Here is a 56331-nt window from a genome sequence, read left to right as displayed (position 1 = left end):
TGGATATTGTCGATGTTCCTGTTCATCATCCATTTCTGGTGGTGGGAATATCGGTTGCAATCCGTCGCGCAGATCAATTTCGGCGTCTACCTCTTTCTCATCTGCTTCTGCTGCCTCTTCTATTTCCTCTGCGTGTTGCTAAATCCGCATTCGGTTGAGGATTACGGCGGCTTCGAGGAATATTTCATCTCCCGCCGCCGCTGGTTTTTCGGCTTGCTTGCAGTGACCTATGCCGTCGATCTCATCGATACATTGCTGAAGGGCGAGGCCTATTTCCAGTCCCTCGGCTGGGAGTATCCCATACGCAATGTCGTCTACATCGTCCTATGCATCATTGCCGCGATCACCGCCAACCGGCGTTTCCAGGCAGCGTTCGTAATCGTCGGGCTGATCTATCAGATCACGTGGATCTTCCGTCTCTACGACGTGCTTCCGGGATAAGGTTCGCATTCCGCTCGGAAGAAAACGACTGACATTCCGATGCTCCACAATCCTTGACCAAGACATCGCCATATTGTTCAGATCGATTGCCGTCTGAGACGCAGGTGGGGGACGTAAGCTTTGAAGACAAAGAGCTATGCATTGGGATTGGCGGTTGCTCTTTCATTGCCTTGGCTTGCCTACGCCGAAGACCCCGCTCCGGGGCCGGCCAATACCACGATCGACTTGAAATACTGGGTGGAATTCGCAAACCAGGGCAATCCGGCCGCGCAATACGGTCTCGGCTATCGCTACGCCAACGGCCAGGGCGTGGAACGGGACGATGCCCAGGCGGTCGATTGGTATCGGAAATCGGCCGACCAGGGTAATGCGCAGGCACAGTATGCGCTGGCCTATATGTATGCCAGCGGTCGCGGCGTCGATGTCGACCTGAAGCAGGCAAACGACTGGTATCTGAGGTCGGCGCAACGGGGCAATGCCGACGCTCAATATGCCATCGGCTATTCCTACGCCAACGGCCGGGGCATGGATGCCGATAATGAAGACGCCGTCACCTGGTACCAGAAATCCGCCGCCCAGGGCCAGGCACAAGCCCAATATGCCCTCGGCTACATGTACGCAAACGGCCGTGGCGTCCATGAGGACAAAGCCATCGCGCTCGGCTGGTATCGCAAGGCGGCGGATCAGGGCCGTTCCGATGCCCAATATGCTGTCGGCTATATGTACGACAACGGCGAAGGCACGGAAGAAGATCAGAATCAGGCGGTCGCCTGGTACAAAAAAGCGGGCGATCAAGGAAGCACGCAGGGCCAGTATGCCGTCGGCCACTCCTATGCCAATGGCAGGGGCGTCGGGCAGGACGATGCCGAAGCCTTTTCCTGGTACATGAAAGCGGCCGAAGGAGGCCGCGCCGATGCCCAATATGCCATCGGCTATAGCCTCGCGAACGGGACGGGCGTCGCCCGGGACTACAGGCAGGCGCTTCAATGGTATCGCAAGGCTGCCGATCAGGGGAGCCCCGATGCCCAATATGCCATCGGCTATCTCTACGCCAACGGCCAGGGCGTGAAGGTAGACGACGGCAGCGCGGCGAGGTGGTACCGCAGGGCCGCCGAACAGGGCGACGCGCAAGGCGAATACGCCCTCGCCTACATGTATGCGGCCGGTCGCGGCGTCGCAAAGGATTACGGCAAGGCGTTCGAATGGTATGGGAAGGCCGCCGGCCAGGGACATGCGGATGCACAATACGCCCTTGGCTACCTCTACGACACCGGTCAGGGGGCGAAGCCGGACAAAGCGGCGGCGGCAGGCTGGTATCGCAAGGCGGCCGACCAAAACAACGCACAGGGTCAGTATGCCCTCGCCTATCTTTATTATCAGGGCGCCGGCGTCACCAAAGACTATGGACAGGCTGTCGACCTGTTTCGCAAGGCCGCCGGCCAGGGCGACGCCCGTGCGCAATATGGTCTTGGATATATGTATTATAACGGCTATGGCGTGCCGAAGGACTCCACAATTGCCGCCGATTGGTTCAACAAGGCGGCGGCGAGAGGATTGCCGGAAGCGCAGCACGGCCTCGGCTATATGGAAGCCAATGGCGAGGGTCCGATCAAGGATCTCGGACCATTGGGACAGGGAGCAGCCGGAAAGAAGGGCACCGGCGACACGACGGGCTGGATCATATTTCACTTGCTGATGGCGCTCTTGCCCTGACGGTCGCAAGAGCTTGCTATCTTGATAGAACGGATTTTCGACTGCGGGGTAGATCGTGAATTGGAAGAAAGGGGCTGTAGGTTTGCTCTTCGTGCTGGCGTCGATGGCGACGGCGCACGCCGACGTCGGGCGGAACAGCTATGATCGTGGAGATTTCAAGACCGGCGTGGATTACTGGCGTCCCTTGGCAAACAAGGGCAACGTCGCGGCGCAGCTGAAACTCGGGCAAATGTACGAGCAAGCTGACGGCGTCGAGAAAAACTACACATTGGCGCTCAGCTGGTACAAGAAGGCCGCCGATCAGGGCAGCGCCGAAGCGCAGTTCAACGTCGGCACTATGTACGATCAGGGCGAAGGCGTCACCGCCGACAAGAGCCAGGCCGTTCTCTGGTACAAGAAGGCCGCTGCGCAGGGATACCTCAACGCGCAATACAATCTCGGCGTCGCCTACGATACGGGTGAAGGCGCTCTCAAGGACAAGCCGCAGGCCTTTGCCTGGTACAGCAAGGCCGCTGAACAGGGCGACATGGATGCGCAGTTCAATGTCGGCACCATGTGCGATCAGGGCGATGGCACAGATAAGGACAAGCGCAGCGCCGCCATGTGGTACCTAAAGGCCGCCGAACAGGGTAAGATCGAGGCTCAGTACAATCTCGGCATCATGTATCGCGACGGCGAGGGTGTTGCCAAGGACGGCGCGACAGCTCTTTCCTGGTTCAAAAGGGCGGCCGATCAGGGCGATCCCAGCGCTCAATTCAACGTCGGCGCGATGTACGCCGATGGCGACGGGGTGAAACAGGACGATGGCCAGGCAATCGCATGGTTCTTGAAAGCCGCGGCGCAGAACGATGTCGAAGCCGAATACAATCTCGGCGTCATGTTCCGCGACGGCGAAGGTGTCACCAAGAACGGTCCTCAGGCGATCTACTGGTTCGAGCGGGCGGCGGCGCATCGCTATGCCGATGCCGCCTATAATCTCGGCATGATGTACCGTGACGGTGACGGCGTCGCGTCTGATTCCGCCAGGGCGCTGGAATGGTTCCGCAAGGCAAAGCGCTTGGGCTATGAGGGCAACCCGGACGAGAATGAAGGCTCGAGCGAGCAAGGCATCCCGATATAAGCTGATCTTCTATGACCGCTTCTGCGACACAATGGTCGTCAAGGATTGAACGTCGCGACGGGGGATTGCCTTGGCGCAGGAAGAGATGGAAGAGTAGCGCCACGCCGGGCCTCAATTGCAGCTTCTTCTCTTGCGAGGATAGATCGCCGTGAACCTGAAATACTCCATGCCCCCCGTCTTGCTCCTGCCGCCGCTTCGCATGGCTTTGCTTGCCGCGGCCGTCGTCTTGCCGCTGTCGCCGCTGCCACTAACAGCAACGCCGGCGGAAGCCGCGCCCGGCTCGTGCTGGTCGCTGCTGCAGAGCAAGTTCGGCCCGCAGATCGAGAAATCGGTGAACGAGGCCGATCCGTGCAAGAAGTTGCCGGGTGTCGATCACAAGGACAAGTTCGAGGTGAAGTCGCTCGACGTCTGCGACGCTCCGAACGGAGGCGTCCAGGTCAACGCCCGTGCCGAAATGGCCTGCAAGTCGCACGGGGTGCTCAAGACGACGATTAAGGGTGAGCTGGACGCCTCGATGACAGTCGACGTCGGCGCCTGCCACATCACCGACCTGCGCGTCGGCATCAACGGACCCATCGGCGAGTTGATATCCTCCGTCGGCGGCCTGCAGGATCTGGCGCGGGACTTTGCCCAGGCCAAGATCTCGGAAATCTGCGGAAAGTGAAAGAAGGGCCGGCATGGACTGCCGGCCTCAAGGCGGTATGATGGCAAAGCGGTTCAGGTTTGCATGACGCTATCGGCTTGCCCGGCGTCCTTACCGCCAAACCGAACTCCCTTTTTCTCGAAGCCGAAGCCGGCAAACAGCGCCACGACGACGGCCACGATGCAGGCGACGATCAGCAGCGCCAGGGCGTAATCGCCGTTCCACTGCTTCGCCAGGCCCGCCTGGATCGAGGCATTGCCAGACGCCAGCAGATTGCCGAGCTGATAGGCAAATCCGGGGAACGTGCCGCGCACCTCGTCCGGCGACAATTCGTTGAGATGCACGGGGACAATGCCCCAGGCGCCCTGCACGAAAAGCTGCATCAGGAAGGCGCCGATCGCAAGCATCACCGGTCCTTGCCCATAGACCCAGAGCGGCGCGACCGGAATGGCCAATAGCGCGGCGATGACGATGGCGCGACGGCGGCCGATGCGCTGTGACAACATGCCAAAAGACATACCGCCGACGATGGCACCGATATTATAGACGATGGCGATGGCGCCGACCGTGTAGGAATCATATTGCCGCTGGGCTTCCAAGAATGTCGGATAAAGGTCCTGGGTGCCATGGCTGAAGAAGTTGAACGCCGTCATCAGAAGCACGGCCCAGATGAATAGCGGAATATTCTCCCGCAGCACGGTAAGGAATGGCCGCTGCGGTTTGGATTGCCGCTCCAGGAAAGCCGGCGATTCCTGCACACTGCGCCTGATGTAGAGTACCAGCAGCGCCGGCAGCGCACCGACGATGAACATGCCGCGCCAGCCGATGATCGGAAACAGCAGGAAGAACACGATCGAGGCAATCAGATAGCCGGAGGGATAACCGGCCTGCAGAATGCCGGACACGAGGCCGCGCGACTCCTCCGGTATCGTCTCCATCGTCAGCGATGCCCCCACGCCCCATTCGCCGCCCATGGCGACGCCGAAAAGCGCGCGCAAAACGAGGAACATCGTCAACCCGGTCGAAAAGCCGGTCAGGAATTCGAATATGGAGTAAAGCAGCACGTCGACCATCAAGGTCGTACGCCGGCCGAAGCGATCCGCCGCAAGGCCGAAGATCAGCGCGCCAAGCGGCCGCATGGCGAGGGTAAGGAAGATCGCCACGGCAACCGCCGGAACGTCCGTGTGAAATTCTTCGGCTATATGCTTGAGAACGAAAACCAAAATGAAGAAATCGAAAGCATCCAGCGTCCAGCCCAAATAGGCTGCGATGACGGTGTTTCGTTGCTGGGGGGACAAGGAACGTAAGCTATCCAATGCGGTCATCATGATCCTCCGACCGGATGGCGGCGGCGAGGCGGGCAATACCGGATGCCGTCGAAGCTGGGGGAACCCGGCACTGGCCGGGCATGTCGACGTTGCGGCTGGTTCCTCCGTTGGCGCCTGCGAGGATCGCGCTATGCGGACTTTCAGATCAGCGATAACGCATCGGCCGCCCCTGGGTTGTAACATATTTGACATCTCCGGCGAATGGAAAAATCCGCCGTTTCGTTTCCCTTTTGTACTCTTTGCCCCTTCACATCCGCGCCTTCTGTCGCCATATTCGGCGCATGGCCAAATCACCGAAAAAACCATACGCCCCGTCCGGTTTCGAAGAGGCGCCGCAGGCATCGTTTGAGGGCGCGCCGCTCAGCGGCAGTGTTGCCGACTGGGTGAAGCAGCTCGAAGCCGATGCCGAAACATCAGGCATCGAGACCCAGCGCGAGATTGCCTCGAAGGCTGGCAAGCATCGCAAGAAGGTGGAAATCGCCGCCTCCAAATCGGCGCGCGGCACCTCGATGGGTGGATCGACCGATCCGAAGACGCGCGCCGCCGCGGGCCTCAACCCCGTATCCGGCATGGATACATCGCTGGAAAATGCCGCCAATGCCGGTACTGCTGTCACGGCGACGGTCGAGGCGCTGTCGAAGCTGATCGAAAGCGGCAATCCGCTGTTCAAGGACGGCAAGCTCTGGACGCCGCACCGCCCTGCCCGGCCGGCCAAATCAGAAGGCGGCATCCGGATCCGCATGGACTCGGAATACCAGCCCGCCGGCGACCAGCCGACGGCGATCCGCGATCTCGTCGAAGGATTGGAGAATGGCGACCGCAGCCAGGTGCTGCTTGGTGTCACCGGCTCCGGCAAGACCTTCACCATGGCCAAGGTCATCGAGGCGACGCAGCGCCCCGCCGTCATTCTCGCGCCGAACAAGACGCTGGCAGCCCAGCTCTATTCCGAGTTCAAGAACTTCTTTCCCGACAATGCGGTCGAGTATTTCGTCTCCTACTACGACTATTACCAGCCGGAAGCCTATGTGCCGCGCTCGGACACTTTCATCGAGAAGGAAAGTTCAATCAACGAGCAGATCGACCGCATGCGCCACTCGGCGACGCGTTCGCTGCTGGAGCGCGACGATTGCATCATCGTCGCCTCGGTGTCCTGCATCTACGGTATCGGCTCGGTCGAAACCTATACGGCGATGACCTTCCAGATGAATGTCGGCGACCGGCTGGACCAGCGCCAGCTTCTGGCCGACCTCGTGGCGCAGCAATATAAGCGCCGCGACATGGATTTCATCCGCGGCTCCTTCCGCGTCCGCGGCGATACGATCGAAATCTTCCCGGCCCACCTGGAGGATGCCGCCTGGCGCATCTCCATGTTCGGCGACGAGATCGACGCCATCACCGAATTCGATCCCCTCACCGGCCAGAAAACCGGCGACCTGAAATCGGTGAAGATCTACGCCAATTCGCACTATGTCACGCCGCGCCCGACACTGAACGGCGCCATCAAGGCGATCAAGGAAGAGCTGAAAATCCGGCTTGCCGAACTGGAAAAGGCCGGACGCCTGCTGGAGGCGCAGCGTCTGGAACAGCGCACCCGCTATGACGTCGAAATGCTGGAGGCCACAGGCTCCTGCGCCGGCATCGAGAACTACTCGCGCTACCTGACAGGCCGCAATCCTGGCGAGCCGCCGCCGACGCTGTTCGAATATATTCCCGACAACGCATTGCTGTTCATCGACGAAAGCCACGTTTCGGTCAGCCAGATCGGCGGCATGTACCGGGGCGACTTCCGCCGCAAGGCGACGCTTGCCGAATATGGCTTCCGCCTGCCCTCCTGCATGGACAATCGTCCCCTGCGCTTCGAGGAATGGGACGCGATGCGCCCGGATACGATCGCGGTGTCGGCGACGCCCGGCAGCTGGGAGATGGAACAATCCGGCGGCGTCTTCGCCGAACAGGTCATCCGCCCGACCGGCCTGATCGACCCGCCGGTCGAAGTCCGCTCGGCCCGCACCCAGGTCGACGACGTCGTCGGCGAAATCCGTGAGACGGCCGCCAAGGGCTATCGCACCCTCTGCACGGTGCTCACCAAGCGCATGGCCGAGGACCTGACGGAGTATCTGCACGAACAGGGCGTGCGCGTGCGCTACATGCACTCCGACATCGACACGCTGGAGCGCATCGAGATCATCCGCGACCTGCGCCTCGGCGCTTTCGACGTGCTCGTCGGCATCAACCTGCTGCGCGAAGGCCTCGACATTCCGGAATGCGGCTTCGTCGCCATCCTCGATGCCGATAAGGAAGGCTTCCTGCGCTCGGAAACGTCGCTGATCCAGACCATCGGCCGCGCCGCCCGTAACGTCGACGGCAAGGTCATCCTCTATGCCGACAACATCACCGGCTCGATGCAGCGGGCGATGGACGAGACCAGCCGCCGCCGCGAGAAGCAGATGGCCTACAATATCGAGCACGGCATCACGCCGGAATCGGTGAAGGCGAAGATCTCCGACATTCTTGACAGCGTCTACGAGAAGGACCATGTCCGCGCCGATATCGGCGGCGCCTCCGGCAAGGGTTTTGCCGATGGCGGCCACCTCGTCGGTAACAATCTGCAGACCCATCTCAACGCGCTGGAAAAATCCATGCGCGATGCTGCCGCCGACCTGGACTTCGAAAAGGCCGCCCGGCTGCGCGACGAGATCAAGCGCCTCAAGGCCGTCGAGCTCGCCGCCATGGACGACCCGCTGGCCCGAGAGGAAGCCCGAAGCCTCGAAAGTGGCAAGGGTAGCGGCCGCCCCAATTCTTCGAGGCTCCGCTCCCCTTCGACAAACTCAGGGTCCTCCGCACCTCAGAATGAGGGCGGAGCAGGCATCGCAGCAAACAGCAACCCTCGTGGTGAGGAGGCCCGCAGGGCCGTCTCGAACCAGGAGGGCGGGACACAGCGCTCCTATTTCGCCAAGCCGAGCCTCGACGAAATGGGTCCGGGCAGCGACGCCGGCACGCCGCTTTTCCGCAGGAATACATTGGACGAAATGACAGTCGGCCGCACCGAGAAGCCGGTGACGGGGAAAGTACCGGACAAGCCGATCACCCGCGCGAGACCGGGCGTCGGCTCCTATGAGGATCCGGTGGACGAGAAGCAGCGCAAGGGACGGACAAAAGGCAAGACGGGACGGCCCGGACAGTAAGGCGACGGCAGTCGCCCAAGTCCGCCACCCGGATCTGCCGGTTTATGGGGAGCGACGCCCTGCAGGCATCGAATGATGTCTTGCTGCCAGGGCAATGGCTCCTACATGCCATCGCATGACGAGGTCTACTGAGGGACGAAGGTATTCGTCCCGGTGGGAGAGCGACAGCAACCAGGGGAGAGAGACCGATGCCAGAAGCTTTGATCGTCCGCCGCGAGACCCATGTCTCGGCGCCGCCCGCAGCCGTCTTCGCGCTGCTGACCGATCCCGAAAAGATCCTGCGCTGGATGGGCACGGAAGCCCGGACAGAACCGCAGCCGGGCGGCATCTATCTCGTCAACGTCACCGGGAGCCGCTTCGCGCGCGGCTCGTTTCGCGAAGTCGTGCCGGTGCACCGGCTCGCCTACAGTTTCGGCTGGGAAGGCAGCGAGGAAGTGCCGCCGGGGTCGAGCCTGGTGGAGATCGACCTGATCGAGCAACCCGACGGGACGCTGGTGCGCCTCACCCATTCGGGCCTGCCGACACCGGAGCAATGCGAAGCCCATGCAAAGGGATGGGCGCATTATTTGGACCGCATGGCCGAAGTGGCCGCGGGACGCGATCCCGGTCCGGATGCCATGCGCGGTCACGACGGCCAAAGCGGATGACGCTTTGAGTGCCGCGCCGCGAGGATCGGTGACCTGAAGAGCAAAGCTGTCACCGGCCGGCGACAATAGTTTCGCTCGCTGGAACTCGGCGATCCCATGCGCTCGCAGGAAGGTTGCAGCGGTGAGGATGACAGCCCGCAAGCGGCGTGGCATGATCGCGGCATGGATTTGCCCGCCCCCCTTGCCTGGCTGGTTGACGAAGCCGGCACCGCGCTCAGCCCCGAACGCTTCCTCGCCGATCTGGGCGGGCAATTGCTCGCCGCCGGATTGCCGCTTGCCGGAAGCGCCCTGACGCTCGCGGCGCCGCATCCGATCATCACGCAGCATACCTGGCTTTGGCGAGCCGAGACGGGCGCGGTGATCGAAGCCCTCGGCTTTGCCGGCACGTCGCTCGGGCAAGCCGGCCGCGACTGGCTCGGCGAGCTCGGCCCGACATGCGAGGTAACGATCGGGACCGCGCCCGGTCATTCCGTGCTGGCCTGGGCCGGCACCCGGCCCTTCACCTCCCCCGAGACGGAGAGGCTGCGTCAGGTCGCGCGCTTTGCTGCCCCCCCCTTGGCGGGTCTGGCCGCTCGCGCAACCCTATCGACCCTACTCGAAGCCTATCTCGGCCGCAGAAGCGCGGCACGCGTGCAGGCCGGTGCGCTCAGCCGCAACAGCGGCGAAACCATCCGCGCAGCGCTGCTCTGCGCCGACTTGCGGGATTTCACGGCTCTCTCCGAAGCATCGGAGCCGACGGTCGTGATAGCAGCCCTCGACGCCTGGTTCGATCGCGTCGCCGGCGCCGTACATGCTTTCGGCGGCGAGGTGCTGAAGTTCATCGGCGATGGTGTGCTCGCAATCTTCCCGGTCACCGAGACGCCGACGGAAGCCTGCGAAGCCGCGCTGCGGGCCGTCACCGCCATCCGCGCCGGCATGGCCCATCTCGACGCGACCCGGGCAAGCCAGGGCCTGCCGCCGCTTCCCTTCGGCGCCGCCCTGCATTTCGGCGATATGCTCTGGGGCAATATCGGCGCCGCCGACCGCCTGGACTTCACCGCCATCGGCCCCGCCGTCAATCTCGTCAGCCGATTGGAAGGCCTTTGCAGGCCGCTCGGACGCAACGTGCTGATCTCGGGCGCTGTTGCGGCGGAAACGACCATGCCGCTGGTGTCTTTGGGGAACTATGAGCTGCGCGGGATTGCCGAGTCTTGCGCGGTGTTTACGTTGGCGGAGAGCTAGGTCTGGGGTGTTAAACAAGGGTCCGAACTATCGGCGTTGCAGCACATCTTCATCAAGCTCGGCTCTCACCGCGGCCTGAAAATGCGAAGCCCCGCCCGTGAGCCAGAATTCTTCCGCGGTCGTGTCGAGAAACTCTGCAAAGAGCTTGGAAGCCACCCGGCGACGAACGCCTCCAACGATCTCTACCGCTCTCGAAAAGTGCCGGGGAGGAGAATTTTCCAATCTGACGTGGGCACATCCGCCATATGCATCGGCCATAGCGAAAACAAGCCGCGTTATCGGCAGATGCATCATCGTACCGAAACACATGATGCAAGGCTCAAGTGTCGTATAAAGCGTCAGCCCGTTGTTTCGCGAGAACGCGTAATCTCCGCTAAATACCTGATGAAAGAGATTCATTTCCGCATGGTTCAAATGATTCGAAATCATTGTTTTGCGGGAGCGTCCCAGAACCTGATCTTCCCTGCATAGAACTGCGCCAACAGGAAACACGCCTTCATCCAGCGCAATCCTGGCTTCGTCAAGCGCGAGACCCATCATATAGTCATCACTCAATTGAACCATGAGCCCTCTCGAATCCCGTATTAAAAGTTGTACTGACGTTAAATAGCGGCGTTTGTTGCAGCCGCATGACGAATTCCCGTACTGGGATCATCGCCGGCGCCCTCTTGTTAGCCAGCAAGCTCATTATATAGATTTGCAATAATAACTTCGTTGGTCGGCCGGGCGCCAACTTTCTCAACCCCTTGAAATTCCCCACCCTATCCTACCCGTTTCCCACCCTGGCCTAATATTACCCCTTGCCTTTTTCCAAAAACCCTGTCACCCATATACATGCTCGGGCATTTTCATGCCGGTGACTGGACTGATTTGGTGATCCGCTTGCGGCAGGCAGCGGTTGGGTTTTTGGACCCGCGCAGACGTTCTTTCCCCGTACGTGACTTCTCGACTAGCTTTCGCATGGCGCGGAGGCAAAGCCGTCCGGGTTTGCCCGGATAAACTAAGACTGATGGGTAAAGGACTATCCCCCATGGCCACCAAGGGCACTGTAAAATTCTTCAACCAAGACAAGGGTTTTGGTTTCATCACTCCTGACGGCGGCGCAAAGGACGTTTTCGTCCATATCTCCGCTCTCCAGGCTTCCGGCATCCAGTCGCTGCGCGAAGGCCAGCAGGTCACCTTCGACACCGAGCCGGATCGTATGGGCAAAGGCCCGAAGGCTGTCAACATCCAGGCTGACTAAGCCTTTGGTGACTGCCAGATCAAGGTTTCGAACGGCGCGGTGCAAACCGCGCCGTTTTTCGTTCGGCCTTTGCGGTCGCGAGTTCAGGGCTACCCCTCGTGCTTCGAGGCTGCAGCCTTCGACAAGCTCAGGGCTTTCGCACCTCGGCATGAGATTGGAGAAGCCTCCCGGCGCTATTCAAGATCAATCGCCCGGCTATCGCAGTCGATTAGTCCTCACGGCGAGGAGCCCGAAGGGTCGCTTCGAACCGCGAGGGCGGGTTGGAACCGCCAACTCAAGCGCTGACGCGTTCGCCATCGCCTGCAAAATCCACTGCGGCAAAAGCGGCGGCGATCACCTTTGGTCCCGCACCCGGCTTGTTGGCGTCGGTGGAGAGGATCTGGCGATAGCGGCGCGAGCCCGGCAGGCCGGTGAAGAGACCGACCATGTGGCGCGCGACATGCTGCAGGCGGCCGCCACTTGCGATATGGCGCTCCACATAGGCCATCATCCGGTCGCGCAGCCCGTTCCAGTCGGCCTCTGCTGCCGGTTCGCCATGGAAGCGATGGTCGACATCGGCGAGTATAGCGGCATTCTGATAGGCGGCACGGCCAAGCATGACGCCGTCGACATGAGCGAGATGCGCCTCGGCCTGATCCAGGGTCTGAATGCCGCCGTTGATGCCGATGAAGACCTCGGGCCAACGCTGCTTCATGCGATAGACGATGTCGTAATCCAACGGCGGGACCTCGCGGTTCTCCTTCGGCGAGAGACCTTTTAGCCAGGCCTTGCGCGCATGGATCCAGATCGCGTCCGCGCCGGCGTCGAGCACGCGCGTTATCAGCTCCGGCAGAGCTTCTTCGGGCTCCTGCTCGTCGACGCCGATACGGCATTTCACGGTGACGGGCGCCTTCGAAACAGCCTTCATCGCAGCAACGCAGGATGCCACCGTCTCCGGCGTCAGCATCAGGCAGGCACCAAAGGTGCCGGACTGCACGCGATCGGACGGGCAGCCCACGTTCAGGTTGATCTCGTCATAATCATAGGCTTGCGCGATCCGCAGCGCCTCGGCAAGCTTGGCCGGGTCGGAACCGCCGAGCTGCAGGGCGACGGGATGCTCGATGCCATCATGCCCCAGCAGACGATCGCGCGGCCCATGAATGATCGCATCGGCCACCACCATCTCGGTATAAAGCAGCGCATGCCGGCTGATCTGCCGGTGCAAGTACCTGCAATGGCGATCCGTCCAGTCGATCATAGGGGCAACCGCGAAAATTTTGCGGCCGTTTTTCAGTGCGTCGCTATACATGGGAAACCTTTCTGAATCCGCGCTCTACACCAAATCCCTCAAAAAGGCCAGTTTTCGTGGCTGTAACAATGATGCTAGTTTGCCTGATGGAGTCGGATGGCAGCAGCCCTCCGAAAAGATGAAAGTTTCGAAAGTCCATATGAAAGCCCCACTGACGACAGTCATTCCGCTACCCGCCCCCGTTCTTCTGCCGATCGAGGGCGAGACCGAGCTTTTCCCCGTGCGCCGCGTCTATTGCGTCGGCCGCAACTATGCCGACCACGCCATCGAGATGGGGCACGACCCGAGCCGCGAGCCGCCTTTCTTCTTCCAGAAGAATCCGGACAATCTGCTTACCTCGCGCGATTTCCCTTATCCCGCGCTGTCGTCGGACGTGCATCATGAGGTGGAGCTTGTGGTGGCGCTGCGTGGCGGCGGAGCAAACATTCCGGTCGAACAGGCGTTGGATTGCGTTTACGGCTACGGCGTCGGCATCGATTTCACCCGCCGCGACCTGCAGGGCGAAGCCAAGAAGCTCGGCCGTCCCTGGGAAATCGGCAAGGCCTTCGATCATTCCGCGCCCGTCTCAGCGCTCGTGCCGGCCACCCGTGTCGGCCATCCAGACAAGGGCGGTATCTGGCTGATGCGCAATGGCGAGGCCGCCCAGAGAGGTGACCTCCAGCAGATGATCTGGAAAGTGCCGGAGATCATTGCCGAACTCTCCAAGCTCTTCACGCTCGCACCCGGCGATATCATCATGACGGGCACGCCCGCCGGCGTCGGTCCCGTCGCGCGCGGCGACCGGATCAGCTGCGCCGTCGATGGCGTCGCAAACCTGGTATTGAACGTCGTCTGATCGAGGAGGATCGACCATGCCGCTCTACGCCCTTGCCGGCCAGACACCGAAAACGCCCGGTCCCGGCCGATACTGGATCGCGCCGGATGCCAGCGTGATCGGCAAGGTCGAGATCGGCGAGGATGTCGGCATCTGGTTCGGCGCGGTGCTGCGCGGCGACAACGAACCGATCATCATCGGCAAGGGCACGAACATTCAGGAAGGCACGATGGTTCATACCGACCCGGCCTTCCCTGTCACGATCGGCGAAGGCTGCACCATCGGGCATCACGCCATCATCCATGGCTGCACGATCGGCAACAATTCGCTGATCGGCATGGGCGCCACCGTGCTGAACGGCGCGAAGATCGGCAACAATTGCTTCGTCGGCGCCAATGCGCTTGTTACGGAAGGCAAGGAATTTCCCGACGGCACGCTGATCGTCGGCGCGCCGGCAAAAGCAATCCGCACGCTGGACGAAGCCGCGATCGAAGGCCTGCGCCGCTCGGCCAGCAACTATGTCGCCAACTGGCAGCGCTTCGCGCGCGATCTTAAGAGACTAGATTAGAAAATACTTATAACTACCTAGGACCAGTGGACCAAACCTCTGCCGAGCATTACGCTGCGCAGTTGGCGCAATGACCACGGATTTCGATGGTCGACTTTTCCGCCTTGAACTTCTGCGATTTCAGCCAATCCATCAGCCGATGGTCCACCTCGTGATCGTGGAATTCGATCACCTGGCCGCAGCTTTCGCAGATGGCGAAGGCGACGAGGCCGTGGCTGTGGCAATCCTCGTTCGGATGGGCGCAGGCGACGAAGGAGTTGATGCTCTCGAGCCGGTGCACCACGCCATATTCGAGCAGCTTGTCCAGCGCGCGATAGACCTGCAGTGGCGCGCGAAAACCCTGGTCGCGCAGCTTGTCGAGAATAGTATAGGCGCTCAGCGGCGCTTCCGCCTTGGTCAGGACATCAAAAACAAGCGTCTGGTTCTTGGTGAGCATCGGAGTCGTCATGATGACTGTCCTCTCTGTTGCGCCGCTGGCGTGCCGGCCCTGCGAACGAGGGGCAGCAGACTGATGATAAACAGGACGAGCGCCGCAACGACGATGGACGGCCCGGACGGCGTGTCATAGCGCAGCGATCCGAACAGCCCGCCGACAACGGCGATGGCGCCGAGCAGCGAGGCGAAAATCGCCATCGTCTCCGGCGTCGCGGCAAAGCGGCGCGCGGTGGCGGCAGGAATGATCAGCAACGCTGTAATAAGAAGTATGCCGACGATCTTCATGGCGATCGCGATCACTACGGCCATCAGCAGCATGAAAAGCAGCCGGGCACGCTCCGGCCGCAGCCCTTCGGCCTCGGCAAGCTCCGGATTGACGGTCGATGCCAGCAACGGCCGCCACAGCCAGACAATCGCGGCCAGCACGAAGATGCCGCCTGCCCAGATCACGAGAATATCGGACTGGCTGACGGCCAGAATATCGCCGAAGAGGAAAGCGATGAGATCGATCCTCACCCAGCTCATGAAGGCGACGATAACCAGGCCGATCGCCAGCGTCGCATGCGAGAGAATGCCGAGCAGCGCATCCGCCGACAGCGCCTGTCGCCGCTGCAGCAGCAGGAGCAGGATCGAGACGAGTGCCGCGACCGCAAAGACGGAGAGCGTGAGGTTCAGCTGAAAAAGCAGCGACAGCGCCACGCCCAGCAGCGCCGAATGCGAGATCGTATCACCGAAATAGGCCATGCGCCGCCAGATGATGAAACAGCCGAGCGGCCCGGTCGTCAGCGCCAGCCCGACGCCGGCGACGACGGCGCGCAGGAAGAAATCGTCAAACATGGCGCTCTCCCTCGGTATGGTCATGCCCCAGATGATGATCATGATCATCGTGGTGATGATCGTCATGCTCATGATGGTGGTGGCCGTCCTCGGCATGACAATGGTCTGTTATCGAGCCGTCGGCATGCCGGACGCGGCCGTCGGGCAGATGCGTATGATCGTGATGATGGCTGTAGATCGCCAGGGATTGCGCCGCGCGCGTGCCGAACAGCTTCACATATTCGGGGCTCTGGCTGACGCTCTGCGGCGTGCCGCGGCAGCAGACATGGCCGTTCAGGCAAACCACCGTATCCGTCGCCGCCATGACGACATGCAGATCGTGCGAAATCAAAAGGATACCGCAGCCTTGCGAATTGCGGATCGACTTGATCAAGTCGTAAAGCGCGATCTCGCCGCTGAAATCCACGCCCTGCACCGGCTCGTCCAGAACAAGCAGATCGGGCTTGCGGGCAATGGCGCGCGCAAGCAGCGCCCGCTGGAACTCGCCGCCGGAGAGATGCTGCACCTCGGCCTTAGCGAGATGAGCGATGCCGACCGCTTCCAGTGCCGCGATCAATTCGCGCTCCGGCAGAGGCCCCGTCAGCGTCATCAATCGCTGCACGCTGAGCGGCAAGGTCCAGTCGATGGCAAGTTTCTGCGGGACATAGCCGACCTTCAGATTGGCGATGCGGTCGACATGCCCCTCGTCCGGCTTCAGAACGCCGATCGCCGTCTTGGCACTGGTGGATTTACCGGAGCCGTTCGGACCGATCAGGGTGACGATCTCGCCGCGGTTCACCGAAAAATCGACGCCGCGCACCAGCCAGCGGCCGCCACGGCGGACGCCGACATCATGGAGCGACACGAGCGGCCGGCTCTTGCTGTCTATGGACGAAAGCATGAAATTTCCAATTGCACTATTGCGCTTTGCTATCGCACACGTTATAGCATAACGCAATTGATGTAATAACATAACAGACCCATTCAAGGGCATTTATCGCATGAACGCAGCAAAAGCTTTCCTCCCCCTCGCCGCCGCCCTCCTCTTGTCCGGCTTGCTTGTCGGCACTGCCGCAACGGCAGCCGATGCCCCCAAGGTCGTCGTCTCCATCAAGCCGATCCATTCGCTTGTCGCCGCGATCATGCAAGGGGTCGGCACGCCGGATTTGATCGTTGACGGTGCCGCCTCGCCGCATACCTATGCGCTGAAACCTTCGAATGCCCGCAGTCTCCAGCAGGCGCAAGTGGTGTTTTGGGTCGGACCGGGCATGGAAGCCTTCCTGGAAAAGCCGCTTGCTTCCCTCGGCGCCAATGCCACCGTCGTCGAGCTCGACGATGCCCCTGGCATCACCAAGCTCAAGTTCCGCGAGGGCGGCGCCTTCGAGCCGCATGACGACGGCGACGAACACGACGCCGGGGAAAACCATGCGCATGATCATGGCGACCACGATCACGGTGAGTTCGACACCCATCTCTGGCTCGATCCCCACAACGCCAAGGCGATGGTCGCCGAGATCACCACGTCGCTGGTCGCTGTCGATCCCGCCAATGCGCTGACCTATGAAGCAAACCAGAAGGCCTTGAACGACAAGCTCGACGCGCTGGATGCGGAAATTGCCTCCACGCTCGCCCCGGTAAAAGAAAAGCCCTTCATCGTCTTCCACGATGCCTATCAGTATTTCGAGCATCGCTACGGCGTCCGCGTTTCCGGCTCCATCACGGTCAGCCCGGAAACCATTCCCGGCGCACAGCGCGTCGCGGAAATCCACAGCAAGGTCGCCGATCTCGGCGCGACCTGCGTTTTCGCCGAACCGCAATTCGAGCCGAAGCTGGTCAATGTGGTGCTCGAAGGCACGTCGGCGAAATCGGGCACCCTTGATCCCGAAGCCGCAACGCTGCCGCAAGGGCCGGATCTCTATTTCGACCTGATGCGCGATATCGCAAGCTCCCTGAAAGCCTGCCTCTCCTAAGCAAGGCTCGCTATCGCCGAAGGAAGCGAGCCGGTTGTTCGCTTTTTTCACGCAAACAAATGTAATGATATTACATTACAATAGAGGTTGTCATGAACAAGAAGCTCCCGGTCACCGTCCTTTCCGGTTTCCTCGGCGCCGGCAAGACGACGCTGCTGAACCATATCCTCAACAATCGTGAGGGCCTGCGCGTCGCCGTGATCGTCAATGACATGAGCGAGGTGAATATCGATGCGGCGCTGGTGCGCGACGGCGGCGCCAATCTCTCGCGCGCGGAGGAACAACTTGTCGAGATGACAAACGGCTGCATCTGTTGCACATTGCGTGACGACCTGCTGAAGGAGGTCCGTCAGCTCGCGGAACAGGACCGTTTCGATTATCTGCTGATCGAATCAACAGGCATCGCCGAGCCCCTGCCTGTCGCCACCACCTTCGAATTCCGCGACGAGGACGGCAGCAGCCTTTCCGACGTCTCGCGGCTCGACACCATGGTCACGGTCGTCGATGCCGCCAATCTTCTGGCCGATTACGGCTCGACGGATTTCCTCGCCGATCGCGGCGAAACCGCCGGCGACGGCGACAACAGGACCATCGTCGATCTGCTGGTAGAGCAGATCGAATTTGCCGACGTCGTCATCTTGAATAAGGTCGGCTCCGCAACCGCCGAGCAGCGCGATGCGGCCCGCAAGATCATCGTCGGGCTCAATCCCGATGCCCGGCTGATCGAAACTGATTTCGGCACGGTCGAGCCGGCCGAGGTTCTCGGCACGGGCCGCTTCGACATCGATCGCGCCGAAACGCATCCGCTCTGGTACAAGGAGCTGCACGGCTTCAAGGATCACGTTCCGGAAACGGAGGAATACGGAATCCGCTCCTTCGTCTATCGCGCGAAGAAACCGTTCGATCCCGCTAAATTCCAGGCCTTTCTCAATCGTTCCTGGCCGGGCGTCGTCCGGGCCAAGGGCTTCTTCTGGCTTGCGACCCGGCCCTACTATGTCGGCGAGATGAGCCAGGCCGGTGCGCTGGTCCGCACGAGCAAGATGGGCCTCTGGTGGGCTGCCGTGCCGCAGGATCAATGGCCGCGCGATCCCTCCTTCAAACGGGCACTTGCGCCTTATCTCGATTCGATTTGGGGTGATCGCCGCCAGGAGCTGGTATTCATCGGCGCCGATCCGATGAACGAGAAGCAGATCACGGCCGAACTGGACGCTTGCCTCGTTAAGGCGAATCGATTCACGCCGGAACGTTGGCGGGACCTGCCCGATCCCTTTGCAAGCTGGAATGGGTTGACGGCATGAAGACGCCGAAAGTGATCAGGTTTCGTTGTCAATGCTTCGAGTGCGGGAGCGATGACGCTCCGCCGGACGGCGGGTTGCGATCCGCCGCGGCCGAGCCGGACCAGAGCGACAGAAAATCAGGAGAAATAAATCCTCGCCTGATGGCGGATGCGGTCGGAAAACTGCTGTTTGGGGCCTGAGCGCGAGTTCAGGCCACCAGCATGCCGGTGGGAACGGCAATGATCTCATGCATGACGACCAATGCGCCGATCACCTCCGACTTGGCGCGGAGCGGCGTGATAGTGCAATGGAGCACCTTACCTAGCTCGACCTGACGATCCGCGGGGTAAAGGCATTCCACCTGTTCGCCCGCAAAGCAGGTATCGAGCTTCGCCTTCACGTTGCTTTCGAAATAGTCAGACCCGACGAATTCAGAAATATGGCGCCCCACAAGATCCATCGGCTTCGATTTCAGGAATTCCGAATTCGCCGCATTGCTGTAGAGATAGCGGTAATCCCGCGTAATCACCGCAACGCGATTAGGCAGGCTGTCCAGAATGACATCATTCAGAACGCTGCTTTCCTCGAAGCCGAATGCTTCGTCACGATCGGTTTTTTCGCTTGAAAACGCGCGCAGGATCTCGCCCGCAGATTCGTTTGCCCCGCCGAAATAACGGTCGATCAGCACCGAAAGCGAAGCGGAATTGTGCATCACTCGCGAACGATCATCCGATTCTTCCCGGATGAGATTGTTCATGAATTGGAGCTGCATGTAGATTTCGAGTAGACTCGTGGCCTTGTACGCCAAAATCGCCGCGATAAGTGGCTCCAACTCACGATCAAGTGACGCTACAAGCTCATCGTCGCCAAGTTTTATCGCACGCTGAATCTGATTACATTTCGTGGAGAAGGCATGAAAGAGTGCCAGCAAAATTGCCCTCCTGTCCCTGAACACAACAGGACGCAGGGGCCTCGTTTCCCGGCGTTGCCATGCCCAAGGATATTCAGTTTGGTGTCCGCATTCTCACCAAACTTTCTACATTGTGAATTAACATGACTTACCCGCACTTTCAATCCGCATGAACGGAAGTTCTCGGGAAAGGAGAACTTTCTGAAAAGGAAGGCTTACCGGGAGCAATGGCTGCATGAAAGATTGGATGCAAATGCGTGTATGAATCCGTGGTGTGCGCCGAGCACGGGCCTAGAGCCGGATGATTTTAGGTCTGTTCGACCTAAAATCTGAATCCGCTCTAGAATCAAAGAAGTAGAGCGTGATGTCGTCCGAAAACCGCCTGCACTTTTAGGCATCATGCTCTAGAAAACGGTTTTCTTGATATTCCAGCGATCGTGATACCAGAGCCATTGTTCGGGATTCTCCCTCACCCAGCTCTCGACCTTGTCGTTCAGTAGCTGCGCCGTGGCCGTCAGGTCGAGGTTGCCCGCCTCGTTGCGCGGCATCTCCAGCTTCGGCTCGATTTCCAGCCGGTAGCGATTGCCAGGCAAGCGGATGCAGCGGGCCGGATAGACCTCGCAATTGAACTGGCGCACGAGTTTCGGCAGAAGCGGATTCGTCTTCACGTCCCGGCCAAAGAACCGGGTTTTCAGGCCCTTGCGGAACTTCTGATCGACCAACACGCCGACACCGCGCCCGGCCTCCAGTTCTCTCGCAAGACTGAAAGATGATCCGGCGTGAGACGGCACAAGATTGCCCATGCGCTTGGCGCGGAAGTCGAAGACCTTCTGCGCGACATAGGGATTGTTCGGCGGGCGGAACAATACGGTCACCGTCAAGCCGAAGGCAGCGCCGGCGACCGGCAGCAGCTCGAAATTGCCGGTATGTCCGGTAAAGACGATGAACGGGCGTGGATTGTCCCTGAGATCGAGGAAGATCGGAATTCCCGAAACCTCGATCCGGCCCGGCTTGTCGCTATGGGGATCGAAGTCGAAAAGCCGGTCGAGAAAGACATATTCGGCCGCCAGCCGGCCCATATTGCCCCAGCTCGCGCGTGCGATCTCCTCGATTTCCGCCTCGCTCTTTTCCGGAAAGGCATTGCGCAGGTTGGTCAGCATCAGCTGATGCCGGCGCATGCGCGGGCCGATCTTGCGGGTCAGCCGATCGGCAAAATTGATGCCCGCATCCGCCGGAAACAGCTTCAGGAAATTGAGGAATCCGAAAATGACCTGCGCCACCAGCCATTGCTGGAACTTTCTGAGCGCAAGCACGATCCGGGTGATGAAGAGCTTCACGCGGCTCAATCCATCTTCAGGATGATCTTGCCGAAGATCTGGCGCGATTCCATCCGCTCCAGTGCCCGGTCGATGTCACTGAAGCTCACTTCGGTATCGATCACAGGATGGACCAGCCCACGCGCCATCTTCTGCATGGCGTTGGCCATGTTCTCCATGCGGCAACCGAAGGAGCCGAGCAGCTTCAGCTGCTGCTGGAACAGCATCATCAGATTGATCTCGGTGGAAACGCCCGAGGTCGAACCGCAGGTGACGAGGCGGCCGCCGCGCTTCATGCAGAGCATGGAGCCGGCCCAGGTATCCTTGCCGACATGTTCGAAGACCACGTCGACACCCTTCTTTTTCGTCAGCTTGCGCACGACACCCTCGAAACGGTCGGTGCGGTAATTGATGACGTGATCGGCGCCCAGCGCCTTGGCCTTCTCGATCTTGTCGTCGGAACCGACCGTGGTGATGACGGTGCAGCCGATCTTCTTGGCAAGCTGGATAGCGGCGGTGCCGATGCCCGAGCCGCCCGCATGAACGAGGATCGTCTCACCCGGTTCGAGCTTGGCATTGTCGAAGAGCATGTGCTCGACGGTGCCGAAGGTTACGGGAGCAAGGGCTGCACCGATCGCATCGACGCCGGGAGGCGCCGGCACAAGCAGGCGAGCTGGGAGATTGACCTTCTCCTGGGCGAACCCGTCGAGATGGAAGCCATGCACGCCGCTGACATGTTCGCAGAGATTGTCGCGGCCTTCACGGCAATGGCGGCAAAGGCCGCAGGTCTGCGCGCCGTAGATGGACACGAGCTGGCCCGGCAGGACGTTGGCGACACCCGGTCCGATCGCTTCGACGACACCCGCAGCCTCGGCGCCGATGACCAGCGGCATCTTGCGCTTGGCGAATGCCATGCCGCGCCAGCCCCAGACGTCGATATGATTGAGCGCGACGGCCTTGACGCGCAAAGTCACCTCACCCGGGCCCGGAGCATCCGGCTCTGGCAGATCGGTGATCTCAAGTTTGCGGTCGTCGATCAGTTGCAAAGCACGCATGGCAAAGTTCCTCGCCCCTCGGGCGCAGTTGTATTCTGTTTTTCAGAAGTCCGATTAAGCCGGTTCAAGCGCCATGACAAGGCTGGCATTCTGACCGCCGAACCCGAAGGAGTTCGAAAGGACGGCGTTCACCTGCTTTTCACGTTTCTTGTTCGGCACCACGTCGAGGATGATCGACGGATCCGGATTGTTGTAGTTGATCGTCGGCGGCAGCGTGCCGGTGAGCATGGTCTGCAGCGAGAACACCGCCTCGACCGCGCCCGCCGCCGTCAGCGTATGGCCAATCATCGACTTGTTCGACGAGACGGGAATGGTCGGAAGCCGCTCGCCGAAGACGGCGGACATGGCGCCATATTCCATCTTGTCGTTCTCAGGCGTCGAGGTGCCGTGAGCGTTGATGTAGCCGATATCGCTCTCATCCATGCCGGCATCGGCAAGCGCCGCACGGATCGTCGCGATCGCCGGGCCGCCGTCGGGCGAGGAGCGCGTGCGATGGAAGGAGTCAGCCTTGTCGCCGGCGCCCTTCATGATGCCGAGGATCTTCGCGCCGCGCGCAACCGCTGTTTCCAGCGATTCCAGCACCAGCGTCGCCGCTCCTTCGGCAATGACGAAGCCGTCGCGGTCCTTGCTGAAGGGCTTGGAGGCCTTGGTTGGCGGGTCGTTCTGGGTCGACAAGGCCGACAGCAGCGAGAATCGGATCAGCGCTTCGGCGCTCAGCGAACCATCGGTCGCCACAGTAAGCGCCCGCGAGGTTCGACCCTGGCGGATTGCCTCGATGCCGAGCTGAATCGCCGTCACGCCCGATGCACAGGCCGTCGACAGCGTTACCGGCAAACCACGCGTGCCGAAGCGATCGGCAAGGCGCTCCGATATGGCGCCGAAAAGCGCTGCTTCATGGAAGGCCGGATCGGGACGCTGGCGCATGGCGGCGAGGAAGCGCTCATAGGCATCACCCTGATGATCCGCCGGCGGAGAACGATCGGCAAGCTCGAAACGCGCGCTCCATTCCGGCTCGATCGGCGGCGCGGCAAGAAACAGCGGTGCGTCGAAATCGCCCGAAATACCGGCCTGCGCCAGAGCTTCGATGGTCGTTTCGCGGGCAAAGGCGTAAGAGCGCTCGACGGCGTTCGGCACGGGAATGTCGATAAAATCCACCGTCCCGGCGATACGCGTCGAAAGCCCGTCAGTCGGAAAGCGTGTGATATTGTGGATGCCTGACGTGCCGGACGAAAGCGCGTTCCAGTTATCCTCTAGGCCCTGCCCCAGCGACGTAATGATCCCCATGCCGGTAACGGCGACGATCGGACGTCCGAGATGATCCTTATAAGCGGTCATATCCTGCTCCTCACGCTTCAGCGGAAAGTACGGCGATGCCTTCGCCACGCGAATGCCCGACGGTCGTTACCACGGCCTTGCGTGCACCCGTCGCCATCGGCTTTTCGTGCGTGGCATCGAAGGGCGGCACCTTGGCCTGATTGGCAACGGCGAGGGCTGCGAAAGCCAGTCCAAGCGTAAACTGACCCTCCAGCCCATGCCCGGAAATGCCGGAATAGGCGCGGATCGCCGCGGCGGGAAGCTGGGTTTCGAGCACTGCCTTTTCGCGCTGCGCGAGATCGTGGATCGCCGTCGTGCCGGAAAAGATGACCGTCGCCCCGTCGTTACCCTGCTTGGCGGGTGCCAGCATGCGCTCCAGCCGCTTCTCGAACTTGCCGTCATCGCGACGGCCGCGATCGCCTTCGACCGAATCGATCGTCGCATAAATGTGCGCGCCGCGGCCTTCCGCATGGGCACGCGATTCGAGCACGAGGAAGGCGCTCAGCGAGCCCATGATCATGCCACCGCCATCTTCGGGCTTGCGAGACCAGATCGGATGCCAGTCGCCGGTCGCATGCGCATTGATCGCCTCGATCAGCAGGATCATGTCCAGGCGCTCGGCCGAAAACGCGCCGCCTACGAGCGCGTGAGTCGATTCACCCGACTTGATGCGATGGAAAGCGGTCTCGACGGCGGACACGCCGGCCGCCTCCTCGCCCATGAAGGTACGCGACGATCCCGTGACCTTGTGGACGATCGAGATGTTGCCGGCCAGCAGGTTCGAAAGCTGCGCCAGGAACAGCGTCGGCCGCAATTCGGTCGTCAGCTTCTCGTTCAGCAATAGCTCTCGATCATTGCGCTTCAGACCTTCGTTGACGATTAGCGTGTCGACATTGGTGTCTCGTTCGCCGCCGCCGGCTGCAACGATCATGTCCATGGTGCCGCAGGCTTCCAGATCATCCTTGAAGCCGGCATCGTCGAGAGCAAGGCCGGCGGTAAAGACGCCGATGCGCTGCCAGTTTTCCATCTGGCGCTGATCGCCCCGCTTTGGAATCTGCTGCGACCAATCGATGTCAGGCAGCGGATGCACGGGATAGGGCTTGAACTTCTCGGTTTCGACGATGGGCGGCGGCGCCTTGTCCGCCTTCAAAAGGGCGACATGCGCATCCTTGCCGACGCCCTGGCAGGTAACGACGCCGATACCCGTGATCACCACATCATTCTGAGCCTTGCTCATTCATCAATCCTCTTCGAATGCGGCGGCGCCGAACAAGCCGGCAGCATCAACCGTTGGCGGCGATAGCGTCGAGAAGCCCGACTTCGCCCGCCCGCTTGCGCACGATATCGCCGAGCGGCACCTCATTAAACGGCACGGTCCGCAGCTTCAACTGCGCATCGCAGACCTTCTTACCGGCGATGGTGATGCGCGCCTTGGTGACGGCGAAGCCCGAACCGTCATGCTCAAGTTCGGCCTCGATATCAAGCTTCGCTTCCGGTTCGACAAAGGTCCGCATCTTGGCACCGTCGACAGACATCAGGAACGGCATATAGGCAAATTTTGTCGCGGCAAGCACGAGCATGCCCGAGGCCTGCGCCATTGTTTCGATCAGCAGAACACCCGGGACGAGCGGCATGCCTGGGAAATGGCCTTCGAAAACCGGGCTTTTCGCCGGAACGACGGAATGCGCCTTCAACAGGCCCTTGGACAGATCGACGGATTCAATCCTGTCGATCATCTGGAAATATTCCAGCAGCATCAACGCCTCCGCTCCAACCCGATAACGCAGCATGCGCCGGGCGGATACGCTATTTAAGAATGAAACCGCCCGGCCGCCATATTCAAGGGCAGCTGGGCGTCAAAAAATGCAAGGATGTTGCTCAGCCCTTGGCGGCGCGCAATTCATCGATCTTGGCACAGAGATTCTTCAGCACGAAATACTCTTCGGTCGAGACCTTGCCTTCGTTGACTTCCTGCGTCCACTTCTCGAGCGGAATCTTGATGCCGAACTCCTTGTCGATAGCGAAGACGATATCGAGGAAGTCCAGGCTGTCGATGCCAAGGTCGTCGATCGTGTGGCTATCCGGGGTGATCGTGTCACGATCGATTTCGCTGGTTTCAGCGATGATGTCGGCAACTTTGTCAAATGTAGCAGTCACTGCCCATACCTCTTGAAATAATAATTCACCCCCTCATAGGGAAATCCATATCAAAAGCCAATGGTTTCCACCAGAAACTCCGGCAATTTGCCGAAGCACTGTTGCGCAAACAGCAAAGTGACAATCGCGTCACAATTGCGGGATCAAGGGCGGCATGCGCGCAAGATGCGGCAGTATTGCGGCCACACCGAAGCGAAAGGCCTGCCGGTTTGCCAGCGTCTAGTCGCTGATGACGATACGGGTATTGTGAAGCCCCGCATCCGATGTCATCGCGAAGAAAGTGGCGGCGTTGCGCGTATCGAGCCGCACGCAACCGTGCGAGGCCGGCCGGCCAAGCCGCCTCACCTCGTAAGTCCCGTGAACGGCATAGCCGCCGTTGAAAAACACGGCATAGGGCATCGGCGCATCGTCATATTTCTTCGAGCGGTGATCCCTGGACAGCCATTTGGCGGTGTAGGAGCCGATAGGCGTGACATACCCCGTGCGAGCCGTCGATACGCGCCAGCGATATTTGAAAGCCCCATCCTCGGAAACGGTCATTGTTTGCGATCGAAGATCGATCACCGCAAGAACAGTTCCAGCATGAGCCGAAACGGCATGAAACTGCATGAACAGACATGCCGTTGCCATGAATGCGACACGCTTCATCTTGTCCCCTCCGACTGTTTACTTCCTTCCGAAGCAATTCAGACGATGGGGCAGTGTATCGCTATGCTAATTATACCAAATTAATACATATAGTGAGCGATTGATTAATTTAGAGACGCTCACAGCAGCAGCAGCAGGAACCCCAAAAAGGCGAGAAGCGTCAGCATCGAGCATGCGGAATAGAAGATGGAAATGCCGGCTTCGATATCGCTGACGGTAGCGGTGTCGCGGCCGGAGCCGTTGATCATCGGTTCACGCACGAGTTCTCCGCCATAAATTCGCGGACCGGCGAGCTGGATATCGAGCGCGCCCGCCATGGCCGCTTCCGGTCTGCCGGAATTGGGCGAACGGTGCAGCCCGCCATCCCGGACCGCGATGCGGATCGCGTTTCCAAGCGCGGAGATTCCCCGCTTGGCCAGGGCACCGGTGGCAATCAGCAGGATGGAGAGCCGTGCAGCCGGCCAGTTGGCAATATCGTCCAGGCGCGCCGCGGCACGACCGAAATCTATATAGGTCTCGGATTTGTGGCCGATCATCGAATCGGCGGTATTGAGCATCTTGTAGAAGAACAGGCCCGGCAGGCCGAATACGCCATACCAAAGGGCCGGGGCAACGACGCCGTCGGAAAAGTTCTCGGCGAGGCTTTCTATGGCCGCGCGGCAAATCCCGGGCTCGTCCAGCGTCTCGGGATCGCGGCCGACGATGCGCGATACAGCAAGCCGTCCACCCTCCAGACCGTCGGTGCGCAGTGCCCGCGATACCTCGCCGACATGATCGGCGAGGCTTTTTTGCGCCAGGAAAACCGCCACGAGTATCGCTTCGACCAATATACCGAGCCAGCCGAAGAAGGCGAAAAATCCATGAATGGCCCAGCCGGCGATAGCAGCTCCCATGAGCAGCGCGATGATCGACATGATCCCGTTGCGGCGGCGAAGCACCCCGGACAGATGCTTTGCATTGAACCGGCCGTCGAAATATGAAATCGCCTTGCCGAATAGCACGACCGGGTGCGGAAAGCGCTCCCACAACCAGTGGGGATCGCCGACGATGCGGTCGAGCAGCAAGGCAAGGACCAGAATGAGCAGGTGTTCGTCGGCGGTCATGTCGAATAATCCTCAAGAGCATGATGCCGAAAAGTGTAAACGGTTTTTAGCATCATGCTCTACCTATTTGATTCCAGGGCGGATTCAGATTTCAGGTCGATTCGACCCAAAATCATCCGACTCTAGTGCCCCGGCGAGTCTCTGGTCCGCTTCCTCATTCGGAGCAAGCCCGAAGCGCAGCCAATTGGGCGCATAATCGAACTTGCGGACCAGAATGCGATGACGGCAGAGATGCGTATATATGCCCTCTGCATGATCGTCCGCAACCAGCGCAAACAGCGCGGTGCCTCCGGCGACATTGAGATGCGACCGACGCAAAACCGCCTCGAGAGCGGCATTGCGCTCAAGAATGCGATTGCGGATGGCACTTGTATCGCTTTCCATGAGAGACGCCGCGATCGACAGCGCAGGTCCGGAAACAGCCCATGGGCCGAGCCAATCCTCGAAACGGGTCATGATCGAGGCCTCGGCAACCACGAAACCAAGGCGCAGGCCTGCCAGACCAAAAAACTTTCCGAAGGAACGGAAGATAATAAGGTTCGGCATCTCGGCGGCAAAAGGCGCCAAGCTTGCCGCCGGTTCGATATCGCCGAAAGCCTCGTCGACCAAAAGGACGCCATCCCGCTTGCGCTGCCTTTCATGCAAATCCCGCAGCTGCTCGACGGACAGCGTCCGTCCGTCCGGATTGTTGGGGTTGACGGCAACGACCAACCTGTCATCGGCGTTGAGCTCGGCAATCGTCGAAACCTGCCGAACCTGCAGGCCCGCAAGCGTGAAGGCACGCGCATATTCGCCATAGGTCGGGGAGAGAATCGCCACGCTGCCGCCGGGCACGAGCCTCGGAAGCAATTGAATGACCGACTGTGTGCCGGGAACCGGCAAGGGTAGAATGTCGCCGCTGCGATAATATCCCCTCGCCGCCTCTCGTGCCCGCTCCTGCAAGTGCTGATCCGGCAGCCGATGCCACGCCGCGACGGGAATTTCGGGCAGCGGCATGGGATTGGGATTGATACCGGTCGACAGATCCAGCCATTCCTCCGGATGCCCGCCATATTGGCGCGCCGCCGCGGTGATGCCGCCGCCATGGATGATCCTGCTCGTCATGCTGCATCACCGGCAAGATCGATCAGATGCATGTAGGAGCCCGCGACATTGGCGCGTTGCAGGCCGGCAGCGCCCAGATCGGCATCGAGCGCGTCCTTGACCGCAAACAGGCGATCCGCCTCACCTTCCGTTACGATGGTCGAATAATGAAACTCATGCGCCGTCATCGGCTTGTCGAAGAAAGAGCCGGCAAGCGGTACGACGCGTCGATAGCCAAGATGACGCTGCCGCTTTTCGTAGCTGGTGACGACGGGCAAGAGCCCGAGCATCTCGTGGCGAGCACCTGCCGCATCCACCAGCCCCTCGCCGAGCATCATGTAACCACCGCACTCGCCGTAGATCCGCGCCCCACGGGCAGCAGCAGCTTTCACACCATCCTGAAACTGTCGGGCAGCGGCAAGCTTTTCGGCATGCAATTCCGGATAGCCGCCCGGCAGATAGACGGCATCCGCGTCGGTCGAGGGTGCCTCGTCTGCAAGCGGTGAAAAGAAGGAAATTTCCGCGCCTCGGCGCTTCCAGCCGAGCAGCATATGCTCGTAGCAGAAGGCAAAGGCTATATCCCGCGCCACGGCAATGCGCTGACCGAACGGCATCAAACGGGCAATATTCGCCACGGATGAGCGGACGACATGCCGCTGCGCCGCCCGCAGGAGCAGTTCGAAATCGCAGGTCTTCGATACGACATCGGCGGCCGCCTCGATGAAATGCTCCAGCGCTTCATGTTCCGCCGCCTGCACTAATCCGAGATGCCGATCCGGCAACGCCAGGCTGCTGTCGTTGCGGATAACGGCGACAACGGGCATGCGCACCGCATCCAGCGCCTGACGCAGCATCCGCTCGTGCCTCTCGCTGGCGACGCGATTGAGGACCACACCGGCAATGCGGATATCGGCACGGAAATTGGCAAAACCGCTGACCACGGCGGCAACGGATTGCGACATGCGCGAGGCATCGACGACAAGCAAGACGGAAAGGCCGAGCAGGGCGGCAAGATCAGCCGGCGTCCCCGTGCCATCGGCAGCGCCGTCGAAAAGTCCCATCATTCCTTCGATGACGAGCATCCGCCCGCCGGCGCGATGCAGCGCCGAATTGGCGGAAATGAGCTCGGCGCGCATGGCCCAGGGATCGAAATTGAGGCAGGGCGATCCGACGGCCGCCGCATGAAAGGCGGGATCGATGTAATCCGGTCCAGCCTTGCCGGATGCGACGGCGATACCCCGGTTTCGCAGTGCTCTGAGCAGACCAAGCGTGAATGTGGTTTTGCCGGAGCCTGATGAGGGTGCCGCGATCAGAAGGCCACTCATGCCGACACCTTGTGGCCGCCTTTGCCGGGCCGTTCGGCAGCCGGCTGCAGCTTGCGGCCGGAAAGCGCGCCGAGCCAATCGAGTGACGGGCGCAATTTCACCACCTCTCCGACGACAACGATGGCCGGCGGTTCGAGGCCGGATGCTTCGACATCTGCAGGCGCGCGCCCGAGGGTCGTCTCCAGCACCTGCTGGGAGGGTGTGGCGGCATTGCAGACGAATGCGACCGCTTCATCCGCCGAACGGCCTGCAGCGATGAGATTGGCGCTGATCTGGGCAATGTGTTTCATCGCCATATACATGACGATGACAGGCGAACCCCTGCCGATCGCGTCCCAATTGATGGCATCCGGCACAACACCGGAGGAATCGTGGCCGGTGAGAAAGGTAACGGCATGGTTGACGTCGCGATGGGTGACGGGAATACCGGCATAGGCCAAGCCGCCGATCCCGGCCGTAATGCCTGGCACGATGCGGAAGGAAATACCGTGCTCGACCAGCATCAACGCCTCCTCGCCACCGCGTCCGAAAACGAAGGGATCGCCACCCTTCAGGCGCAGCACGCGCTTGCCCGCACGCGCCAGCTCCACCAACCGCAAAGAAATGTCCCGCTGCTTGGCCGACGGCTTGCCGCCGCGCTTGCCGGCATATTCCAGCACTGCACCCGGCCGGGCGAGCTTGAGGCAATCCTCATTCACAAGGGCATCGTGCACGATGATATCAGCCTCCGCCAGCCCTTTGGCCGCCAGCAAGGTCAGGAGCCCCGGATCACCCGGCCCGGCGCCGACGAGCCAGACGGAGCCCGGCTCCAAGGCCGGCAGGGTGGAAAAAGCGGTATCGTTCATCCCATGTGTCCTATGCCCGGATGGCTGAAATTGCAACGTTGAGAACGGGATAAGACGGCCTCAGTTCGACACCGTTCCCATTGCCGACATTACGCCACAGGACCGTTCGGCGTGAGCGATAGCACGCTATGAGCTTTTCCAACGGCGACGGAAAATGGAAAACATACTGATTGATCGTATTGCGTTCCGGACTCGATATGTCCGGAAACTCAAATAGGCGCATGACAAGCCGAGGAAATCACCTTTCAGCGGGATGTGAAGGGGCGCGACGCCCCCTTCACAGAGAGCTTAGTGCTTAACCCTGTCCAGGATCACATCGCGGATCAGATCGATGACCTGCTGCGAGCGAATGCCGGTGCACACGATCTGGCTCGGCAGATTGTCCCAATCGCCCGGCGGGAAGTGACGGCCGTTCGGCTTGACGATCGTCTGGCCGTCGGCAATGCCCCCGCAAACGACGCGGACTGAGCCTTCGATCGTGTCGAACAGCTCGGGCGCAACGACATAGACGCAGGCGCAGCTGTCGTGCACCATCATGCCGTCTTCGACGGCATGCTTGTAGAAATCGATATAGGACTGCGACAAGTCCGAGAGCAGCTGCACCGAAGGTCCGCCATCCCTCGCCATATCCGCCAGATAGCTGCGGCTCATGGTCGTCACCGCCGTCACGTCAAGACCGACCACGACGACTTTCCAGGCGGCAGTCATGACAAAATCGGCCGCTTCCGGATCGCCGTGAATATTGGCCTCGGCCACCGGCGAAACATTGCCCGGCACATAGAAATTGCCGCCCATGATCACGACAGCCTTCACGAGCGGGGCGATCTCGGGATCGTGCTTCAACGCCAAAGCCAGATTGGTCATGCGGCCGACGGCGACCAGGGTCACCTCGCCCGGATTGGCGCGAACGGTGTCGATGATGAACTGATGGGCCGGCCGCGGATCGGCCGGCAGGTCGATCGTCTCGGGCACCTCGATGTCGCCAAGGCCATTATGGCCGTGAACCATCGTCGGCCACGGGCGCTCGTTCCGCGAAGGATCGAACGTGACGCTGGCACCACGCGCAACTGGGCACGCAATATTCCACTCGCGCTTGAGGAACAGCGCGTTGCGGGTCGTCGTGTCTACAGAAGCGTTGCCGAAGACCGTCGTCACGCCGAGAAGGTCGATATCCGGATGACGATGCAGGAAGAGAAGCGCCATGGCGTCATCGACGCCCGGATCCGTATCATAAATGACCTTATGCATGATTTTTCCTTACCAATATACTGATTAAGCTTGATCTTCCGGAGATTTTCCTCCGTTACGGATCAGGCTTGAATTACGGAAATACACGAGAACCGACAATGGCGGAATGCCGCCGCGATCTCCTACGAGCCATTTGTGAGATTTGCGTGGCGCCTTCGATGCTCAGGCGATCCTGGCGATCGCCGCCGTCGCAAAACTGGACTTGATCTTCGGGAGCACAAGCTCGGAATCCGGCCCGGCCGCTGCAAGTGCCGCCGCCTCCGCGACACCGTGGCAGCCGGCATGCGCAAATACGAGTTCGGATGGGTTCTTCAGCCTGGGTGTCTCCCGCTCCAATGCAGCCGCCTTGAAAAAGCGGACCGGGAGCCGGAAATGCGTGGCGGTCTCAAGGATCGCCGGCTCATCCATGCGCGTATCGATCGAGACGACGGCCAGAAGCTGCTCGCTCCCGATCCCAACCTCCTCGAAGGCCCTTTCCGCGAGCGCGCGCACGTCATTCCAGTCGGTGCCGCGCTCGCAGCCGAGCCCGAGTACATAGCGGCGGGTGGAATTGGCATAGGTCGTCATATTCACTCCCAACGGCGTCAACCGATATGACAGCTGTAGCGAGCGCCTTTCGGCGCGTCAATTTCACTCGGTGTGTCCGCACAGCAATTGCCTTGCGGCAAGCGAAATGCCAGAAGGCCGCTGATTTCCCGCCCCAGAATTCCCGCTCCAGAGTGCCCCCTTGTACGACATTACATTTCAGGTCCTGCTCCTGCTGTTTGCCGCCGCATTCTTTGCCGGTTTCGTTGATTCCATCGCGGGCGGCGGAGGGCTGATCACCGTCCCCGCGATGCTGCTATCCGGCATTCCGCCGCTGCAGACGCTCGGCACCAACAAGGTGCAGTCGATCTGCGGCGCGGCTTCGGCAACGATCGCCTACGCCCGCCAGGGACATGTCGAGCTTCGCGAGCAGCTTCCGATGGCCGCAATGGCTGTCCTCGGAGGCATGCTCGGCGCCTTGCTGGCAACCGTCATGCCGAGCGAAGTCCTGCGCATCACCCTGCCCTTCCTGCTGATCGCCATCGCGCTCTATTTCGCCATCAAGCCCAATCTCGGCGATGTCGAAAAGCATCGCCGCATGACCGCCGGCCTCTTCGGCGTGACGCTCGTACCGCTGATCGGTTTCTACGACGGCGCATTCGGGCCGGGTACGGGTTCGTTCCTGATGCTCGCCTTCGTAACGCTCGCCGGCTTCGGCCTTCTAAAGGCAACGGCGCATACGAAGCTGCTCAATTTCGGCTCGAATCTCGGCGGCCTGATCGTCTTCATCTTCTCCGGCGCCATCCTTTGGAAAGTCGGGCTGACGATGGGGCTCGGCCAATTCCTCGGCGCGCAGCTCGGTTCGCGGCTTGCCATGCGCATCGGCGCCAAGCTGATCAAACCGCTGCTCGTCATCGTCTGCATCGCCTTCGCGATCAAGCTGCTGGCAGACCCCACCCATCCCGCCAGGATCTGGCTCGGCCTCTAGAACGGGCCTTTGATTACCTCCGACGTAATTGATAGTACTTCGGTCCGCGCCGATGATCGCCCTGCCTGAACGGTTCAGGCGATCCAAGGGAGTTGACCGATGACTGACGCAAACATCATTGCTGACCGCTATATTGCCATCTGGAACGAGGTCGACACCGAACGTCGCCGTGCGCTCATTGCCGAGGCATGGACGGAAGACTGCAGCTACGTCGATCCCATGATGCGCGCGGATAATCGCGAGCAGATCCACGCGCTGGTCACGGCCGCCCATGAGCGCTTCCCCGGCTTCCGTTTCACGCTCATCGCCGAGGGCGAGCGCCACGGCGATAATCTCCGTTTCTCCTGGGGCTTCGGTCCCGTCGATGCCGAGCCGCTGATCAAGGGCACGGATTTCGCCATCCTGGAAGGCGACCGGCTGAAGTCCGTTCACGGCTTCATCGATCAGCTGCCGGCTGCGGCATGATGAACCCGGCCCGCTCTTTAGGCGACCATCTGCGCGAATGGCGGCAACGCCGCCGCCTGAGCCAGCTGGAATTCGCCCTTGAAGCCGATATATCGCAACGGCATCTGAGCTTCATCGAGAGCGGGCGGGCGCTTCCGAGCCGGGAGATGCTGATACATCTCGCCGAACGGCTCGGCGTGCCACTGCGCGAACGCAACCCTATGCTCCTGGCGGCGGGGTTTGCTCCCGTCTTCCCCGAACGCAAGCTGGATGACCCGGCGCTTGCTCCGGCACGGCACGCCATCGATATGCTGCTGAAGGGACACGAGCCGTTCCCGGCCTTGGCAATCGACCGGCACTGGACGCTGATCGCCGCCAACGCCGCCGTGGCACCGCTGCTTGCCGGTATCACCGATATGGCGCTGACCAAGGGACCGATCAACGTCCTGCGATTGAGCCTGCATCCGCACGGCCTTGCGCCCCGGATCGCCAATCTCGCCGAATGGCGCGCGCATCTGCTCGACCGTCTGCGTCAGCAGATATCGGCAACCGGCGATCCTGTGCTGAAAAAATTGCTGGAGGAATTATCGGCCTATCCCGCACCGGCGGCACCCAGATCGGCAGCCCCGGAACGGGACTTTGCCGGAATTGCCGTGCCGCTCGAGCTCGTCACCGAGGCGGGACGCCTCTCATTCCTGTCCACCACGACCGTCTTCGGAACGCCGGTCGATGTCACCCTGTCGGAACTCGCGATCGAATCCTTCTTTCCTGCTGATCCGCAGACCGCGGAAGCATTGAAGGCGATGCTGCCGGGCGGCTGAACGCCCGGCCGGCGATCAGAACTCGACGCCTGGCTGCCCCTTGATGCCCGAGCGGAAGGGATGCTTGATCAATTCCATCTCGGTGACGAGATCGGCAATCTCGATCAGCTCTTCCTTGGCATTGCGGCCGGTCAAGACCACATGGGTCATATAGGGCTTTTCGGTCTTCAGGAATTCGAGCACGTCGTTGATGTCGAGATAATCGTAACGAAGCGCGATATTGATTTCGTCCAGCAGCACCATGGAATTCCGCTCGTCGCGGATTAGCTCCTTGGCCTTTTCCCATGCAGCAGAGGCCGCTGCCACGTCTCGGGCTCGGTCCTGAGTCTCCCATGTGAAGCCCTCACCCATCGTATGGAACTGGCATAGATCGGAGAAATGCTTCTCGATCAGATCGCGCTCGCCGGTCCACATGGCGCCCTTGATGAACTGCACGACGGCGCTGGGCTTCCCATGCGCGATGTGGCGGAAGATCATGCCGAAGGCGGAAGAGGACTTTCCCTTGCCCTTGCCGGTATGGACGATGATCAGGCCCTTCTCACCGCTCTTGGTCGCCATGATCTTGTCGCGCGCGGCCTTTTTCTTAGCCATCTTGTCGGCGTGACGAGCATCGTCGTTCTTCGGTGCGTCCGCACCGGTTTCGGCCAATTCGTCGCTCATTGCATTCTCCCTGATATGATCGATTTCTGTGCCAGCGGCCCGCCGCGCCAGAGATAGAGCGCAACAAGCGGCTGGGCTTCCGTGCGCATGGCATGGCGGATGTTCGAAGGGTGATGGATGATCTCGCCCGTCCAGCGCGGCAGGAATGGTTGCCCATCCTTGCTCCATAACGAGCCGTCGGTCAGAGGAATATAAATCTCCTCCGCCTCGTGATGATGATCCGGATAATGCACTCCGGGGCCAAGCAGCAGGAAGCCGCCGGCCATCTTCTCGCTTGCGAAATGCCCGCGCGTGCCGAACAGCTCGACCCAGCCATATCGCTGCAGGAAATCCGCGCCGAAGTCTGTGATGCCGTAGGTCTGCGCCCAATGCAGCATATCCGCCGCATTTGAAAGTCTCTCGAACAGAGCCGCTTCCGCTCCGTCGACCGGTCGACCAAGCTCGCGAAGGTACCCTACGACCGGCAGATGGCGCGGCGCGAGCGAGCGCTCTTCCGCCGACCAGTCAAAGCCTTCGATAAAATGCTGCAGCAGCAGATCACTGCGTGACAGGAGATAATCGCGAAACGTTGTAAGGAGCTCGTCGGCGGTGCTCATGCCACAGCCGCCTTGCCAGTCGCGAGGCTTTCCAGATCGAACCGCGCCGAGTTGCTTCTCGGCGTCCAGAGCTTGCGATCGATCGCCTCCAGCAGACGCTCCCGCAGGTCTCGAAGGGCTGCTGGGTTCTTTTCCGTCATGAAATCGCACACGCGCTGGTCGACGACGAAGGCCTGGTAGACGGCCTCGAAATGATGATCGCGGACGGCGCCGGTCGTCGCGGCAAAGGCGAAGAGATAGTCCACCGTCGCGGCGATCTCGAAAGCGCCCTTATAGCCATGGCGCATGATGCCCTCGATCCATTTTGGATTGACGACGCGCCCGCGCACGACGCGACCGATCTCTTCCTCAAGGGAGCGGATGACAGGCTTTTCCGGCCTCGAATGATCGTTGTGATAGATCGAAGGACGCGCGCCGCCAAGCTGCTCGGCTGCCGCGGCCATCCCGCCCTCGAACTGATAATAGTCATCACTGTCGAGCAGATCGTGCTCGCGATTATCCTGGTTCTGCACGACCGCCTGGATCGAGCGCAAGCGCTCCTCGAAGACGCCGCGCTCGGCCCTTCCCTCCTCGCCAGCGCCATAGGCATAGCTGCCCCAGACGAGGTAAGCCTCGGCCAGATCGGCGCGCCGCTCCCATCCATTCTCGTCGATGAGCGCCTGCAGACCGGCGCCGTAGGCCCCGGGCTTGGACCCGAAGATGCGATAGCCGGCCCGGCGGCTGGCGGAAGCCGTGTCGAGGCCAGCCGCCTCAAGCCGCGCGATCTCGCCGCGCATGCGCGCCGCAATCGGATTGTCGGCCGCATCCTCATCAAGCATGCCGACTGCGCGGATTGCCTTGTCGAACAAGGCGATCTGCTCGGGAAACGCATCACGGAAGAAGCCCGAGATGCGTAGCGTGACATCGACGCGCGGCCGACGGAGCATGGCAGGCGGGATGATCTCGTAGCCGGTGACGCGGCGCGAGGTCATGTCCCATACGGGCTTGACGCCGATCAACGCCAGCGCCTGTGCGATATCGTCGCCGCCCGTGCGCATGTTCGAGGTGCCCCAGGCCGTCAGGCCGAAGGAAACCGGCCATTCGCCATGATCCTGAACATAGCGGCGGATCAGCAATTCGGCCGATTTCCCGCCAAGCTCGTAAGCCGCCGGTGTCGGAACAGCACGGCTGTCGACCGAATAGAAATTCCGCCCCGTCGGCAGAACATCCGGCCGGCCACGGGTGGGCGCACCGGAGGGGCCGGGAGGTACGAAACGACCGTCGAGGCCATTGAGCAGCGCCGCGATCTCGGCATCCCCGCAGGCGAGGATGGAAGGCTGGAGTTTTGAGGCGATCTCGCGAAGGACCATGCGGGTGTTCGCCCAATTCTCGGGGCAGGCCGTTTCGCCATCCACGAGTTTCGCGGCCAGGAGTTCAATGCGCTCGACGGTATCGCCCTGCGTGCGCCAGGGGGTATCTGACACATCTTGCAGGATGGCGGGGCGCGAGCCTGTCCATTCGGCGGCCATATCGCAGTCTAAAGGATCGAATGGTTTATTCGGAGAGATACCCCCCTCTGTCAGCTTCGCTGACATCTCCCCCACAAGGGGGGAGATTGTCGGGAGTATGCCGCCAGCCCCTCCTGATTCATCACCAACAGCATCAGCAGATTCGATAGTCATTTGAGGCGATGTCGTGCTGCGGGCCACCAATCTCCCCCCTTGTGGGGGAGATGTCGCGAGAGCGACAGAGGGGGGTATCACACCCTCTGCGCCCACGAACGCATCCCGCGCAATCGCCCGCTGCAGGCTCTGATCGCCACCCTCGCCCAGCCCACGCGGCACCCTTGCCAGCGCCACCGTCAAGTCCGTCAGCAGCCGTCCGGATGGCGAAACGCCGAAGATGTGCAGGCCGTCACGGATCTGCATTTCCTTGAGGTCGCAGAGATAGGCGTCGAGCTTGCGCAATGCCTCGTCTTCGCCCTCGCCCTTAGCGATGCCGGCATCCTGATCAAGGCCGATATCGGCGACGAGTTCGAGGATCTGCTTGCGGAGCAAACGGATGCGGCGCGGATCGCCGCCTGAGGCCTCGTAGTATTCGTCGACCAGCGCCTCAAGATCCTTCAATGGACCATAACTTTCGGCGCGCGTCAGCGGCGGCGTCAGGTGATCGATGATGACGGCGCTCGTTCGGCGCTTGGCCTGCGTGCCCTCACCGGGATCATTGACGATGAAGGGATAAAGATTTGGCAGCGGACCGAGGATCGCTTCCGGGTAGCAGCCTTCCGACAGCGCCAGCGCCTTGCCCGGCAGCCATTCGAGATTGCCGTGCTTGCCCATGTGGATGACCGCGTGCGCATCGAAGGAGCGGTGCAGGAAAGCATAGAAGGCGAGATAGCCGTGCGGCGGAACGAGATCGGGAGAGTGGTAGCTCTCCTTCGGATCGATATTGTAGCCGCGCGCCGGCTGGATGCCGACAAGCACCCCGCCGAAGCGGGCGAACGGCAGGGCAAAACCGCCATCCAGCGCGTAAGGGTCCGCCTCCGGATCGCCCCAGCGACCCGTAATCTCATCCTGAATCTGTTTGGGAAGCGACGAGAAGAAATCCTTGTAGTCGTTGAAGGAAAGCCTCTCGCGAACTACGCGGCTGTCATGACCCGAATTCGTGGGGCCTTCCGCCAAATGCCGCATCAGCATATCGCCATTGATGGGCAGATCAGCAACGCCATAGCCGGCCGCCCGCATTGCCTTCAGCACTTCAATCGTACCGGCGGGAGTATCGAGCCCGACGCCATTGCCCAGGCGCCCATCCCGATTGGGATAATTCGCCATGATCAGCGCGACACGGCGACCGCGAGGCGGCGTATTGCGCAGCCGCGCCCAGTTCGCAGCAAGCCGCGCCGTATAGCGCATGCGATCCTCGAGCGGTTCGCTGGCGACGATGTTGGCCTCGACCCGTTCGTCATAGCGGGCTGCAGCCTTGAAGGACACGGCGCGGGCAAGGACGCGCCCATCGACTTCAGGCAATGCGACGTTCATACCGAGATCGCGCGCCGAAAGCCCCTGTGAGGATGCCTCCCAGGCCTCTTTCGCCGAAGCGGAGAAGATGGCCTGAAGGACGACGGCTTCCCCCGTTTCCAGAACCGTCGCCTGACGATCGGCCCCCGGCGCCGAAACGGCAAAGCCCGTGGAATTGATCACCACGCCGGGCTTCAGCTCGGTAAACACGCTTTCGAGAATACCAACCGACACGGCATCCTTGAGACTATAGGCAAAAACCGGCAGCGGCCGCATGCCCTCGGCAATGAGAGCCTGTATCATGGCTTCGACAGGCTTCGTTTCGCCACTTTGGACCAGCGCGCGATAGAAGGAAATCGCAACTGTCGGGGGTTCGAGCCCCTGCGGGACCGCCATCTCTCCCCCGGAAACTTTCCTCCACTCCCCAACACCGATCACGCCCCTGCCCGGCCACCAGATGCCGGCCTTCATCAAGGGCACCGCGGGCATCGGCTTTTCCACGCCCGACAGCATCGCCTCGGCATAGGCAAGAAATGCCCTGGAATTCGTCCCCCCACCCTCGATCAGATAGGACCAGAGCGCATTGAGATCATCGAGCGCGACATTGGAGAATGGCGTCAGGCCGGGATCGGGTTTCGAGTCTCCCGGCAGCACTGCGATCAATGCGCCCTGGCGCGCCGCACAGGCATGCAGCGCCTCCAGCGCATAGTGAAAGTAGCTCGCACCTCCCAGCGCCCGCACGATGACGAGCTTCGCATGCCGAACCGTCCTCTCGATATAGGTATCGACGGACATCGGGTGCTTGAGGCTCATCAGGCTCGCAAGCCGAAGGGAGCGGCCGCCCTCGCCGTGCGCTGCGGCAATCGCCGCAAGCTCGGTGTCGGCGGCCGACAGAAAGAGAATGTCAGCCGGCGATTGGCCGAGGTCGATCGCCTCTTCGCCGTCGCTGATCGTTCCCTTCTGAGCTAGGAGGAGATGCATGGACTTGCCTTAGACCAACGCTTCGATCGCCTTGCGTACGATCGTCTCGTCCATCTCGTGCAGGCCGATCACCACAAGTCTGGTCGCACGCGCTTCACCCGGTGTCCATGCACGGTCGAAATAAGTGTCGATGCGGCTGCCGACAGCCTGCACCTGCAGGCGCATGGGCTTGCCCGGAACGTCGCCGAAGCCCTTGAGGCGCAGCACGTCATGTTCCGCGATCACGCCCTTCAGCGCATCGATGAAGGCGGCCGGATCGGCAATCGGGCCGAGCTCGACGACGAAGCTGTCGAACTCGTCATGATCGTGCGGCGTGCCGTCCTCATGCTCCAGCTCGTGATGCGATTTGCGGTTGACGATATCGTCTTCGGTGCCGATGCCGAGGCCGAGCAGGATGGCGGCCGGCACATCGCCGTTCTTGGCTTCGATGATCGTCGGCTTGCGGGCGGTGCGCGAAGCAACCTCGGCGCGCACCCGGCCAAGACCAGCGACATCGATGAGATCGGTCTTGTTCAGCACGATCAGATCGGCGCAGGTCAACTGATCCTCGAACAGTTCCTCGATCGGGCTCTCGTGGTCGAGCGAGTCGTCCTCGACGCGGGCGGCTTCGACAGCATCGTGATCGTCGGCAAAGCGGCCAGCGGCAACGGCGGCGCTATCGACCACCGTGATGACGCCGTCGACGGTGACGTGGGTGCGGATATCGGGCCAGTTGAAGGCGGCGACCAGCGGCTGCGGCAGGGCAAGGCCCGACGTCTCGATAACGATGTGATCCGGGCGCGCATCGCGCTCCAAGAGCTTCGTCATCGTGGGGATGAAGTCGTCGGCGACGGTGCAGCAGATGCAGCCGTTGGTCAGCTCGATGATATCGTCTTCGGTGCAGTTCTCCGCGCCGCAGCCCTTGAGCACGTCGCCATCGACGCCGAGATCGCCGAATTCGTTGATGATCAGCGCGATCTTCTTGCCGCCGGCATTCTGCAGGAGGTTGCGGATCATCGTCGTCTTGCCGGCCCCGAGAAAGCCGGTGATGACGGTGGCGGGAATCTTTTCCTGGTTCATATGGATCAGCCCTTCATTTTCAGCGGCAAGCCCGCTGCGATAAAATAAACTTCGGCACTTGCCGCCGCGACCATCTGGTGCAGGCGGCCGGCATGATCGCGAAATTCGCGAGCCATGCGATTTTCAGGCACGATTCCAAGGCCGACCTCGTTGGATACGAGAACGAGCCGCGATCGCGCCTTCGGCAGGAATTCCGTAAGAGCGGTGAACTCCGCCGTCATATCACGCTCCGCCATCATCAGATTGGTCACCCAAAGCGTCAGGCAGTCGACAAGCACCGCGCGCCCTTCGGCGTCGATTGCGGCGAGCCGCGCAACGAGATCGATCGGCTCCTCATGCGTCTGCCATAGATCGCCGCGGTCGGCACGATGCTGGGCGATGCGCTCGCGCATCTCATTATCCCACGCCTGCCCCGTCGCCACATAGTGACGCTCAAGACCGGTATCCAAAACCAGAGATTCGGCGAATCGGGATTTACCGGAACGCGCGCCCCCAAGGACGAAGACAGCTCGGGAGGCCGAAGAGGACATGCGTTATTCCTGCTCCCGCAAAACAGCGAGGCTCGACATCATGAAGCCGATACCGGAAAGCAGGCGTCTACACGCCGAAAACTCGTCTTGTGCCATGACAACCTCCGTGCTGGCAGCGGAACTGGCGTTCCTGGAATGGGCTCTGCGCCCGGCACGCATGGCAGGTCTCCTGGCTCGCGGATAAGGCGCCGCGACGGGGGCGGACCGAAATCGGTCGCCCCCGATCGTGCGCCAGCGGGTCTTCCTCGCCTTCCCGGCAATGCATCATGAAAAGGCGGACGATTCGTAGAATTGGAGGCGTCCAGCCCCGGTTGATCATGATGCCACACCAGTGGCTTTTCCGGCTTTACGCTGCCCCGCCTCGTTCGCCCCATGCGAACCATCGACGGAATATACCCCAAACCGAACGAAAGACCCTGACCGCTCTACAGTCGCGGGGTCGGCTGTGATGAGAACGCCCGGATTGGGTCCGTCCCTTCACATTCCCTTTTCATCCCATGCGACAGATCGCCGCTCGGGAACCATACGTTATGCCGGCAATGATTAGGCTTTCACCGAGTTCAAGTCAATGAAGGGCATGGATGCGACGCCCAGCGTCCCGATTGCGAAATCGACCCGATATTCCCGCAAAATCAGCGGCTTTTTTGCCGCATTTCTTTGATGTTAGAAGTCTATAGAGGGTAAGCTCTCATATTCGAATAAAACATATCGTTCGTTTCCCATGTTGCAGAAATTCCAACCACGCCGCCTCGGCGTCTTCTCGGCCCTATTCGATCTCGGTCGGTTCAGGGCATTGCTGCGCCGTGGCGAATCGGGACTTGTTTTCGCCGGCGCGCTGGTGGGAATAGTCTCCGGCTGCGCCGTGACGGCGATGAGCTTCGTCTCGCGCAAGCTTCACAGCCTCATCTACGGCATCACCGACTATGAGCGCCTGAGTTCGGCGGCGGTGGCGATTCCCGACAAATCGGTGCTGTTCATCGCGCCGATCGCCGGCGGCATCATCCTCGGTATCCTGCTCTATATATTGTCGCGCACACGCAAGAAGCCGATGGTCGACCCGATCGAAGCCAATGCGCTGCACGGCGGCCGGATGTCGCTCACCGATAGTATCCTCGTCGCCGTACAGAACCTGATCTCGAATGGATTCGGTGCCTCCGTCGGGCTCGAGGCCGGTTACACCCAGCTTGCGGCCGGCATCGCCTCCAAATTCGGCTACAAGATGCAGATGCGCCGCGCGGACCTGCGCATGCTCGTCGGCTGCGGCGCCGCCGGCGCCATTGCCGCCGCCTTCAATGCGCCGCTCACCGGCGCCTTTTACGCCTTCGAGCTGATCATCGGCACCTACTCCATCCTGACGCTGACGCCTGTCGTCGTCTCGGCATTGATATCGACGATGATCGCGAGGCTGCTCGCCGGCGATGACTTCGCCATCGATATCGGCCATATCGGCTCGATCGCGCCCGCCGACTATCTGCCGGCAGTTTTGCTCGGCGCCTTCTGCGCCGGTGTCGGCATCCTGATCATGCAGGGCGTCGCCTGGACCGAGGAGCTCGCGCGCAAGAGTTCCATCGCGCCGTCCTTCCGCCCAGCGCTCGGAGGCCTTGTCGTCGGCACACTGGCACTGATCTCCCCGCAGGTTTTGTCGGCGGGGCACGGCGCCCTGCATCTCAACCTGTCGACGGATGTGACTATCGGGGCGTTGGTCGGGCTGTTCCTCCTCAAATCGCTGGCCTCCGCAGTCTCGATCGGCTCCGGCTTCAGAGGCGGTCTTTTCTTCGCATCTCTGTTCATGGGTGCTCTTCTCGGCAAAATCTTCGCCTATTGCGCCCCCTATTTCGATCACAACACGCTGACGCCGGCCGTCTACGCCGTGGTCGGCATGAGTTCGCTGGCCGTCGCGATCATCGGCGGCCCGCTGACGATGACGTTCCTGGCGCTGGAGATTACCGGCGACTTCCCGATCACCGCCCTGGTGCTGGCCGCCGTCATCACATCGTCGCTCGTGGTCCGCACCACCTTCGGCTACTCCTTCGCCACATGGCGCTTCCACCTGCGCGGCGAGAGCATCCGCAGCGCCCACGACGTCGGCTGGATCCGCAATCTCACGGTCGCCCGCATGATGCGCCCCGACGTGCATACGGGAAGCATCGACATGAGCATCGAGGAGTTCCGCAAGAACTTTCCGATCGGCTCGGCCCAGCGCGTCATCCTGATCGACAAGAACAATAAATATTCGGGAATGGTCTTCGTGCCCGACGTCTATGCGAGCCCGGTCGAGAAGGACGACGAGGAACACGGGCTTTCCGATTTCATCCAGCTGCGCAACGAATTCCTGCAGCCGCAGATGAACGCCAAGCAAGCGGCCGCCATGTTCGACCAGACCAAGAGTGAAGCGCTCGTCGTCGTCAACGATCTGATCGAACGCAGGGTGATCGGTCTGCTGACCGAAAGCTATACGCTGCGGCGCTACAGCGAGGAACTCGACCGCCGCCGCCGGGAAGTCTCGGGTGAACTCTAAAGCAAGTCGCTGACCGGGGTTTTATCGAACCAGGCTATCGAGCCAGGCAGGGTCGAGCACACTCTCCAATTCCCCGGCAATGTCGTCCAGCGCCGCATCGACGCCGGCGCGATAGTCCGTGCGCTCGCCGGCAAGGCCAAAGCTTGCAAGCAGCTTTGCCCGATAGGCATCGCTGCCGAAGAGGCCGTGCAGATAGGTGCCCATGACGCGACCATCAGGCGATATCGCCCCATCGGGCCGACCGTCGATGACAGCCGAAGGCCGCTCGCAGTCGGCGCCGCGCGTCACGCCAAGATGGATTTCGTAGCCCGACAGCGGCACGTCATATTCCCTGGAGACCGCAGTGCTGTTGCGCACCGTCTTTTCCGGCGCCATTTCAGTCTCGATCTCAAGTAGGCCCAGTCCCGGCGTCTCGTTGACCGACCCCTCGATGCCGAGCGGATCATAGACCGTACGGCCGAGCATCTGGTAGCCGCCGCAAATGCCGATGACGCGGCCGCCGCGGCGCACGTGCGCGGCAATATCGCGGTCCCATCCCTGCTCGCGCAGATCGAGGAGGTCACCGATCGTGGACTTGGAGCCCGGCAGCACCACAAGGCCCGCATCATCTGGCAAGTGCTCGCCCGCGCGGACAAAGACGAGATCGACGTCGGGCTCGGCCCGCAGCGGATCGAGATCGTCGAAATTGGCGATGCGCGACAGCACGGGCACGGCGACCTTCAGTGCGCCGGAGGAGCCGCGCGCAAGCCGCTCCAAAACGACGGAATCCTCGGCCGGCAAGCGCGCCGCCGCTTTCAGCCACGGCACCACGCCGTGGCATTGCCAGCCCGTGAAGCCGCCAATGGCCTCTATGCCTTCTCCGAAGAGCGAGACATCGCCGCGAAACTTATTGATGATGTAGCCGCGGATCATCCGCCGGTCTTCTTCCGGCAGAATATGGTAGGTGCCGACCAGCGACGCGATCACGCCGCCGCGGTCTATGTCACCGACCAGTACGACGGGAACGTTGGCGCGCGTCGCAAAGCCCATATTGGCAATATCGCCCCGCCGCAGATTGATCTCGGCTGGAGAACCAGCCCCCTCGACGATGACGAGATCGGTTCCCGCACGCATCACGGCGAAGCTCTCAAGCACCGCGCCGAGCAATTGCGGCTTCAGTGCCTGATAGTCCCTCCCCTTGGCATGACCCCAAACCTTGCCCTGCACGATGATCTGGCTGCCCGTCTCCGATTGCGGCTTCAGCAGGACCGGATTCATATGCACGGATGATGGCACGCGCGCCGCCAGCGACTGCAGCCATTGAGCGCGGCCGATCTCGCCGCCATCCTCGGCAACGGCGGCATTGTTGGACATGTTCTGCGGCTTGAACGGACGGACCCTCACGCCCCTGTTGGCGAACAGCCGGCATAGCCCCGCGACCAATACCGTTTTTCCGACATCGGAGCCGGTCCCCTGCAGCATGATCGCCTTCGTCATTCCCCACCACCTCGATATGCTGCAGCCACTGAAAACGTGGAGTTTTGCCTTGATTTCGCCGCTATCTTCAACAGCCGGAAACAATGGTCACGATACAAAAATGCATCACTAAAAAATATGCTCTGTTTGCGACATTGGATGACGATTTCATCCATTGTTAGTTACGCTGGAGAAGATTATCTCCATCGCGAAAACAAACAACAAAACGGCCGACCCGGCTCGGAGGATACCCCAATGCTCTTCATCTTCAACAGACAGAATTCCATCCAGATCGCCTGGAACGGCAAGCTTCCGGTCCAGCGCCCGGAGAACCGCCTGCAGCAGCTCGACACCCGCTTCGGCACCGTCGGCTTCATCCGCACCTATAACGTCGGCTGATATCCGGTCAAGCCGCAAGCCTGCGCGCACCAAGCCGCCATGCAATCGCATCGGCGGCTTTATTTTGACCTGTGTGAAATGTCGGCCGACACGCTGGCTCGGGCCAGTCCCAAAACGGCACGCCTGAAATGCGAAAACCGCGCGATCCGGAGATCGACGCGGCTTGCCAAAAAACGCCGGCTTCCCTGCACATACATCGCAAGGTTCGCTTTCTCCGGGACGCAATACCTGATCCGAAGAAGCAGCGGTATGTCCCCCGCCACGTCTCGATTGATAAACAGACATCGTTACCGGAGGGTTATTAAGTACTTAAATTAGGGTGAATCTGAAAATTTTTTGAAAATTTTTCCCTTTGCGTTGCGAAATCGCAAAGGACGCAGATTGAACACAAAAGGTCTTTCAGGGACGCGATATTTGAGCCGCATTGAACTCCATGCCCATGGAAGCGCCTCATCGAAACCTCGCATTGCCTGTTTTGCAGCCATGAATAGCAGAAAACAGGCTAATTCAGACGCTTATATCAGCTTCTCGAAGAGGCGCGATAACTCCGCGTGGCCCGCAGGCTGTTGATTTATTCACTCAAATCCTTACGCTGCCTGTCGTCGATGCAAGAAACATCCGGCCGTGACAGAGTTGCGCGGTCGCAAAAAGACAGATGCACGACGGCAGCAAGGGGACCGTGCTCGCGTCGTCAGCGGCGTATGAACGGTTGTGGTTGGACCACGCTGACAGGGGATCGACAGAAATCGAAAGCGTTGGAGTCGATTTCCGTAACGTAACGAAAAATTGGGAGACAATATCAATGAAGAAGCTTCTCGCTTCCGCCATCTTCGCATTTGGCGCCTACGCTTTGGCTGGCTCGGCGCATGCTGCGGAATGTGGCAACGTATCGATCGCTGAAATGAACTGGGCATCCGCCGGCGTTGCCGCCCAGGTCGACAAACTCATTCTGCAAAACGGTTACGGCTGCAACGTGACCCTGGTAACCGGCGATACGCAGCCGACATTCACCTCCATGAACGAAAAGGGTGAGCCGGACGTCGCTCCGGAACTCTGGGTCAACGCCGTGCGTACCGCACTCGACAAGGCCGTATCCGAAGGCCGCCTCATCGAAGCCGCGCCGCTTCTGAGCGATGGCGGCGTCGAAGGCTGGTGGATCCCTAAATTCGTTGCCGACGCCCATCCCGATATCAAGACCGTTCAGGACGCACTGAAGCATCCGGAACTCTTCCCCGCTCCCGAGGATCCGTCCAAGGGTGCGGTCTATGACTGCCCGGCAGGCTGGAACTGCCAGATCTCCACGACCAACCTCTACAAGGCCCTCGACGGCGACAAGCTCGGCTTCACGCTGGTCGATACCGGCTCCGCCGCAGGCCTCGACGGCTCGATCGCCAACGCTTTCGAAAAGAAGACCGGCTGGCTCGGCTACTATTGGGCTCCGACGGCCATCCTCGGCAAGTACGAGATGGTTCGCCTGAGCTTCAACGTGCCGCATGACAAGAAGGATTGGGATGCCTGCACGTCGCAGCAGGATTGCGCCAACCCGAAGGTGAACTCCTATCCGGTTTCGGACGTCTATACCGTCGTAACCAAGGCCTTCGCCGAGAAGGCCGGCGTCGCCATGGACTACATGAAGACCCGCAAGTGGGATAACGCCACCGTCGGCAAGGTTCTCGCCTGGATGACCGACAACCAGGGTACCAACGAGGATGGCGCCAAGTACTTCCTCAAGACCTATCCGGACATGTGGACGAAATGGGTTTCCCCGGACGTCGCCGCCAAAGTGAAGGCTTCGCTCTAATCCCTGTCGTGGAATCGGCGGCCGGCCAACGCCTGCCGCCGATTTTGTATTCGCCGGAATCAGCAGCAACGACCCTCATTACTGACGGGATGGCGCGCCGCAAGGTCGCAACGAGTGCAGATCGGCGAAGGCAAATGTAGTAAGAATTGAAAGGCAGCCTGAAGAACCGGTCGCAGCGCTGCAATACCATCCGTGCGTGAAAGCCACACGCCGGACCAGGACAGAACCGGACCAAGAAGGGGAAATACATGGCTATTCAGTGTACGATCCTGCCGAATGTGCTCTGCAACTTTCCGGCAATAGATGAATCGCTCATACGTCTGGCGCGCAAGAATATCGATGACGGGTTTCGCGCATCCGTGCGCGCCTACGGCACTCTTATCGATGCCGTCGTGCAGCCTCTGCAATGGTTTCTGAATTATCTGGAATGGGCTTTCACCAATACGCCCTGGTTCATCGTGCTCGTCGTCATGATGCTCGTCGTCTATGCCGCCAGCCGCAATCTGAAGATTGTCGCCGGAACCGCGATCTCGATGGTCCTCATCGGCGTCTTCGGCCTTTGGACCGACACGATGATCACGCTTGCCATGGTGACGGTCTGTACGCTCATCGCCATCGTCATCGGCCTGCCGATCGGCATTTTGATGGCACGCTCCGACCGGCTCCAGTCGATCGTCAACCCGATCCTCGACGTGATGCAGACGATGCCAAGCTTCGTCTATCTCATCCCGGTCGTCGTCATCTTCGGCATCGGCAAGGTCCCGGGTCTTATCGCCGTCGTCATCTATGCCGTCCCGCCGATGATCCGCCTGACCAATCTCGGCATCCGCCTTGTGGACAAGGAGGTGCTGGAAGCAGCCGACGCCTTCGGGTCGTCGCATCGCCAGAAGCTATTCAACGTGCAGATCCCGCTCGCGCTGCCCACCATCATGGCCGGCATCAACCAGACCATCATGATGTCGCTCGCCATGGTCGTCGTCGCCTCCATGGTCGGCGTCGGCGGGCTCGGCAAGAACACGCTGCAGGCGATCAACAATCAGTTCTTTACCGTCGGCTTCCTCAACGGTTTCGCCCTGGTTGCCATCGCCATCATTTTCGACCGGACGAGCCAGGCCTATGGCAGACGGCTCCAGAAGCACTCGGAGGTCATTCATGGCTAGTCATGCGATCCAGATAAAAAGCCTCTACAAGATTTTCGGTCCGCGGGGGCGCGATTATGTCGACCGCGTCAAGGATGGTTTGGGCAAGGCCGAGCTCAACGAGACACATGGTCACGTGCTCGGCCTGCAGGATATCAACATCGACATGCCGGCCGGCGCCATCACCGTCGTCATGGGCCTTTCCGGCTCGGGCAAGTCGACGCTGATCCGCCATATCAACCGGTTGATCGAGCCGACCGCCGGCGAAGTGCTCTATGACGGCGTCGACGTCTGCAAGATGAACGAAAACCACCTGCGCGAATTCCGCCGCCACAAGACGGCGATGGTCTTCCAGAAATTCGCGCTGCTCCCGCATCGCACCGTGATCGAGAACACGATCTACGGCCTGGACATCCAGAGCGTGCCGCGTTCCGAAAGCGAGAAGAAGGGCCAATACTGGATCGAGCGCGTCGGGCTGAAGGGCTTTGAGAGGCACTTTCCGAACCAGCTTTCCGGCGGCATGCAGCAGCGCGTCGGGCTCGCCCGGGCGCTGACGAACGATGCTGATATCCTGCTGATGGACGAAGCTTATTCGGCACTCGATCCGTTGATCCGCGTGGATATGCAGAGCGTCCTGCTCGATCTGCAGAAGGAACTGAAGAAGACCGTCGTCTTCATTACCCACGATCTCGACGAGGCGCTGCGCCTCGGCGACAAGATCGCGATCCTGCGCGACGGCAAGGTCGTGCAGCAGGGAACCGGTCAGCAGATCGTGCTGCAACCGGCGGACGATTACATCACCGCCTTCGTCAAGGAGGTGAACCGTGGTCGCGTCATCCAGGCCCAGACGATCATGAAGCCGCTTGGAGGCGAGCCCGTCACCGCACGCGTGCCCGGCGACATGACGCTGGAACTCGCCGCCAAGCAGATAACCGAAGCAGGCCAGACCGGAGCGCTCGTCACCGACGCCAGCGGAAAACCTATCGGCATGATAGACCTGCAAAGCATCATCGCCGCCATGGTCACGCCCACGACCCATGAGACGACCGAGATGGCAGCGGCGTAAACACCTGTCACAGCAACGAAAAGCGCCCTGCTCGAGCGCTTTTTTCTTGTCCGATCGCCACATCGAGACAAGCGGGTCATCTAGTCATTGTGTTCACATAAAGAAATGTTTATATCTGCATCTAATATCCAGATATTCGACGCATCCGAGGACAAACCATGACCGTCGCCATCAATCCCTTGACCGATCTTCTTGCTGAAAAGGGCGTGCTGCTTGCCGATGGCGCGACTGGCACCAATCTTTTCGCCATGGGCCTCGAGGCCGGCGAAGCGCCCGAACTCTGGAACGAACAGCATCCGGAGCGGATCACGAAGCTACATCAGGATTTCGTCGATGCCGGCGCCGACATCATCCTAACCAACACGTTCGGCGGCACCCGTCACCGGCTAAAGCTGCACCACGCTCAGGATCGTGTGCATAGCCTTAACAAGGCGGCCGCCGAGATTGCACGTTCCGTTGCGGACAAGGCCGACCGCAAGGTCATCGTCGCCGGTTCGGTAGGCCCGACCGGAGAGCTGCTGATGCCGCTCGGCGCCTTGACCTATGAAGACGCCGTCGCAGCCTTCGTCGAGCAGATCGAAGGCCTCCAGGCCGGAGGCGCCGATGTCGCCTGGATCGAAACCATGTCCTCGCCCGAGGAAATCCGCGCCGCGGCCGAAGCCGCCGCCAAGGTCGGTCTGCCCTACACCTATACCGGCTCGTTCGACACGGCAGGCAAGACCATGATGGGCCTGCATCCGAAGGACATTCACGCTATCGCCACGGACATCGGCGAAGGCCCGCTCGCCGTCGGCGCGAATTGCGGCGTCGGCGCCTCGGATATCCTGTCGAGCCTTCTCGACATGACGGAAGCAGATCCCTCCGCCATCGTTGTCGTCAAGGGCAATTGTGGCATTCCGGAATATCGCGGCGCTGAAATCCACTATTCCGGCACGCCGCCGCTGATGGCCGACTATGCGCGCCTTGCGCGCGATGCCGGCGCCAAGATCATCGGCGGCTGCTGCGGTACCTCCTGCGACCACCTGGCCGCCATGCGACAGGCTCTCGACAGCTACGTGCCCGGCCCCCGCCCGACTTTGGAGACGATCATCGAAAAGATCGGCCCCTTGCGCAACAAGACCGCCAATGAAGGTGGTTCGGCGCCGGCTCGCGAACGCCGCAGACGCTCTTAATGAGCGAGAGGAAAGCCCGGCAGCCGGGCTTTCCTCTGCAAATCCGACATTTCGTCATGAGTCTTATTCGGCTCTGCCTGCAGATGCATGCCAACGCGGGCGCATGTCTGGACGCCGTCTATTTTTCACCGCCGATATCGCGCCCTTCAGTGAAATGCGGAACAATACGGCTGTCGAACGCCTTCAAGGCAGCACCGATGGCCTGATGCATGTCGAGGTATCGGTAGGTGCCGAGCCGCCCGCCGAAATGGACATTCGTCTCCGCCTCGGCACGCTCGCGGTACCGCAGGAAGACGTCCTTGTCCTGCCGCGTATCGATCGGATAGTAGGGCTCGTCCACGCGCTTCGCCGATCGTGAATATTCCCGCACCACGACCGTCTTCTCATTCTGGTAGCTGCGCTCCGGATTGAAATGGCGAAACTCGAGGATACGCGTGTAGGGGATTGTTTCATCGGCATAATTCATGACTGCCATCCCCTGGAAGTCGCCGGTATTCAGGGTTTCCTTTTCGAAGTCGATGGTGCGCCAGCCCAATTCGCCTTCCGAATAGTCGAAATAGCGATCGATGGGGCCGGTATAGACGATCGGGAGATCGGCCGGCAGCGTTGGCTTCAGCGAGAAGAAATCGACGCCCAGGGCAATCTGGATCCTCGTATGCTTCAGCATCCTCTCGAAGATCGCGGTATAGCCATCGACCGGCAGGCCCTCATATCTGTCGTTGAAGTAGCGATTGTCGAACGTGTAGCGGACCGGCAGACGCGTAATGATATGTTCAGGCAGGTCGCGTGGGTCCGTCTGCCACTGCTTGGCCGTATAGCCGCGGATGAAGGCCTCGTACAATGGCCGGCCGATCAGCGAAATCGCCTTCTCTTCCAGGTTTGCCGGATGGCGGCCGGCCATTTCGGCGGCCTGGTCGGCAATCAGTGCCCTCGCCTGGTCGGGCGAAAAGCGCCGGTTGAAGAATTGCGAGATCGTGCCGAGGTTGATCGGCATCGAATAGACCTGATCGCGATAGGTCGAATAGACACGATGCTTGTAATCGGTGAACGCCGTGAACCTGTTGAGATAGGTCCAGACCAGTTCGTTCGGCGTGTGAAAGAGATGCGCGCCGTAGCGGTGAACCTCGATGCCGGTGTCGCTATCGAACTCGCTGTAGGCATTGCCGCCGATATGGTTCCGGCGGTCGATCAGAAGAACGTTCTTCTGCAGCTCGTTTGCCACCCGCTCCGCGATCGTTGCGCCATAGAAGCCGGCACCGACCACCAGCAAGTCAACGTCGGCGAAATTGATCATGATCGCGAGACCAATCCTCTTGCCGCCGACCTACGATCAGACTTGCCCGAATACACTGAAGACCTCCAATTCGAACTTTGTTTCTTCGACGGCGATAGAGCGCCGATAGACGCCGAAATCCTCGAACCTCTCCGAGAAATTCTGGATCACGTCACCGATCGCCCTTGAAATCTCGTGCGTTCGCTGGGGATGATTGCCAAACTTGTATTTGGCCGGAATGGGCAAATCCTCGAAATTGTTGGCTGAGCCGTTCCGGCCGGTGATCACGCAGCATCCGAGCAGCGCTGCTTCCCGCGGCATGCGATCCTTGCCGGCATGCGGACCGAAGTCGACGTAAACCTTGGCTTGCGCCATGTTTTGATGGACTTCCGTCGGCGACATATTGCTCAGGATCTTGAATTCATATTGCGGACACATGGTCGCCAGTTGGCGCCCGAAAGCCTCGGCCTTGTTGTTGAACAGAACCAGATCGCGCCGCTGCTGAATCGGTTGTGGCGGCACGTTGTTTGCCAGCGTCGTAAAATCCGAGATCCGCAAGACATCGCTGAAGCCCAAAATATTGAGCTGTGCCGTGGCATAAGAGGATTGCGACAACATCTTGCAGTCGTTCTCCAGAAGGAACGGTACGCCGCCCAATGGCATCAGATGCCGCATGCCGTAATCGAAACTCAGCCACCAATAGGCCTTAGCTGCCTTCTTGAAGAGTGGAATCAGATGCGGCCATATCTCCGGAAACACCACGATCGCGTTTTCGTTATCGATAATGTAGTCCGAGCTTTCGGTCGCATAGGCCCGATATTGCGGATGGACGGCATTCTCGTATTCCCGAAATACCATCGTGGTTTCCCCCTCGGGGGATGGCATCAGGGAGTGATCGGAACCATTGGTATAGACCATTCTAGCGCTGCGCCCGATTTTGGTCAGCCGGGCGCAAAGCTGGTGAAGGGCTTCCGGGCCACCCGTCATATGATTGGGTGGGCAGAGGATGTAGATCGTTTCATTTCCAGTCATTGTCGCAATCCGCCTTCACATGTCGTTTGCCGATCCAGCCGCCGCGGGCACCCGGTTCGCTGCCAAAATCTCTAAAAACCTAGCCGCCTCTTGCCATCAAGGCGGAAAGGATGGCCGACTGCTGGCGCTCGCGCATAAGGCTGAAGCCGCGGCTTGCAATTGCCGTCCGCCTCTCGTCGTCACGAACGAGTTCGATGCAGGCTTCAACAAGCCGATCGTAATCGCAAAACGCCATTCCTTCGGCAAAAGCGGCCACTTCCGGATCCTGGATATTGCCTTCGCTGACGACGCAGGCGCCATTGGCAAGCAAGAAGGAAACGCGGCAAATCTCGAAAATCGCGGCGTCGAAATGATGCACGTTAAGGACGATTTTGGAGCGCCCGATGAGGGCGTCGCGCTCGGCGCCATATACACCGAACAGGTGAACAAGGTTCAGTCCGCTTGATTGCAGCGCCACCAGCACATTCTTGCGGCGCTCGTTGACTGAGCCGTAAAAGAGAACGTCGATATCCTTCACCGGCGCTTGGGGCACGCGCGTCAGATGCTTGTTGTATCCCACATCAAGAATTTCGGCGGGAACGCCGAACTTGGCCAGTCCCTGGCGATTACGCTCGCTATAATCGAGCACGGCGAACTTCTTGAGCAGTCCGAGATACCGATGGTTGATCCAACTGCTTTCGGCGGAGACCTGCTCCATATTCACGATGACGCTCTCAGGTGGCAGCCATTGTGCCGCGACCGACGGCAGCAAATTAGCGCCGTAAACGATCGGCGCCCGTCCATTCCAGTCTCGTGGATCGGTAACCAGAGGCGCACTGCCGCCGAGTTCGGCAAAGGCATAGTGAAGACCGAGGGCAACATCCTCGAAAGCGCGGCTGTGAATGTAGCCCTCGGGGCTGACGATCCAAATGCAGTGCCGATCCTTGTGATGCTCCCAACCGAAAGGAAAGGCTGGCAGGGCGTGCTCCGCGCCATGCGATGCGACAGTCTGTTTCTCCGCTAGCGCGTGCATGTTGATCCTTCTCAAAGACTCGCTGGAACCCCTTGCTTGAAAACTGCGCAATGGGGCTTGCTCAAACCTTACGAGGCCGAGAGCCGGTGGAGAGCTTCGGGAAGGCGATCTTGCCTGTCTATGGAAGCTGCCTTAGCCCGGCAGCATTTGCGTCACCGCAATGATCGGGCCGAGCGGAAACAGGCTGTCGCGCCTTTGCCATTCCGGAACGTCGAGGCTGGAAATGCTGCCATCGAGAAACAGCGCGTTCGGACATTTCAAATCGTCGCGGAACAGTGTCGCAAAGTCGTGAAAGCGGACAGCTCCGTCGGAAATCGCGAACACGACGAGCCCATCCACGGTGACGCCGACGCCGTTCCGTGTTTTAAGACTGGTGCTGTCGGCCAGAAATGACGGATGAAGCTTGCCATCGATGACCAGCATCGGGCCGGACTGGGTCGCGTAGAATGGCTTGGTGCCGGAAGCGGCGAAGGCCTTGCTTTCCATGATACCGGCCTTGCCCGAACCGACATAGAAGACCCCATTCGGCAATAGATGGAAATTGCCCCAGCCCTTGTTGGTGTTGATCGCCTTCACTTCGCGTCCGTTTTCGATGAAGAGACCGACGGGAGATTGGTCGTCGAGATACATGCCGCCGTTCATGGCAAAGCGCACGTAGATCCGGTCCTGGCGCAAGTCGATTTCCAGCGCCCGGAACGAGCCGTAGGGCTTGCCGCTGCGGTCGTTCTGGAAAATCTGTATATCGTAGCGGGCGGGATCGAAGGTGCAGACCGTGTAGCCATCGCCGAGATGCTGAACCTTGCGGCAGGCTTCGCCGGCCGATGCCGTGGCGGCACAGGCAAGAACGGCAAGGATGACCATCAATCGAATCAAGCGCATGGCCCCGCATCAATAGCACAAGCTTCAGAACGCATCGCAATGCGGCGAAACAAGGAATGCGTGAGGACTAAAGCTGGAGCGCCGCCATATGGAAGGCAAGCTGCTCGGCGGGATAACGATAATCGGCCCCGACCGGACAGGCATCGCGCGCAAGACAGCCGCCGGTCATGCAGCCGGCCTGCCCTTTCTGCGTGCGCAAATGCGAGCGACAGCCCTGAACATCAAAACCCGTTGGGGTCACGGATTCGGCGGGACAGGCCGTGAGACAAGGCTTCCCCACGCATAAGGCACATGGATGCGGAGAAGATGCTGCCGTCTGAGCCATCTTCAAATCGTCGGCAAATCCCAGGGCACCGCGATATCCATGCCATAGGCCGTATTCCGGATGGATCAATATGCCGAGCGGCGATGCCTGCAATCCCTCGGCTTGCATGGCCCATCGCTGGAACGGCTGCCAGGGCGGATCCGAAGGGAAATAGGCCGTTGCGCCCAACATCTGCGCGACTGGGCGGATGATCGCCTTCGACCAATTATCGAGAGGATCCCGGCGCATCCTGTTTTCGGCCATATTTCGCCAGGCCGAAAACGTCGGCCAGATCGAGCCGCCGATATTACCCAGCAGCACGACACCGCGCGCAGGCGTGCCATCCGTCAGCAACGGCCCCTCGCCTTCATTGAAGGACAAGCTGCCGCGAACGAAAACTCCGTGGACACCGAGTGTCGCACGGAGCTGTTCGAAAATGGCGGGGCCGCGGTTCATCGTGGCCCCTTATATTGATAGTGCGGCCGCCAGACTTCCTTCTGGATCAGGTCGGCGACGCGCGTCGCACCGCCTTGCTCCCTGGCGGCCTCGGGCTCTCTTCAGGTGAAGGCGTCCGGCATGGAGTCCTTGCGCTTCTGGATATAGGCGAGCAAGGCTTCGTCGATGGCCGGATCGAGCGGCGGCGCTTCGTAGTGATCGAGCCAGGAGCGGCAAAGGGCGTTGGCGCGTTCCTCGATGCGCTTCTGGCCTTCGATCTCCCACTGCTCGAAAGAATTGTTGTCGGCAAGCGCCGAGCGATAGAAGGCAGATTGGAAATTGGCCTGCGTGTGGCCGCAGCCGAGATAATGGCTTCCGGGTCCGACTTCGCGGATGGCATCCAGCGCCTGGCCATTGTCGGAGAGGTCGATACCTTCCGCCATCTTCTGCATCATGCCGAGCTGGTCCTGGTCGATCATGAACTTCTCGTAGGAGGAGACGAGACCGCCCTCGAGCCAGCCGGCCGCGTGCAG

53 protein-coding genes and 1 riboswitch (2 of these 54 running past the window's edge) are annotated in these 56331 nt (G+C 60.7%); of the genes, 21 read left to right on the top strand and 32 right to left on the bottom strand.

The window, feature by feature from the left end:
* The 4 genes from HGP16_RS03845 to HGP16_RS03830 form a co-directional block, all read left to right on the top strand.
* Positions 1 to 441: the 3' portion of a hypothetical protein gene (locus tag HGP16_RS03845; RefSeq protein WP_168838705.1), read on the top strand. 150 nt of this gene lie to the left of the window's left edge; only the last 441 of its 591 coding nucleotides appear in the window; its start codon lies off the left edge, out of view; the stop codon is at positions 439 to 441.
* A gap of 120 nt (positions 442 to 561) precedes the next feature.
* Positions 562 to 2154 (top strand): tetratricopeptide repeat protein, encoded by a 1593-nt coding sequence (locus HGP16_RS03840; protein ID WP_168838704.1) that lies wholly within the window; start codon positions 562 to 564, stop codon positions 2152 to 2154.
* Positions 2155 to 2209: 55 nt separating this feature from the next.
* Complete coding sequence (locus tag HGP16_RS03835; RefSeq protein ID WP_168838703.1) at positions 2210 to 3274, top strand: SEL1-like repeat protein; 1065 nt, start codon at positions 2210 to 2212, stop codon at positions 3272 to 3274.
* Between the two features lie 148 nt (positions 3275 to 3422).
* Entirely contained in the window at positions 3423 to 3938 is a 516-nt protein-coding gene (locus tag HGP16_RS03830) for a hypothetical protein (protein WP_168838702.1), read from the top strand.
* A gap of 53 nt (positions 3939 to 3991) precedes the next feature.
* Here the strand turns inward: HGP16_RS03830 and HGP16_RS03825 are convergent, their stop codons facing one another.
* Positions 3992 to 5242, bottom strand: coding sequence for an MFS transporter (locus HGP16_RS03825; protein WP_168839157.1), 1251 nt, complete (start codon positions 5240 to 5242; stop codon positions 3992 to 3994).
* A 284-nt stretch (positions 5243 to 5526) separates the two neighbouring features.
* On the opposite strand from HGP16_RS03825, the gene uvrB reads away from it, so the two are divergent.
* The 3 genes from uvrB to HGP16_RS03810 all read left to right on the top strand — a co-directional run bounded on the left by uvrB (position 5527) and on the right by HGP16_RS03810 (position 10298).
* Positions 5527 to 8430 (top strand): excinuclease ABC subunit UvrB, encoded by a 2904-nt coding sequence (gene uvrB / locus HGP16_RS03820; protein WP_168838701.1) that lies wholly within the window; start codon positions 5527 to 5529, stop codon positions 8428 to 8430.
* A 188-nt stretch (positions 8431 to 8618) separates the two neighbouring features.
* The gene (locus HGP16_RS03815; protein ID WP_168838700.1) at positions 8619 to 9077 is read left to right on the top strand and encodes an SRPBCC family protein; all 459 of its coding nucleotides are present in this window, start codon (positions 8619 to 8621) and stop codon (positions 9075 to 9077) included.
* A gap of 162 nt (positions 9078 to 9239) precedes the next feature.
* Positions 9240 to 10298, top strand: coding sequence for an adenylate/guanylate cyclase domain-containing protein (locus tag HGP16_RS03810; RefSeq protein WP_168839156.1), 1059 nt, complete (start codon positions 9240 to 9242; stop codon positions 10296 to 10298).
* Positions 10299 to 10325: 27 nt separating this feature from the next.
* Here HGP16_RS03810 and HGP16_RS03805 read toward each other — a convergent pair whose 3' ends face one another.
* Positions 10326 to 10862 carry a nucleoside deaminase gene (locus tag HGP16_RS03805; RefSeq protein ID WP_168838699.1) on the bottom strand — a complete coding sequence of 179 codons (537 nt, stop codon included), beginning with the start codon at positions 10860 to 10862 and terminating at the stop codon, positions 10326 to 10328.
* Between the two features lie 466 nt (positions 10863 to 11328).
* On the opposite strand from HGP16_RS03805, the gene HGP16_RS03800 reads away from it, so the two are divergent.
* Positions 11329 to 11541 carry a cold-shock protein gene (locus HGP16_RS03800; protein ID WP_168838698.1) on the top strand — a complete coding sequence of 71 codons (213 nt, stop codon included), beginning with the start codon at positions 11329 to 11331 and terminating at the stop codon, positions 11539 to 11541.
* A gap of 274 nt (positions 11542 to 11815) precedes the next feature.
* On the opposite strand, the gene dusA is transcribed toward HGP16_RS03800, so the two are convergent.
* Positions 11816 to 12814, bottom strand: coding sequence for a tRNA dihydrouridine(20/20a) synthase DusA (gene dusA / locus HGP16_RS03795; protein ID WP_409526813.1), 999 nt, complete (start codon positions 12812 to 12814; stop codon positions 11816 to 11818).
* A gap of 154 nt (positions 12815 to 12968) precedes the next feature.
* On the opposite strand from dusA, the gene HGP16_RS03790 reads away from it, so the two are divergent.
* Together HGP16_RS03790 and HGP16_RS03785 are read left to right on the top strand one after the other, a co-directional pair.
* The gene (locus HGP16_RS03790; protein ID WP_168838696.1) at positions 12969 to 13664 is read left to right on the top strand and encodes a fumarylacetoacetate hydrolase family protein; all 696 of its coding nucleotides are present in this window, start codon (positions 12969 to 12971) and stop codon (positions 13662 to 13664) included.
* Between the two features lie 16 nt (positions 13665 to 13680).
* Positions 13681 to 14211 carry a gamma carbonic anhydrase family protein gene (locus HGP16_RS03785; protein ID WP_168838695.1) on the top strand — a complete coding sequence of 177 codons (531 nt, stop codon included), beginning with the start codon at positions 13681 to 13683 and terminating at the stop codon, positions 14209 to 14211.
* A 49-nt stretch (positions 14212 to 14260) separates the two neighbouring features.
* On the opposite strand, the gene HGP16_RS03780 is transcribed toward HGP16_RS03785, so the two are convergent.
* Genes HGP16_RS03780 through HGP16_RS03770 form a run of 3 tightly spaced genes read right to left on the bottom strand, consistent with a single transcriptional unit; the run spans position 14261 to position 16363 of the window.
* Positions 14261 to 14659: a Fur family transcriptional regulator gene (locus HGP16_RS03780; protein WP_149636391.1), complete on the bottom strand. Its 399-nt coding sequence runs from the start codon at positions 14657 to 14659 to the stop codon at positions 14261 to 14263.
* A complete protein-coding gene (gene znuB, locus HGP16_RS03775; RefSeq protein WP_168839155.1) occupies positions 14656 to 15483 on the bottom strand; it encodes a zinc ABC transporter permease subunit ZnuB in 828 nt (275 codons plus the stop codon). Before znuB ends, HGP16_RS03780 begins: the two co-directional genes overlap by 4 nt.
* Complete coding sequence (locus tag HGP16_RS03770) at positions 15476 to 16363, bottom strand: metal ABC transporter ATP-binding protein (protein WP_168838694.1); 888 nt, start codon at positions 16361 to 16363, stop codon at positions 15476 to 15478. Before HGP16_RS03770 ends, znuB begins: the two co-directional genes overlap by 8 nt.
* A 100-nt stretch (positions 16364 to 16463) precedes the next feature.
* On the opposite strand from HGP16_RS03770, the gene znuA reads away from it, so the two are divergent.
* Positions 16464 to 17432, top strand: a complete 969-nt coding sequence (znuA, locus tag HGP16_RS03765) for a zinc ABC transporter substrate-binding protein ZnuA (protein ID WP_168838693.1) — start codon at positions 16464 to 16466, stop codon at positions 17430 to 17432.
* Positions 17433 to 17524: 92 nt separating this feature from the next.
* Positions 17525 to 18730, top strand: coding sequence for a zinc metallochaperone GTPase ZigA (gene zigA / locus HGP16_RS03760; protein ID WP_168838692.1), 1206 nt, complete (start codon positions 17525 to 17527; stop codon positions 18728 to 18730).
* Between the two features lie 187 nt (positions 18731 to 18917).
* Here the strand turns inward: zigA and HGP16_RS03755 are convergent, their stop codons facing one another.
* The 14 genes from HGP16_RS03755 to HGP16_RS03690 form a co-directional block, all read right to left on the bottom strand.
* On the bottom strand, positions 18918 to 19640 hold the full coding sequence (locus tag HGP16_RS03755; protein WP_168838691.1) for a PAS domain-containing protein: 723 nt from the start codon (positions 19638 to 19640) through the stop codon (positions 18918 to 18920).
* Positions 19641 to 20023: 383 nt separating this feature from the next.
* A complete protein-coding gene (locus HGP16_RS03750) occupies positions 20024 to 20956 on the bottom strand; it encodes a lipid A biosynthesis lauroyl acyltransferase (protein ID WP_168838690.1) in 933 nt (310 codons plus the stop codon).
* A gap of 5 nt (positions 20957 to 20961) precedes the next feature.
* Positions 20962 to 21990, bottom strand: a complete 1029-nt coding sequence (locus HGP16_RS03745) for a zinc-binding dehydrogenase (RefSeq protein WP_168838689.1) — start codon at positions 21988 to 21990, stop codon at positions 20962 to 20964.
* Positions 21991 to 22044: 54 nt separating this feature from the next.
* The gene (locus HGP16_RS03740; protein ID WP_168838688.1) at positions 22045 to 23325 is read right to left on the bottom strand and encodes a beta-ketoacyl-ACP synthase; all 1281 of its coding nucleotides are present in this window, start codon (positions 23323 to 23325) and stop codon (positions 22045 to 22047) included.
* Positions 23326 to 23335: 10 nt separating this feature from the next.
* A complete protein-coding gene (locus tag HGP16_RS03735) occupies positions 23336 to 24541 on the bottom strand; it encodes a beta-ketoacyl-ACP synthase (protein ID WP_168838687.1) in 1206 nt (401 codons plus the stop codon).
* Between the two features lie 46 nt (positions 24542 to 24587).
* Positions 24588 to 25061, bottom strand: a complete 474-nt coding sequence (locus HGP16_RS03730; protein ID WP_168838686.1) for a 3-hydroxyacyl-ACP dehydratase FabZ family protein — start codon at positions 25059 to 25061, stop codon at positions 24588 to 24590.
* 121 nt (positions 25062 to 25182) lie between these two features.
* Entirely contained in the window at positions 25183 to 25461 is a 279-nt protein-coding gene (locus tag HGP16_RS03725) for an acyl carrier protein (protein ID WP_041677496.1), read from the bottom strand.
* A 219-nt stretch (positions 25462 to 25680) separates the two neighbouring features.
* Positions 25681 to 26109 carry a L,D-transpeptidase gene (locus HGP16_RS03720; RefSeq protein WP_168838685.1) on the bottom strand — a complete coding sequence of 143 codons (429 nt, stop codon included), beginning with the start codon at positions 26107 to 26109 and terminating at the stop codon, positions 25681 to 25683.
* Positions 26110 to 26228: 119 nt separating this feature from the next.
* Positions 26229 to 27212, bottom strand: a complete 984-nt coding sequence (cbiB, locus tag HGP16_RS03715) for an adenosylcobinamide-phosphate synthase CbiB (RefSeq protein WP_168838684.1) — start codon at positions 27210 to 27212, stop codon at positions 26229 to 26231.
* Positions 27213 to 27296: 84 nt separating this feature from the next.
* Complete coding sequence (cobD, locus tag HGP16_RS03710; protein WP_168838683.1) at positions 27297 to 28316, bottom strand: threonine-phosphate decarboxylase CobD; 1020 nt, start codon at positions 28314 to 28316, stop codon at positions 27297 to 27299.
* Positions 28313 to 29620 carry a cobyrinate a,c-diamide synthase gene (locus HGP16_RS03705; protein ID WP_168838682.1) on the bottom strand — a complete coding sequence of 436 codons (1308 nt, stop codon included), beginning with the start codon at positions 29618 to 29620 and terminating at the stop codon, positions 28313 to 28315. The genes cobD and HGP16_RS03705 overlap by 4 nt, the downstream gene beginning before the upstream one ends.
* Complete coding sequence (gene cobA, locus HGP16_RS03700; RefSeq protein ID WP_168838681.1) at positions 29617 to 30465, bottom strand: uroporphyrinogen-III C-methyltransferase; 849 nt, start codon at positions 30463 to 30465, stop codon at positions 29617 to 29619. The genes HGP16_RS03705 and cobA overlap by 4 nt, the downstream gene beginning before the upstream one ends.
* Before the next feature lie 288 nt (positions 30466 to 30753).
* Positions 30754 to 31713 carry a nucleoside hydrolase gene (locus tag HGP16_RS03695; RefSeq protein WP_168838680.1) on the bottom strand — a complete coding sequence of 320 codons (960 nt, stop codon included), beginning with the start codon at positions 31711 to 31713 and terminating at the stop codon, positions 30754 to 30756.
* A 162-nt stretch (positions 31714 to 31875) separates the two neighbouring features.
* The gene (locus HGP16_RS03690; RefSeq protein WP_168838679.1) at positions 31876 to 32280 is read right to left on the bottom strand and encodes a cobalamin biosynthesis protein; all 405 of its coding nucleotides are present in this window, start codon (positions 32278 to 32280) and stop codon (positions 31876 to 31878) included.
* A gap of 160 nt (positions 32281 to 32440) precedes the next feature.
* Between HGP16_RS03690 and HGP16_RS03685 the strand changes: the two genes are divergently transcribed.
* The 3 genes from HGP16_RS03685 (at position 32441) to HGP16_RS03675 (ending at position 34491) form a co-directional block, all read left to right on the top strand.
* A complete protein-coding gene (locus HGP16_RS03685) occupies positions 32441 to 33226 on the top strand; it encodes a TSUP family transporter (RefSeq protein ID WP_168838678.1) in 786 nt (261 codons plus the stop codon).
* Positions 33227 to 33325: 99 nt separating this feature from the next.
* Entirely contained in the window at positions 33326 to 33691 is a 366-nt protein-coding gene (locus tag HGP16_RS03680; protein ID WP_168838677.1) for a nuclear transport factor 2 family protein, read from the top strand.
* Positions 33688 to 34491, top strand: a complete 804-nt coding sequence (locus HGP16_RS03675; RefSeq protein WP_168838676.1) for a helix-turn-helix domain-containing protein — start codon at positions 33688 to 33690, stop codon at positions 34489 to 34491. Before HGP16_RS03680 ends, HGP16_RS03675 begins: the two co-directional genes overlap by 4 nt.
* 15 nt (positions 34492 to 34506) lie before the next feature.
* Here the strand turns inward: HGP16_RS03675 and cobO are convergent, their stop codons facing one another.
* Genes cobO through cobU form a run of 5 tightly spaced genes read right to left on the bottom strand, consistent with a single transcriptional unit; the run spans position 34507 to position 41313 of the window.
* Positions 34507 to 35151 (bottom strand): cob(I)yrinic acid a,c-diamide adenosyltransferase, encoded by a 645-nt coding sequence (cobO, locus tag HGP16_RS03670; protein ID WP_168838675.1) that lies wholly within the window; start codon positions 35149 to 35151, stop codon positions 34507 to 34509.
* Positions 35148 to 35747 (bottom strand): dimethylsulfonioproprionate lyase family protein, encoded by a 600-nt coding sequence (locus tag HGP16_RS03665; RefSeq protein WP_168838674.1) that lies wholly within the window; start codon positions 35745 to 35747, stop codon positions 35148 to 35150. Before HGP16_RS03665 ends, cobO begins: the two co-directional genes overlap by 4 nt.
* Positions 35744 to 39724 (bottom strand): cobaltochelatase subunit CobN, encoded by a 3981-nt coding sequence (gene cobN, locus HGP16_RS03660; RefSeq protein WP_168838673.1) that lies wholly within the window; start codon positions 39722 to 39724, stop codon positions 35744 to 35746. The genes HGP16_RS03665 and cobN overlap by 4 nt, the downstream gene beginning before the upstream one ends.
* A gap of 9 nt (positions 39725 to 39733) precedes the next feature.
* The gene (cobW, locus tag HGP16_RS03655) at positions 39734 to 40783 is read right to left on the bottom strand and encodes a cobalamin biosynthesis protein CobW (protein ID WP_168838672.1); all 1050 of its coding nucleotides are present in this window, start codon (positions 40781 to 40783) and stop codon (positions 39734 to 39736) included.
* A 5-nt stretch (positions 40784 to 40788) separates the two neighbouring features.
* The gene (gene cobU, locus HGP16_RS03650; RefSeq protein WP_168838671.1) at positions 40789 to 41313 is read right to left on the bottom strand and encodes a bifunctional adenosylcobinamide kinase/adenosylcobinamide-phosphate guanylyltransferase; all 525 of its coding nucleotides are present in this window, start codon (positions 41311 to 41313) and stop codon (positions 40789 to 40791) included.
* Positions 41314 to 41454: 141 nt separating this feature from the next.
* Positions 41455 to 41854: riboswitch (cobalamin riboswitch) on the bottom strand.
* A gap of 180 nt (positions 41855 to 42034) precedes the next feature.
* Here cobU and HGP16_RS03645 point away from each other — a divergent pair.
* Positions 42035 to 43831 (top strand): chloride channel protein, encoded by a 1797-nt coding sequence (locus HGP16_RS03645; protein WP_168838670.1) that lies wholly within the window; start codon positions 42035 to 42037, stop codon positions 43829 to 43831.
* A gap of 21 nt (positions 43832 to 43852) precedes the next feature.
* On the opposite strand, the gene HGP16_RS03640 is transcribed toward HGP16_RS03645, so the two are convergent.
* Positions 43853 to 45307 carry a cobyric acid synthase gene (locus tag HGP16_RS03640; protein WP_168838669.1) on the bottom strand — a complete coding sequence of 485 codons (1455 nt, stop codon included), beginning with the start codon at positions 45305 to 45307 and terminating at the stop codon, positions 43853 to 43855.
* A 234-nt stretch (positions 45308 to 45541) separates the two neighbouring features.
* On the opposite strand from HGP16_RS03640, the gene HGP16_RS03635 reads away from it, so the two are divergent.
* The 5 genes from HGP16_RS03635 (at position 45542) to bmt (ending at position 50863) form a co-directional block, all read left to right on the top strand.
* Positions 45542 to 45685, top strand: a complete 144-nt coding sequence (locus HGP16_RS03635; RefSeq protein ID WP_168838668.1) for a hypothetical protein — start codon at positions 45542 to 45544, stop codon at positions 45683 to 45685.
* Between the two features lie 802 nt (positions 45686 to 46487).
* Complete coding sequence (locus HGP16_RS03630) at positions 46488 to 47486, top strand: ABC transporter substrate-binding protein (RefSeq protein ID WP_168838667.1); 999 nt, start codon at positions 46488 to 46490, stop codon at positions 47484 to 47486.
* A 248-nt stretch (positions 47487 to 47734) separates the two neighbouring features.
* Positions 47735 to 48646 (top strand): proline/glycine betaine ABC transporter permease, encoded by a 912-nt coding sequence (locus HGP16_RS03625; protein ID WP_168838666.1) that lies wholly within the window; start codon positions 47735 to 47737, stop codon positions 48644 to 48646.
* Positions 48639 to 49691, top strand: a complete 1053-nt coding sequence (locus HGP16_RS03620; protein WP_168838665.1) for a glycine betaine/L-proline ABC transporter ATP-binding protein — start codon at positions 48639 to 48641, stop codon at positions 49689 to 49691. Before HGP16_RS03625 ends, HGP16_RS03620 begins: the two co-directional genes overlap by 8 nt.
* Positions 49692 to 49849: 158 nt before the next feature.
* Entirely contained in the window at positions 49850 to 50863 is a 1014-nt protein-coding gene (gene bmt / locus HGP16_RS03615) for a betaine--homocysteine S-methyltransferase (protein WP_168838664.1), read from the top strand.
* A gap of 118 nt (positions 50864 to 50981) precedes the next feature.
* Here the strand turns inward: bmt and glf are convergent, their stop codons facing one another.
* The 6 genes from glf to HGP16_RS03585 all read right to left on the bottom strand — a co-directional run.
* Entirely contained in the window at positions 50982 to 52157 is a 1176-nt protein-coding gene (gene glf / locus HGP16_RS03610; RefSeq protein ID WP_168838663.1) for a UDP-galactopyranose mutase, read from the bottom strand.
* Positions 52158 to 52193: 36 nt separating this feature from the next.
* A complete protein-coding gene (locus tag HGP16_RS03605; RefSeq protein ID WP_168838662.1) occupies positions 52194 to 53168 on the bottom strand; it encodes a hypothetical protein in 975 nt (324 codons plus the stop codon).
* Between the two features lie 79 nt (positions 53169 to 53247).
* Positions 53248 to 54180, bottom strand: coding sequence for a glycosyltransferase family 1 protein (locus tag HGP16_RS03600; protein ID WP_168838661.1), 933 nt, complete (start codon positions 54178 to 54180; stop codon positions 53248 to 53250).
* 132 nt (positions 54181 to 54312) lie between these two features.
* Positions 54313 to 55059 carry a phosphodiester glycosidase family protein gene (locus HGP16_RS03595; RefSeq protein ID WP_409526808.1) on the bottom strand — a complete coding sequence of 249 codons (747 nt, stop codon included), beginning with the start codon at positions 55057 to 55059 and terminating at the stop codon, positions 54313 to 54315.
* 67 nt (positions 55060 to 55126) lie between these two features.
* Positions 55127 to 55819, bottom strand: a complete 693-nt coding sequence (locus HGP16_RS03590; protein ID WP_168838660.1) for a 4Fe-4S dicluster domain-containing protein — start codon at positions 55817 to 55819, stop codon at positions 55127 to 55129.
* A gap of 101 nt (positions 55820 to 55920) precedes the next feature.
* Positions 55921 to 56331, bottom strand: partial view of a trimethylamine methyltransferase family protein gene (locus tag HGP16_RS03585; RefSeq protein WP_168838659.1) — the final stretch only. 1170 nt of this gene lie beyond the right edge of the window; the window shows 411 of its 1581 coding nt (coding positions 1171-1581); its start codon lies beyond the right edge, outside the window; it ends in the stop codon at positions 55921 to 55923.

This window comes from Rhizobium sp. P40RR-XXII (assembly GCF_012641405.1).
Classification (GTDB): domain Bacteria; phylum Pseudomonadota; class Alphaproteobacteria; order Rhizobiales; family Rhizobiaceae; genus Rhizobium.
The sequence above is the reverse complement of the archived record's forward strand: the minus strand, read 5'-3'. Positions and strand labels throughout refer to the sequence as shown.

What these genes read in the sequence shown, in the direction of transcription:
- HGP16_RS03825 (WP_168839157.1), bottom strand. Translation starts at nt 5,242, where the DNA reads ATGACCGCATTGGATAGCTTACGTTCCTTGTCCCCCCAGCAACGAAAC.
- uvrB (WP_168838701.1), top strand. Translation starts at nt 5,527, where the DNA reads ATGGCCAAATCACCGAAAAAACCATACGCCCCGTCCGGTTTCGAAGAG.
- HGP16_RS03815 (WP_168838700.1), top strand. Translation starts at nt 8,619, where the DNA reads ATGCCAGAAGCTTTGATCGTCCGCCGCGAGACCCATGTCTCGGCGCCG.
- HGP16_RS03810 (WP_168839156.1), top strand. Translation starts at nt 9,240, where the DNA reads ATGGATTTGCCCGCCCCCCTTGCCTGGCTGGTTGACGAAGCCGGCACC.
- HGP16_RS03805 (WP_168838699.1), bottom strand. Translation starts at nt 10,862, where the DNA reads ATGGTTCAATTGAGTGATGACTATATGATGGGTCTCGCGCTTGACGAA.
- HGP16_RS03800 (WP_168838698.1), top strand. Translation starts at nt 11,329, where the DNA reads ATGGCCACCAAGGGCACTGTAAAATTCTTCAACCAAGACAAGGGTTTT.
- HGP16_RS03790 (WP_168838696.1), top strand. Translation starts at nt 12,969, where the DNA reads ATGAAAGCCCCACTGACGACAGTCATTCCGCTACCCGCCCCCGTTCTT.
- HGP16_RS03785 (WP_168838695.1), top strand. Translation starts at nt 13,681, where the DNA reads ATGCCGCTCTACGCCCTTGCCGGCCAGACACCGAAAACGCCCGGTCCC.
- HGP16_RS03780 (WP_149636391.1), bottom strand. Translation starts at nt 14,659, where the DNA reads ATGACGACTCCGATGCTCACCAAGAACCAGACGCTTGTTTTTGATGTC.
- znuB (WP_168839155.1), bottom strand. Translation starts at nt 15,483, where the DNA reads ATGTTTGACGATTTCTTCCTGCGCGCCGTCGTCGCCGGCGTCGGGCTG.
- HGP16_RS03770 (WP_168838694.1), bottom strand. Translation starts at nt 16,363, where the DNA reads ATGCTTTCGTCCATAGACAGCAAGAGCCGGCCGCTCGTGTCGCTCCAT.
- znuA (WP_168838693.1), top strand. Translation starts at nt 16,464, where the DNA reads ATGAACGCAGCAAAAGCTTTCCTCCCCCTCGCCGCCGCCCTCCTCTTG.
- zigA (WP_168838692.1), top strand. Translation starts at nt 17,525, where the DNA reads ATGAACAAGAAGCTCCCGGTCACCGTCCTTTCCGGTTTCCTCGGCGCC.
- HGP16_RS03745 (WP_168838689.1), bottom strand. Translation starts at nt 21,990, where the DNA reads ATGCGTGCTTTGCAACTGATCGACGACCGCAAACTTGAGATCACCGAT.
- HGP16_RS03740 (WP_168838688.1), bottom strand. Translation starts at nt 23,325, where the DNA reads ATGACCGCTTATAAGGATCATCTCGGACGTCCGATCGTCGCCGTTACC.
- HGP16_RS03735 (WP_168838687.1), bottom strand. Translation starts at nt 24,541, where the DNA reads ATGAGCAAGGCTCAGAATGATGTGGTGATCACGGGTATCGGCGTCGTT.
- HGP16_RS03730 (WP_168838686.1), bottom strand. Translation starts at nt 25,061, where the DNA reads ATGCTGCTGGAATATTTCCAGATGATCGACAGGATTGAATCCGTCGAT.
- HGP16_RS03720 (WP_168838685.1), bottom strand. Translation starts at nt 26,109, where the DNA reads ATGAAGCGTGTCGCATTCATGGCAACGGCATGTCTGTTCATGCAGTTT.
- cbiB (WP_168838684.1), bottom strand. Translation starts at nt 27,212, where the DNA reads ATGACCGCCGACGAACACCTGCTCATTCTGGTCCTTGCCTTGCTGCTC.
- cobD (WP_168838683.1), bottom strand. Translation starts at nt 28,316, where the DNA reads ATGACGAGCAGGATCATCCATGGCGGCGGCATCACCGCGGCGGCGCGC.
- HGP16_RS03705 (WP_168838682.1), bottom strand. Translation starts at nt 29,620, where the DNA reads ATGAGTGGCCTTCTGATCGCGGCACCCTCATCAGGCTCCGGCAAAACC.
- cobA (WP_168838681.1), bottom strand. Translation starts at nt 30,465, where the DNA reads ATGAACGATACCGCTTTTTCCACCCTGCCGGCCTTGGAGCCGGGCTCC.
- HGP16_RS03695 (WP_168838680.1), bottom strand. Translation starts at nt 31,713, where the DNA reads ATGCATAAGGTCATTTATGATACGGATCCGGGCGTCGATGACGCCATG.
- HGP16_RS03690 (WP_168838679.1), bottom strand. Translation starts at nt 32,280, where the DNA reads ATGACGACCTATGCCAATTCCACCCGCCGCTATGTACTCGGGCTCGGC.
- HGP16_RS03680 (WP_168838677.1), top strand. Translation starts at nt 33,326, where the DNA reads ATGACTGACGCAAACATCATTGCTGACCGCTATATTGCCATCTGGAAC.
- HGP16_RS03675 (WP_168838676.1), top strand. Translation starts at nt 33,688, where the DNA reads ATGATGAACCCGGCCCGCTCTTTAGGCGACCATCTGCGCGAATGGCGG.
- cobO (WP_168838675.1), bottom strand. Translation starts at nt 35,151, where the DNA reads ATGAGCGACGAATTGGCCGAAACCGGTGCGGACGCACCGAAGAACGAC.
- HGP16_RS03665 (WP_168838674.1), bottom strand. Translation starts at nt 35,747, where the DNA reads ATGAGCACCGCCGACGAGCTCCTTACAACGTTTCGCGATTATCTCCTG.
- cobN (WP_168838673.1), bottom strand. Translation starts at nt 39,724, where the DNA reads ATGCATCTCCTCCTAGCTCAGAAGGGAACGATCAGCGACGGCGAAGAG.
- cobW (WP_168838672.1), bottom strand. Translation starts at nt 40,783, where the DNA reads ATGAACCAGGAAAAGATTCCCGCCACCGTCATCACCGGCTTTCTCGGG.
- cobU (WP_168838671.1), bottom strand. Translation starts at nt 41,313, where the DNA reads ATGTCCTCTTCGGCCTCCCGAGCTGTCTTCGTCCTTGGGGGCGCGCGT.
- HGP16_RS03645 (WP_168838670.1), top strand. Translation starts at nt 42,035, where the DNA reads ATGTTGCAGAAATTCCAACCACGCCGCCTCGGCGTCTTCTCGGCCCTA.
- HGP16_RS03640 (WP_168838669.1), bottom strand. Translation starts at nt 45,307, where the DNA reads ATGACGAAGGCGATCATGCTGCAGGGGACCGGCTCCGATGTCGGAAAA.
- HGP16_RS03635 (WP_168838668.1), top strand. Translation starts at nt 45,542, where the DNA reads ATGCTCTTCATCTTCAACAGACAGAATTCCATCCAGATCGCCTGGAAC.
- HGP16_RS03630 (WP_168838667.1), top strand. Translation starts at nt 46,488, where the DNA reads ATGAAGAAGCTTCTCGCTTCCGCCATCTTCGCATTTGGCGCCTACGCT.
- HGP16_RS03625 (WP_168838666.1), top strand. Translation starts at nt 47,735, where the DNA reads ATGGCTATTCAGTGTACGATCCTGCCGAATGTGCTCTGCAACTTTCCG.
- HGP16_RS03620 (WP_168838665.1), top strand. Translation starts at nt 48,639, where the DNA reads ATGGCTAGTCATGCGATCCAGATAAAAAGCCTCTACAAGATTTTCGGT.
- bmt (WP_168838664.1), top strand. Translation starts at nt 49,850, where the DNA reads ATGACCGTCGCCATCAATCCCTTGACCGATCTTCTTGCTGAAAAGGGC.
- glf (WP_168838663.1), bottom strand. Translation starts at nt 52,157, where the DNA reads ATGATCAATTTCGCCGACGTTGACTTGCTGGTGGTCGGTGCCGGCTTC.
- HGP16_RS03605 (WP_168838662.1), bottom strand. Translation starts at nt 53,168, where the DNA reads ATGACTGGAAATGAAACGATCTACATCCTCTGCCCACCCAATCATATG.
- HGP16_RS03600 (WP_168838661.1), bottom strand. Translation starts at nt 54,180, where the DNA reads ATGCACGCGCTAGCGGAGAAACAGACTGTCGCATCGCATGGCGCGGAG.
- HGP16_RS03595 (WP_409526808.1), bottom strand. Translation starts at nt 55,059, where the DNA reads ATGCGCTTGATTCGATTGATGGTCATCCTTGCCGTTCTTGCCTGTGCC.
- HGP16_RS03590 (WP_168838660.1), bottom strand. Translation starts at nt 55,819, where the DNA reads ATGAACCGCGGCCCCGCCATTTTCGAACAGCTCCGTGCGACACTCGGT.